The organism is Halogranum roseipondis (assembly GCF_059695585.1).
The window spans coordinates 57672-114241 of record NZ_JBUEED010000007.1 but is presented as its reverse complement, the minus strand read 5'-3'; the positions used below and the strand labels follow the sequence as shown (position 1 = coordinate 114241).

Below are 56570 nucleotides of genomic sequence, written 5' to 3'. Positions count from 1 at the left end.
ATCTCCATTTTTGTTCTCTAACCGAAGAGACTGACTACCAGCATAGGGGTTCGAATCATCGGGCGAGATTGTCCCACCGATTGTCCCCCAGCGTGCATTCTCAAAGTCCTCAAAGTCTTCAACAAGCTCTCCACGTGAGTATGGAGCGTCTCGACTCTGTGGCGTTTTGGTCGATGTTTGTGTTTGGTTTTCAGAAGATATCTTAGTTGTAGTTTCAGTTGGTGAACTCTCCGTGTTACCAGTTGTCCCTGATCCACTACAGCCAGCAAGCGCTGCAACAGATGTTGTGCCGAGCGTGGCTAGAAGCTTACGACGGGTTGACGACTGTTTCATGTTGTGTACTCTCAACCACACCTACGAGTCGATGTGATGTTTCTATCTACTTACTAATTGTATAAAAAACACCACGAAACGCGTTGGGCACACTCATCCGGACGATTATCAGTCTGGGTTTCTTGATACCTATGGTTCCAGCTGAGATCCACTACGACCTATTACCCGAGAATGCTACGACGCGTCCATCGCCGTACGTCGCGAAAATCTCGGCAACGCCATCGCCGTCAACATCAGCGAGGGTTGGTTGTGTCAAGATCGGGACGTCCCGTTCGTAGGAATCGATTATCTCACCTGATTGTGGATCGACGAGGGAGACGATTCCGTTGTTGGTCACCGCAACGAGTTCTGGGTTCTTATCGCCATTGATGTCCCTCATACTCGGTGGAGGTGTCATCTGGACGTCCTCCGTCGTGAGTGTTGTCGTCCACTCGACCCTTCCATCACTCGCAGTGAGACTCCGGAGCTTGCCGTCGCGAGCGACTGCATAGACTTCGGGCTCGCCATCCCCATCACCGTCTCCGAAGGCATGCACGGCTGCGAATGCCTCGAAATCACGCTGTCATTGAATCTGCCCGGTTCGCCTATCGACGAGTGCGACGATTCCATCAGTCGTGGCGGCGACAACTTCGACTCCCGGGTCACCATCCGCTTGTCCGGTTGTCATCCACGTGATTGAGCTGTCGAAGGGGGTCGTTCGGTGCCACCGGATCGAGCCATTCTGCTCGAATATGTAGAGACTCCCGTTCCCTCCGAGTCCAACAACAAGTTCTGCGGAGTCGTCACCGTCGAAATCGGCGACCGTCGGTTGTCCCCGCGTATACGATGAGAGCTGTTTCGTCCAGATTGCGGTTCCATTCGGCCGTAACACGAAGACGGTCCCTCTCACGTCGACGACGATCACTTCGTTCGTGCCATCGCCAGTAAAATCGGTGACAAGAGGCTGTGTGTAGCCGTACGAATGCTGACGCGCTCGCTGTGCTCTATCGGCTCTTCGGTCGAGTTGCCCCGGTTCGCCTTAATGAACTGGAGATAGGTGAGTACGGACTCTCGGTCCGGTCACCGTGGCAGGCCTGTTCGAAACCAGCCCGGGACGGCGCACTCGTCGTATTTGTCATTGCGGCCGTCTACACGGTGAGTTTCGATGGCTTCACCAGTACGCCGGAGTATCAAACGCTACTATTCGGTCTTCGGAATCTCACGAACATGGGACCACGAGTGAGCATCGGGCTGTATCTCGTGGGACTGGTGTTGTTTGTCGGCGTGTTTGTCCTCGTCGCGAGTGTCTCGGAGCTCGTTACCGAAAAGACTGCTCTGTAGGATCGGTATACGGTGCTTGATTTCATGGATATCTCACGCTCCGCCGAAGGTTGTAGACGGTGCATTTGAGCACCATTTCACGGAGTTCAAGATGCCAGCTTCGCGCACGCACGGCTGCGCCGAGCGTGCGCTTGAGGCTTAAGAAGACGGTTTCGACCATCCAACGGCGGTTGTAGTGCATCGAACTCAGCCGTGCGTTGTGCGCAAGATCAAGCGAGGAGTAGATACGATGCTTGATGAGCGGACGAACTCCGTAGCTGCGGAGTTCGTCGCGGAACGGTTTGCCGTCGTACGCTCGGTCAGCGGCTAACGAGAGCAGGTCGCCCGCGTTCCGGCGGGCGACCTGCGGGCCAATCTTCGCGTCGTGTTTCTTTGTCGTCGTGCAGTGGACGTCGGTGACGTACAGCGTTTCGACGTCAACGAGAGCGGTGACTTTCAGCGACCGGACGCGGTAGTGCGCTCGTTGAGCGTAGTACCGCGAGGGCTGGTCGCGGTCAAAGCCAGTTGAGTCGATAGCGGCGTGTCCAGTGCGTTTCTCCGCCGAAGCGCGGAGAAACGCACGCCACGTCTTCGTCGAAATCTTCTCAAACCAATCGCGGAGCACCGTGTAGTGAGGCAACCGCGTGAGGCCAATTTCTTCGAGAACTCCCGGCATTTCTGAGAGAAAGTCGATCGTCTGGCGGTAGGACTTCCCAAACTCGATTCTCAGTGCATGAAGCGTGAGCATCGCCCAGTCGGCGAACCCGCCTCCCCCGACGGGGTCGGCGGGTTCGCCTGGGTTCTCGACAACTGTTTTAGCAGTAGCGACCGTAACACGCGTGAAGCGGCGGATTTCCGAACTCAAACCAATCTGCCGCTTCGCTTTCTACCGAGATAACGGAGTCGCAACGCCGCAGTCTAGCGATCCTACAGAGCAGAAAAGACCACATGGAAAGGAGCAGCACGGGCGTTTGCTCCCTCGGTATTACCAATCGCAGTCGCGTACGAAATCGCGCACAACTATCCCTTCGTCAGCCGAAATCTCGGGCAGCTCGTTACCGTTCTCGGCAAGTACGTCGTGACAACCCCTCCAACCATCTCGCCGCTTGGCTGGTTGTCGGTCCCAACGTTCTGGGGCTCGCAGGTGATACTGATCATCGGTGGGCACGTAATCGCAGTCGTCGCCTCTCACTACGCAATGCTCGACCGATATCTGACCACTCGGCAAGCGACCTATGCACACATTCCACTTACTGTGCTTATGATCGGCTACACAGTGCTCTCGCTCTGGATTATTTTTCGACCAGTTGTCTCCTAATCCAGTGTTGGGGAGTCAGACCACGAGCAGCTATTGTTGCTGGTCCATGGACGGTGCGAGAGTGAACAGTCGGGCCGATGCTCGGGCAAACGGTCGGTACTCCATCGTCGCCACGGTGCACCATGTGAGATGCAGTACCATCCAAACCACACAACAGCTGTTTCTGTCCACATTACATTCCACTCTCAGGAGCCTCGTCGTGAGATTCATTTGTCGCAAGCAGTTGAGAGGCTCCAGGGACTTGGTGGGTGATTACGGGTAGTTCGATGGAGGATCGTGAGAGAGGTCACTCCGGGGGGCCGCTCCACCTGCAATGTACCCTTCCACGGCGAAGAGAGCCATCAACAGGAGAATGAGCGGCACAATCAGCGTGTTTCCGGTATACAGCCACGAAAGTTGGCGTATCCCAATGGGGTAGGTAGCGAGGGCGTAGTTGATTCCCCACAATGCACTGTGGTCGGCACGCGGGATGACGTAACTCATACCGAACCAAAGAGTGACCCCGAAGAGCAATCCGCCGATGAGCCCGGTGAGGAGTCCATGTACGGCACGTGCTTGCCATCCCCCGCTCGTGAACCGTCCAGCAACGAACCCGCCGACCAGCCCAGTAGCGAGGGCGAGGACGATCCCAACCCACATGATCGCCCTCGGAAGCGAGACGAAATTAGCCGCCAGTATCACCAGAACCTCGGCCAGAACTCCCAGAGCAATCGCATCTCGACGTATCATTGTCTGTCAGGTCTTCGCACAGGGTAGGAAAACATGTTCTCTCTCGTCATCTAAAACCGTCCAGAGTCGTGCCAATCATCTGTCTGGCGTCTGTACAGACTGATTTGAGGTGTGGCTGGTTTCGAGATGGTCACGAGTATTTGTGTAGCGTGTCGGTTGCGTTCGAGCGTTGTAGACAGCAGCCAACAGAAACACAGCCATGAGTCCATCAAGCGCGTGTTCGATTAGGTGGTGTTGGCTGATTGGGATAACGTTCCCGAGAGCGAGGCTCCCAAGCACAGCCTTAACGATGAGCGTGCCGAGTGCAAGCACGACGAGGAGGTAGGAATGGGATTGCCGTCGAATGAAGGCGAGGATTCCGAGGCTCACCAGCACGACTGAGACAACCCCGCCCGAAACGAGCACCAGGAACAATGCCGTATCGATGGGCTGGAGGCTGGCTCCGATGTGGAGAGGGGTGCTGCTACAACTTGCTCCACACAGAGTGGAGAGCGAGGTGGGTGAGGACGAACCCAAGCCAGTACGCGTTTCAGGCTCGGCCAAGACGACGCCACTCCTTCTAATCATGCGGGTGTCTCCCGATATGGTGCATAGAGTGTACGCCACACGCCCTGTTCAATATATCCCTCGACGACACTGCAGGCACTGAATCTGTCACCGTTCCGATTCAGAACATAGTCTCGACAGGTTGTACACGTTTGCTCGCGCTCCCTGACTGTCGCTAGTTGTCCACTCTGGATCAAGAGACCAGTTGCTGACACGTAGTGATCAGAATGAAGCGACTGAATCAGGCGACTGATTCAGTCGCTGTCCGGATTTCTGTGTGATGAAGCTGCCTAAGCTCAAACGCATCCTCACAGATCCGGACGAGTTCCTTTCGAACGCCCAGTTGAAGTCTCTTAGCATGGAGTTACTCGAGCTGATACCGATGGAAGGAATCGAGGGCTCCGGCCTCGATTCCGAGGAGATCATGGAAGTCGTCTTACGGGCTGCTGTTGACACGACCTCTGTCAACGGCGTCACGACGAACACGAGCGACACACCGAACCGGAAGACGGTGATGGACTGGCTGCACACCCTGGAGAAAGAGTCGATGCTTGACGCTGTCAACGACATTCTCGCACTGGTGGCAATGACGGTTCTCGACCGCCAGAGGTCGAGAACCGTCTGCCTCGATTTTATGGACAACCCATTCCACGGGAACCCGGACGACGAAGACGAATTTCGACGGATGAAAGCCCGTGACGGGACGACGAAGTGTCATCGCTACTGCACAGCGTTCGTCCTTGCACAAGGGAAGCCACTGACGCTGGCGGTCGAACCGGTTGACGGCGATGACAGCAAGGCTGACGCGGTCGAGCGTGTGCTCGCCCGCGTCGAGACGTATCCGTTCGAGACCGAACGGATTCTCATGGACAGAGAAGCCTTCTCTGGCGAGTTGATTGGTGTCCTTCGGGAGACAGCGCCTCCAGTCTTTCCGGTCAAGACCGGGAAAGACTCGCTCCGCAAGAAACTTTCAGCGACAGCGTCGTACATGACCGAGGAGACGATCTGTGAAGGCAAAGCGCACGAACAGACGTATCCGTTAGCGGTTAACGTTACCTACCAGAACGGAGATCGCGGGAAGTCAGGGCTCAAACAGACGGGATACGCGGCGTACGGTCTGGAAGACCGCACGCCGCGGCAAGTCGCACAGGTCTACAACCACCGGTCACGGATTGAGAAGAGCTACGAGAAGTTTCGGGAAGCACGTGCTCTGACAACAACGCCATCGACGACAATTCGGCTGTTCTACGTGGGTGTCGGCTTCCTGTTAGAGCAGTTGTGGATCGTGGTGCAGTGGGCGGTGCTCGCCCGGCCACGACGTGGCGGGCGAGCACTTCCGGTAGCGTTCACGTTCAGCGATGGGTTTCTCCACGGGATCGAGCAGGTGTTAGACGACGAACTCGGCTGGAAGGAGAAGCATCGGACGAACGGGGAAGGACTGCCGCCAGGGTACGAACACGGACTCGGGTGAGCCGCCTCGCTTCGACCGAAGCGAGGCTGGCGGGGAGCAACAGCTGTCTTCTGAGAGCGGTTTGAGCGATGGCCACAGCGGAAAACAACCAGATCTGTGACTCTTCTCGCAGTCTCTGTAGTGCCAAAAGTGTCCTTCGTCTCGTTTCGGCGTTCTCACCATGTTAGACCAGCCTCTTGCTGCCGCCGCTATCGAGAGAGTGGACAACTAGCGACTGTAGAGGAGTAGTTCGCACCTGCCTTCGAGGTGAGCGTTTCAGGTGTGCATTTCGTTCCGCCTTGACTGGTCGTTGTTCGATACGCGGCTGGGACAGACTCTTGAAGTTCCTCCGGGCCAGATTGCCCGACACAGCCAGCACCGCTGACGAGCGACAAACTCTCGACCTGACGGAGTATCGTCCGGTGAGATATACGTCGACTCTTACTCATTACGATAGCCATTTGCGTGCCGCCCAAAACGAATTTTGGTCTAATTCTCGAACCAGCGCCACGTACTATAGTAGCTCGTGCAACTGGTCACTCATCCGACCGCACGACGGCATGCGGTCGGGTGAGTGATGACTTGCACTCTTACTATCGCTGTGTCTCTTGCTCCGCTTCGAGTAATCCGAGACCAGGCTAGCGTCAAAACAAATGGCTCGCGTAATTTTTGAACGATAATCTGTAGATATCGGTTCGTATCACCGTGCTATTGCGTGTGCTCGTTTGGTAATCGGTCTTGGACAGCGTCTGTGTTCGAGAATAGGACCAGAACCCCTATCCAAGATACGTTCAAACCATGTCGTGATGACCGATGGAAGAGGCATCCCGCGACGGGATTTCCTGAAATCAGCGGTGGCGATTGGAGGCACAGCGGCGTTCAGTGCCTGTTTGGGCCGCGAAAAAGTCGACGTCCCGACTGGTCCATCCGACTTGTCGTCGTATCCTCGCCGACAACACGCGTGGAATAGTGTCCTTCCAACCGACGACGCCGGAAACCCAACCGCGCCCCGACATCGAATTCTCCTCTTTTTGGACTACCTGAACGACGGTATCCCTTCCGATAGCGACCGCGAAACGATGGAGACCGCACTTCAGGGGATCGAACACGCGTATGAGCGGAGTGGTAAGGGTCTCTTGCTCACTGTGAGCTACTCTTCGGCATACTTCGACCGATTCGACGAAGGCCTGCCCGAGAGCGTTGATCTCCCCACACCAGAAGCGCTCGCCCCCTTCGAGAATCCTAAGATAGACACGCCCGACGCCGTCGTCCATCTCGCAAGTAACACGGCACAGGTAGTGCTCGGTGCTGAAGAATCGCTCAAGGGGAACAAATCGACGCTCAATGGTGTCAAACAGCCAATCACTGCCCTGACGGATGTCTTCGATATCATTGACCGGCGGACGGGCTTCGTCGGGGAAGGCCTCCCAGCAGAGAATGCAGGCGATGCTTCTGGCGTCCCTGCCGACAAGGTTCCAGAGGACGCACCGCTGTTCATGGGATTCAAGTCCGGGTTCAAAAAGAATCAGGCCAGCGAGGACCGCGTCACAATCCAGTCGGGTCCGTTCGCTGGCGGGACGACACAACATATCTCGAAGCTCCTACTCAACCTTAACCAGTGGTACGATCAAGACGACCGCTGGCAGCGTGAGGCAAAAATGTTCTGCCCGTACCACGCCGAAAACGATGTCATCGAAGGTGCTGGTGACAACCTCGGTACGAGTAGCAAGATTGACGACTGTAAGCCAGTAGATGAGACAGCCCGTGAGATGGGTGTGGTCGGCCATTCGCAGAAATCTGCAGCCGTCCGAGAGAACGACAAACCGATCATTCTCCGACGGGACTTTAATTCGACAGACGGTGGACAGGCTGGTCTCCACTTCCTCGCGCTCCAACGTGGTATCGGTGATTTCGAAAAGACGCGGGAGGCGATGAACGGGACCGATGTTTCCGAGCAATCAGCCATCGGTCAGCGCAACAACAATGGCATCTTGCAGTACATTCGTACGGAGCGTCGAGGTAACTACTTCGTTCCACCGCGTTCATCCCGTGCGCTTCCGCCTGCAATGCCAGCTGGCGACGTACAGGAGTTGGAACATGCATCGTCGTGATGTGCTTCGAGTAGTCGGGGGCACTTCACTTGCCGGGCTTGCAGGATGGACGGATCTGTTCAAGACACGGTCTGCACGTTCTCCACCAGTCTCTGAGAATCGGCCTGATGCTGTATACGCGTTCCAACGGCATAACGTGCGAAGTCAAGTAGCTAAAGACGAAGATTTGTCCTATGGCTGGCTTTATGGAGTTCCGTGTTGAAGAAATAGTGTCGGTAAGCAGAGCATCAGGAGTAACAGTCGCCTGAATTAGCGTCAGAGAGAAACATATGGAATTCAACACCACTACTACCGTAATCACGTACAGTGTTATATTCGCACTCCTCGTTGCTGGCACAGTCATGAGTCCAATGACTACTAGTACCGTTATGATGGTGAGTATCGGGCTTTTAGTGTTCGGCGTTCTGTCACTCCTCATTGGTATCAAACACGGCGAATACCGAGCAAGTCATCAATAACGGTCTTCGATTCGATACACTGTGAATCTTCTTTTGCCTGTTTGAAGAGTAGTTCATGCTACCAATTCGGACGATTAATATTGTAGGGACAGAATCACCGAGACAAGCAAATGAGACAGAGACGTGGTACTCTTTTGGTTGCACTTGGTGTTCTTCTGTTCAGTTCAACCATGGTTATCAGTGCTGTTGCTGCTCCATCCTTACAAGTCAATGCTGACGGTGCCGATGACCGTCGGACGCTCGTCGGATCACAGGGTGGGGGGCCGGGGTGGCATAAGTACGGGAGTATCTATCTCTTGAATGGCACGAATGAAACGTGGCGTCACTCCGGTGCAGATAGTTATTTTGACGCCACCGTATTGGAAAATGGCAGTGTCGTAGCCGGTTTCATGGACAGTGGCTACCAGAATTGTGGGCCATATAATTCGCCTTGTACTCGGACTGGATTTCGGGTCATCGAGCCCGTTTCTGGGACCTCTACCATCTCTGAATACAGTTTTCCTGTTCGAACACAATCCAACAGTGAGGTTCACGACGTTGAACGGCTCCCTACGGGCGAGTTTCTGATGACTGATATGGAGAATGAACGAGTGTTCACTGTGAAAAACGGCGAAGTTACATGGCAGTGGAATGCGAGCGAATTTTATGATGCACCGAATGATGCCACCAAGACAGATTGGCTCCACATTAATGATGTTGATCGGATTGCTAATGGCAAATTCCTCATTTCCGTACGGAATGCGAACCAACTAGTCATCGTTGAGCGTAACCGTGGGGTCGTCGAAGTCATCAACAAAGACGACGATGAGAGCAACGACGCTAGTTGTGGCAAGCGAGGGCAATTAAGTGACAGCGACGGAGATGGTGAATTCCGCTGTGGGGATCCTACTGTTATCAACCATCAACATAATCCACAGTGGCTTGGTGACGGGGCTGTCCTTGTCGCTGATAGTGATAACGACCGAATCGTTGAACTCCATCGTACTGATAACGGCAGTTGGGAGCCGGTCTGGATCTTGAATAGTGCGGGCGGGGTATCGTTCGATTGGCCTCGTGATGCGGACCGGCTTCCAAACGGAAATACTCTCATTACAGACACACTCAATAAGCGGCTTGTTGAGGTAAATGATTCGGGTGAAGTCGTCTGGAGCGTACAAACGGAACGAATACCCTATGAAGCCGATCGACTCCCTGGAGGGGAGCAAGTTCGAGGACAAGCAGTATCTTCGCACGGAGTGGAGAGTCCCGATGTACGTGGGGATGTCCCTGTGCTCTCACTCCTCCTTGTTGGTCTTCGCGCAGTTGCCCCTTGGACACCATTCTGGTTTACGGAGATTCAGCTCTTTTCGACACTCCTCTCCACTCTTCTCATTGTTACTGGGGCAATTGACTGGGTCCTTTACTGGAGATAACTCTGAACACACCTCTTCGATTCCCGAACCAGAACCCCTACTTTTGCTGAACGAAAAGCAATCATATGGACCGCCGATCCGTCCTTCGTCGAGGGGCCGCTCTTACAAGCGGTATCTCTCTTTCAGGCTGTCTCAGCCAGTTGGGATTTGAGACTCAATCTGCATGGCGAGATCCACCACTTGTCGAGAATCGTCCTGATGCAGTCTATTATCCCGCAATTATCGAGGGAATGGGCATGTATGGGGTAGCCCAGACGAACGGTATCGGGTTCGCTCTGATGCACTCGTTTCCGCATCGGTTTTGGAACCTTACTGGGGAGAGACAAACGAAGGTCGTCGTTCAGTCTAGTGACTCGGTTCACTTGATGGCTAGTGTCTGGGACGTCCAGACGAAGACTATCCTCCCGGTTGACATATCCGCAGATATCAGCAACGATGGTAAGCAAGTGACATCCACCAATTTGTGGCCCATGATTTCTCCAAACATGGGGTTCCACTACGGTGATAATATTGCACTCCCAGGCGAGGGTAAGTATGACATTACTCTGAGTACTGGTCCGCTCCAGGCAGATCGGGCGAAGCCATTCGAAGGCCAATTTACAGAGTCCAATTCTGTCTCTATGGAGTTCGAATTTAACACGAATGAAACCTACAACCTCGAACTCCGACGGCTAGGTGATCAAGCAGGGACACGAGGGACCGTTGAGCTAATGAACATGAAGGAGGTTCCAAAACCAACTGCGCCACCGAAGGACAAACTTCCTGGGCGATTGGTTGCTGCAGAATCATCTGGTGACGCGACGTTTTTGATTGCTGTCACTGAGGGGAATTCTCTATTTACTCCTGGCAGTGGTGCTGGCTTCATTGTCTCACCGCGAACACCGTACAACCGAGTGCTACTCCCACGAATGGCTCTTTCCGCGACTGTGATGCGTGATGGAAACATCGTGTCTCAGGGGAACTTACAGACGACGCTTGACCCGCAGCTCAGCCTCTATTATGCAGCGAACATCGAAGATTTGAACCCGGGAGACACAGTGACGATAGAGATCGATTCACCACCACAACTGGCACGACACGATGGGTACGAAACAGCATTTCTCGATATGCAACCAATCAGGTTCACACTGTGAGTACAGCTATGATTAACTTGTCTCATACCCGGCTTTGGCGTCACAAAGCAAGATTAACCAGGGGTTCGTCCTAAGTCAAAATATGGAGGCACAGATGTTACATCGAGTGCGAAGTCTTATCCAAGCAATCGCTGTTGCTATCTCTGGGTTCTTTGTCGGAGCGCTACTCATCTCTCTGAGCACAATCTTTTTATCAAATATTGGTATCCAATTGCAAGAATCCCCTGGGATTCGACTCTTTATGTCGACAGTCTTGATTCAAGGCGTCGCTTTTGGGACTGTCGCTCTCGGATATCTGTCTCTTCGTGGACTTGGCCCTGATTTTTTGAACGTCCGAATACCGAACCGGAAGGACGTATTCTGGATGGTCGGTGGATTTGTGGTGTTTATCATCCTCTATCTGTTGATTACTATGGTGATTTCTGCGCTCGGGCTATCTGTCGCCGAAAACGAAGTTGCCATTGTCGGACAGCAAGCACCGACTGTGTTACTATTGTTAGTTCCATTATCGATATTGCTAGTGGGGCCGGGAGAAGAGCTGTTATTCCGTGGTATGGTCCAAGGTCTCCTTGAGCGTGATTTTTCAACTCCTTGGGCGATTGGGCTTGCAAGTACCATATTTGCCGTCAGCCATGCTGGCTCACTACAGGGAAGTGGACAGATAACCTACATGCTCGTAGTCTTTGTCCTTGCTCTCGTGCTGGGCGTCGTCTACGAACGAACAGAAAATCTTGTTGTGCCAGCGGTGATACACGGGACATACAATGCTGTCCTATTCGGGTCAATGTACCTTGGAGTGATGTGATATTATGACAGACCAAACGTCACCGTCAATCACGCACAGCACGATCGATACCTCTGACCCACCGTATCTCTGCAAAACCTGTAACCGCCGGTTCAAAACACAAGCACTCCTCATCCATCACTGTGGTGTACGGCATCCAGATACTCTGGACGAGGGAGAGAAAGAACTGTTTTCTGAACTGTACCAAAAAGAGGAAGCTCAACTTCGCCGATTTCGAATTATCGCGCTTGGTGGAATCGTGCTCCTCTACTTTGGTTTCCTATTCATGTATGCCATCTTCGCAGTTTAACTCAACCATGACTGATAGTACAAACTCAACGACGACTGTTTCGCGATGGGCAATCAAACTAGTCACGCAGTTGATTGCGATTACTCTCGTGGTCAGCATCGTCTCCGTTGGAACGACTATCGCGAGTAACGCCGCTGTAGGCTTATCTGGGGGGGCAAAGGAGTCGTTGAATATCCCCCGCTGGCTTTATGTTGCAACTGGTGGTGCGGCGATTGGTGCCTCGGCATTGCTAGCCAGTTTCGTTACCGATCGGATGTTTATCCGCGCGATTCATCAATGGCAACACCATCTCGGTAATGTTCAAAATTTCAAGTCCGTAAGGAAACGCTTAGCTGAGGGGACTGGCCTCGTTCTGCTTGGCTTAGTCGTCTATCGTGGATTTTTCGGACCACAAATTCCGACGGTCAATTTTGCAATCGTGTTTGTGTTTGCTGGGTTGCGAGCGGGTCTTACGATGGCAGCCTATCTTTTCGGAAACGTGTGGTCTCTTGTCAATCCCTGGCGAACAATAAGCGAACATCTCCCCAATGGGTTCATTTCGTATCCTTCTCGATTCGGTCGTTGGCCTGCAGTTGCAGGATTACTAGCGCTTGTTTGGATCGAAACGACATCGGGAATCACAAAACAGCCGTCATTACTTGCTGCTGTCGTTCTCATGTACTCGGTGCTAACTATCATTGGTGCGTCAGTATTTGGTCCTGAGGAGTGGTTTACACGCGCTGACCCAGTTTCTGTGTTTTTCTACTTTTACAGCCGGGTTTCACCTCTCTCTTGGGACGGCGATGGATTACAATTGCGTCTCCCCGGCATGCGTATTGTGGAGGACGATACTGTCACCGGACTTGACGACATCGCGTTTGTTGTCGCCCTTGTTTGGGAACTGACATTCAGCGGGTTTGTCACCACTGCTCCCGGTGCCGGGTTTGTTCGAGCCGTTGTTGGTCTGGGTTTCCCACCATTAGCTCTCTACGGTATGCTGTATCTGGGTGGATTTCTACTGTTTGTGGGCGCGTATCTATTAGCAGCAGATGTCACTACCTCCCGACTACAAACGTATCGTACTAGTCGTGAGCTTGCGATTCAATTTGCTCCTTCACTGCTTGCAATTGCTGCAGGGTATCACCTTGCCCACTACTTTGGCTTCTTCGTCTCTCTCCTCCCTTCACTAGCTTCAGTTCTCGTTTCGCCTCTTTCTCCATCCTCGAATCCACTCGTACTAACGTTACCTGCTTGGTTCGGCGGTCTCAATATCTTCTTTGTGTTGGCCGGTCACATTCTTGCTATTTGGGTGGCACATTCGACTGCGTATCGTCTCTTCCCAACTCGTACTCAAGCTATCAGTAGCCAGTACGCATTTGTAGTCGTGATGATGATGTATACCTCAGTGAGTCTGTGGCTGATTTCACTCCCAACACAATCCCCTGCATTCATTTGACACGCTTGACGCCGTCGTCCACCTCGCAAGCAGCACTGGTCAGGTTGTGTTCAATGTTGAGGAAGAGTTTAAAAGAATAGAACAGACGTTCAATGGTATCGCTCCGTCTAATATGCCACTGACAGACCTCTTCGAAATAAGTACCACCAACAGATGACCAAAAGGAACATGGATAAATTTGAATGTGTTACAGGAGTCTGCTATTCGGTTCGGTTTCGAGACGCACACCAAAATCACCTTTGGGAGAGAGCCCCAATGTATCACTATGCGAAGACGAGCCTATCTGAAAACCGCAGCTACTGTATCAGCCACAACCATTCCCGGGCTCGCTGGCTGTACAGCTCCAGGGGATAGCGGAACTGGAACCGACGACGGGAGTAGTGGGCAGGGAACGACTACAACGGCAACGCAGTCCTCAACATCGATGCAGAGTCAAAGTGGACAGACGATACAGATGGTGACGGAGGGAAGTGATTATTACTTCGATCCAATCGGCCTGTTCGTTGAGCCAGGTACGACTGTCACGTGGAATAATAAAAGCGGAAGCCATTCTGCGACCGCCTATAAGAAAGGACGCGGGTCGGCATCAGTGACCCGTATCCCCGACGGGGCCAAATCCTGGAACAGCGATATACTCAGTGCACAAGGAGCAACGTACGACTACACGTTCGAAACGACGGGCACGTATGACTATTTCTGCATCCCGCACAAGTCGCTCGGCATGGTTGGTCGAATCATCGTTGGCGACCCCGGTGGGTCTGCAGAGGGGAGTATGCCGCCGGACGGTAAGGTTCCAGAGAGCAAGACAATCGTTGACCAGACCGTCGTGTCTTACGACGAATTTACTGGCTGAGTGGCTGTAGGCAATGTGCTGTAGTGCGTAGGCGGGATGAATATAGTCTCGTCTGTACAGGAGATGCTTCGGTTTCTGGGTATTCTTTCTTCCCTTCGTGTCCGCTCGTTTTGGTCGGTGAGAAGGATGATCCCCGGGGAATTAGCTGGCATTCTTCCAGTTGATTAATATGATCGCTCTGAGCGATAGCAGTTGAATTAATAGTACGGGTTCACAACGCAAGGACGTGATGATCCTGAGTGGACCTACAGAGAGAGTACGCTCTTCCCGTCGATTCCAGACAGTTGGTGTCGGTGGTGTGTTCAAGAAGTCGCACAGTGCTATGACGACTCAGGGGCTAACAACTGGAGCAGATGATAGCCACCGAGTGCCGATAGGTGGTGTGACTGATGGCTGGTGATGATCTCGGTGAAAACCATACAGGAGCGAGCGCGTGGCCCCTTGTTATAGCAGTGAGCCTTGCGCTATCTGAACTTGGCGTGGTGCTCGGACTTGCACCCATCTCAGTCGGTGGCCTACTAGTACTGATACTGTCGATTAGTGGTATCTTGCGTGAATCCGGGTATGTGTCACAGATGGACCGAAGTGCGGGACTTCTTAGTGTTCTACTCATCGTGAGTGGTGTCATGATTCTCCTCAGTAATCAACCCAGAACGACAACGCGAGGCCAGTCAATTCTTATCGCTGGCGTTGTAGGTCTGCTTGCCGCACTTGTCTGGCGTGTTTTCTTGAGTTCTCGTTCACAATTGAGTAAGGAAGAAATTCAGAATCAATCCTCTACAGAGGAGGTGTCTGATTGATGTCTGTTTGTCACTTGATTGAGTTTTTGACACTCATCAATCGGAATTTCTGTAACAAACGTAGCGGTGATCATCAATGACAGTGAATTACAGCAAGCGACATACGACGATTGTACTCTGCTTGTTGTTCGTTCTCACTGGGCTTGTTGACAACTTCCTCGTGTCAAATGGATACGAAAATCTTGCAATCCTCGTGTTTGTTGCGGGATATGGGTTTGTGGTACTCGGAGGCTGGGCGATCTGGTTACGTCCGCTTAATCTAACTGGTGGAAGCGAAGAGAATACGTTGATTTGGACCACTGATGAGGATGACGTGAGTGACGAGAGTATGGACGATACCTCATCTCACCAATGATAATAGAGCGATTAACACGAGAGCGATTGTATCTCGTAGGAATGATTGGAACAATTGTCGGACTTGCCGCTTCAATTGGTTACACTATTGGGTTAAATACCTCTAGCCCGTTGAAACAAGTCGTCCTCTTTGGAGTGGTTCCATTGCCATTCTCTCCTCTATTAATGGCTGGATATGGGAGCATTATTGTATTATTATCGTTAGCATTGATGTATTCTACAGTTTCGTTTCTTTCACGCTATGATTCCGACGCACTTGATTAATATTTATAAATAATTTTACATTGGCGTCTCGTGGCTTGACAACGAAGTAGTTCGTCGGGTTACACTCTTCTCATCTGTTCTTAATAAATTGACTACGTTCTACCATCCAATATTATTAACTTCACTTCCTATTCCATACTCCATTTATTAACTCACACGGGAGGGTTGTTACACCGCTATATCTGTAATGGACGTCTTCAGTAGGAACTACCCGTTGCCTTGCCCAACATCTCGAGAACAAGAACCGAAAGCCGACGCTATTCGTCACCGACAGCGAGAACAATCGTATCGTCAAGCCCGCTCGGAAACTGGTGGAAACTAGACTCGAGCATGGCCGTTCAGAGGGAGTTTCAACTGGTCCCATGACGCGCCGACCGACTCTTGAACGGAAACGCGCTCATCATCGACGCGCTTAGTGGGCAGCTTGTGGAGCTTGACGAGCTAGGGTTGTCGTCAGGAGCGTTCGAACAACTCGTCTCCCGTACGAAGCCGACCGGACTCCCTACGGCAAGTCTGACGGAAGTTGTCAGTATACAAATAATAGAGGCAGCATGGGTAGGTTCGTCGGTTTGAGCTGTACGGTTCCGCCCTCTTCGACGATGGAGATGATGAGGTATATCGTAGGCACATTCACAATCGTAGTAACACTCCCCACAGCCATCTATTCCACGAGGAATTAATCCGGGGTGAGGCGTGAGAGTCGCATCGCATTCCCGGTAACAGCCGTCGTCATGCCGGCGTCCCCGACGAGCACGGCCGCCCAGATGGGTACGAGGCCAAATGGAACGCCGAGTGCAAGCAGCGCCTTCGCACCGAGGCTGACAAAGATATTCTGACGAATCACACTGTTTGCCTTATGTGCGAGTTCATAGAGATACGGCAGTTTCGACAGATCGTCACTCATGAGAGCGATATCAGCCGTTTCGAGCGCCGTGTCCGTGCCAGCGGCACCCATCGCAACACCGACGGTCGCCGTCGCGAGCGCAGGGGCGTCGTTGACGCCGTCGCCGACCATTGCGACCCCGTCATACTGCTCGTCGAGTTCCTCAATTGCCTCGACCTTCTCGTTGGGCAGCAGTTCCGCTCGGAACTCGTCGACACCGACCTCGTTGGCGATCGCCCGAGCGGTTCGTTCGTTATCGCCCGTTAGCATAATGATGTGTTCGACACCAAGGTCGTGAAGGTGCTGGATCGCCTGTTTCGCTGCGGGTCGAATCTCGTCTGCAACGGCGACCACACCCTCGATTTCATCTTCTGTCCCGACAAGTACGACGGTCTTGCCCTGTGACTGGAGTTCGGGTACCGTCTCTTCGAGGAGGTCGAGGCAGTCGTTGCGCTCACACATCTGGCGGCTCTTCGTGGTGGCGACACCACCGTCAGTCGTCGCGTGGACGTGTGTCAGGTCGAAGCCTAACTCTTCGAAGAGTCCGGGTTTCCCGGCGTAGTGGGGCTTCCCGTCAAGTTCGGCTTTTACACCCTTACCGGTAATGCTCTCGAACTCGTCGACCTCTCGTTCCGTGACGGATGCCTGCTCTGCGCGGCCAACAATCGCTTCGCCGATAGGGTGTTCGGACCGCGACTCCAGCCCGCGGGCACATCGGAGGACGTCCTCCTCGCTGTTGCCGTTCAGCGGGACGACGTCCGTCACCGTGAGTTCACCTTTCGTGAGGGTCCCAGTTTTGTCCATCGCGATTGCGTTGACGGCACCCATCGCTTCGAGGTGATTCCCGCCTTTGATGAGGACGCCGTTTTTCGCTGCACTCGTGATACCCGAGACTACGGACACGGGTGTGGAGATAACGAATGCACACGGACATGCAAGTACGAGCAGCGTGAGGCCATAGACGATGAACGTCGGCCACGATGCCCCGAACAGAAGCGGTGGAATAACAGCAACCAGGAGGGCAAAGCCGACAACGACCGGCGTGTAGTACGACGAGAACCGCTCGACGAACTGCTCACGCTCGGTCTTGTTCGCTTGAGCATCCTCGACCATCTGGACGATGCGTGAGAGCGTGTTGTCGCTCGCTTCCGAGGTGACTTCCACTTCGAGATACCCCTGCTTGTTAATCGTGCCTGCATACACCTCGTCTCCCGGCGTCTTGTCGACAGGTACTGACTCACCGGTAATCGGAGCCTGGTTGACAGCACTCTCTCCGTCGAGAACTTCACCATCCATCGGGATTTTTTCGCCCGGACGCACGACGACGGTTTCACCAATGGCAACGTCGTCGACCGGAACCGTTACTTCTTCGCCGTCTCGTTTCACTGTTGCCTCGTCCGGCGAGAGATCCATCAACTCCTGTAGTGAGTTCCGGGCGCGATCCATCGAGTAGCGCTCGAGCAGTTCCGCGATACTGAACAGGAACGCGAGCGTGGCGGCTTCGAAATAGAGTGCCTCACCGAAGACAAGACTCGCAATGATGGCTCCACTAATGGCGATGCTCATCAACAGGTCGATGTCGAGATTGCGATTCAATGCGGAGTAATAGCCATTGCGGAAGATGACCTGACCAGCGACCCCAACGGCAACGAGGAAGAGGACGTCTGCAATGAGTATCTCGCGGCCGATAATCTCGGCCACCAGAATGTTCTGGCTGGTGAGGAAGAACTCGAAGAGGAGTCCGAGTGCGGTGAACCCACCACTGATCCACGTTTTGATCGCCCGTGAACTGGTCCAGACGCCCTCACGTTCGTCGGTGGAACTATTCGCGGTGTCCGCGTCGGTCGTAGTTGAGTCGGTCACCTCGTAGCCAGCTCGCTCGATGGCGTCGACGATGTCTGGTGACGAGAGGATTGTTGAGTCGTACGTGATAATTACCTTTCCGGTCGTAGGCTGGGTGTCGTAGCCCGACAGTCCCGAGAGACCATCGAGGGCGTTCTCGATTTTTCCTGCACAGGAGGGGCAGTCCATTTCGGGGACTGTGAATGTTGCCGTCGTCTCCCCTTGGTTCTCGACTGTGTACCCCGCTTTTTTGATGCGCTCGGCAATGTCGTCTGGAGTGATTCGACCCCTCTCGTAGGAGACAGAGAGCGTCCCAGTCGTCACCTGTGGGTCAACGGCTGTGATACCGTCGAGTTTCCGGACACTATTTTCGACTTTCCCCGCACAGGATGGGCAATCCATTTCGGGAACCGAGAATTGAGCGACATCGTCCTGATTCGACGAGGTCGAGGTTACGCTGTCGGCATCCTGTTCATTGTTGTGATGGTCGTGTTCGTGGTCATGACCCTGTGAATGAGTGTCTCCAGGATCATCCGACTCTTGCTCGGACGAAGTCATTACTGAAACCAATGGGCTCACATCTTATTAATTCGGCTGCCACTATACGATACTAAATTGTGTAGAGTTAATAAAACACAACCAATATGTTAATAACATTACCCGCCGGCAGCGAGATGTCGGATGGATGTTGTTTGGGCGAGGTCGTGTAGGTTCGTTTTGTCAGCTTAGTCTGGATACAGATGGGGCCACACGAGTGTCTGTCCCACCCGTTGATTTGAGTAAGCTCCCAAGGAGGAGTAATACACTTCCGGCGAAGAATATTCCACTAACTGGTGAGGACGGAATCATAAATGACCAATAGACGGGCGTCGCAGCAGCACCGAACAGTACACTAAGTACGCCGTAGAATGCAGGTGCACAGCAACAACAGGCAGTTGCCCCAGATGCAATCAGTGATCCAGAAAACAGCTCTCCCCCGGCGACGGACTCTGCGTTTATCCACTGCTGAGTAACGACAGCGACATTCAATCCAGAGAGACCGCCTAGAATAGCCATAAACAACACTGTTCCAACCGAAAGATATCCTGTAAACGGAATTGATGGGAAATACCACTCGATAGCAGGCCAAATAACTAATGGACTCGACACGTCATAGGGGATAATAAATGCCTCTGACGGTACGTTAACCCCTTCGTCAGGGCTGAAGCTCATTGTTCCTGCTGAGAATGCAAAGAAAATGCTCATCAGGGTCCCAGCACCAATTCCGGCAATCTTCGGTTTCGTTTCAAGACGGAGACTTTGGAGCACTCCTCTTGCATCTGTCCAGATAATGTATGCAAGTAGCGCTGGGAGACTCAACACGATGAGGTAGCCGAGGGGATTGGTAGTCCCTTGATTTGGCATAAACGCTGGATAGCCAATCCATGCTGCAAGAATCAAACATAGAAATGCGTACTGTGGTTTTGTTGGATATTTCATTCGGGCAACAAGTAAACCACCGGTAGCAAGGAGCGTACTCACAATGAGACTTAAGATCGGGTAAATTTCCACAAGTTGGGGCGGTGTTTGGCCAACAACTTGGAGCTCGACGAGACCGATTCCACCAAAGACTATCGTTACTGCTCCAACCGTGAGTAGTGCGCCTGTTTTGGCGAGGGATAAGAGCTCACGACGTAGCGCTACGGAAGCACCAACTACCGTGCATATCCCTCCAATGAGTAGTACAAACAAAAACCAATGTGGTGTTCCTGCATGAGTCGTGCCGGAGTGTGCGGCTACGGGTGAAATTGTTGCTCCGAATCCGATCAGTATTGTTAGGGTTCGAATGATTGTTCGTTGGTATTTCATGTATCTCTTTTTGTCTATCTTCATGCAAGCTTCGGTATCCGGTGGTGAAAGCAAGCGTTCCGGATGTGTTTAACGATACGGTTCTCACTATCCTATTTGGTTACTTTCGTGAAAACACCTTTTGGTATGGTTCTCTCAACCGGTGGTGCCTCCGGCAATCTCAATCACATACCAAGACTGCTGCAGCTACTTGACGACGACGGTGCCTGTCATCCCGGAACTCTCGTGCGGGATGCACACGTACTCGTAGGTGCCAGCGACGTCGAAGGTGTGTTCATACGTCTCGCCCGCAACGAGCAGTCCACCGCTCACGTCGTTCCGCGCGGCTTTCTCGGACTCGAACCCACCACTGGCGAAGTATGCCGCGTCCGAGGGAATCTGGCCGTCGTAGGCCGTCACCGTGTGTCCGACTTCACTGTCATTTATCCATCTCACGGTGGTACCAGCGCTAATCGTGACCCGCTTCGGGTCGAACGCGAAGTTCTCCGCCATCGAGACACGTGTCACGTCCTCTGACCCACCGGCGGACGAGCAGCCCGCAGAAGCTGTCGCTACGAGTGTCGCCCCGCCGAGCCGGAGTACCTGTCGTCTGTTCATGATTGAGTAAGCGTTGTACCGGGGGGATTAGAGTGCGACGAAGAGGTCGGTGACGTACATCACGACGAGACCGACGAGGAACGTCACGAGGTTCAGCGCCGACGCTGCCCGTCCATTCCGACTGATCATGCCGTGCAGTTCCCAGATGACCTGCAGAATTGCCCCGACACCGACGGCGAGGAAGAACGCCCCGAGCGTCGGCGAGAAGGCGAGACTCCCGAGCCAGCCACCGAGGATGACGGGTGCGCCCGCGAGGAAGCCGAGACCGAGGAAGTGGAAGATGCTCGGACGCTCTCCGCGTGCGACGGGTGCGACAACGGCCGGGCCTTCGGTCACGTTGTGGAGCATGAAGCCGATGACGAGGAACGCCCCGAGCGAGACACGGCCGAGAGCGAATGAACTCCCGATGGCTAGCCCTTCGGCGAGGTTGTGCAGACCGATGCCGAGCGCGACGAGGTAGGCAACCCACAGCCCACTCTGTGCGCGAGCGTCACCGGCAGCAGCGCGTCCCTCCCGCCATGCGCTGACGGACTGGACGGCGAGGAGTGCGCCGATGATGCCGAGTGCGACAAGCGCGGGTCCCTCGAACGCACCCGGAACCTGCTCTCCGAGCTCGAATGCCTCGAACCCGGCGTCGATGGCGAGGAACGCGAGGATACCCGCCGAGAAGGCGAGAATTGCGTGGAGCCACCGGTCGCTCATCGACTGCAGGAACGGGAACCACAGCATCCCAAGGGCGACCGGGATGACACCGACGAACAGGCCGATGACGGCCATCGTCACCAGCAGGTCGGTCGTCAGGCCCGGTGACTCGCTGGGCGCGACGATGGTGTGGTGAACGGTCGCGCCGTCTGAGAGCATCAGCGCGACTTCGAGGTCCCATCCGGGGTTCCAATGGTACGGGATAACGACTTCTGCGCTCTCACGCGGAGCGAGGGTGTTGTCGCCACCCGCGCCTTGTACCTCGAAATTCCAGTAGGCTTCAGCGACGAGAACCTGCGAAATGGTCACTTCCTTTGGGCCGTTATTCGTGACGTGAAGGACGACCGTTTCCTCATTCGGCAAGGTTGTGTGGGTCACCGACACATCGGGGAGTGGTTCGCCCCCAGTGTCGAGCGACGCAAACGGCGTCGCCGCAAAGAATCCTCCAGCGATAAGTCCCAAGAGGAGGATTGGAAGCAGTGCTGCTGCCCACTTCGGAAGTCCGAGCGGGCGCTCAGTTCGATTCACAGTCGTGCCGCCGTCAGTGTTTGGTTTGCTCATTTAGACCACCTCGAAGAAGCTCATCCAGCCGAGTTCTGCGAACTCTGACTGGTGAGCGTGGAACATGTACAGCCCCGGGTCGTGAGTGGAGTAGTCCAGTTCGATGATGCCGCGCTGTGCCTGACACTGCATGACCGTGTCAATCTTCTTATTCGTCGGCGTCAGTGTCGTTCCGTGGTCGTAGTAGTCGAAGAACTGCGAGTGGGTGTGGAACGAATTGATGAGGTCGAACTCCGTCGCGTTGGCCAGGTAGACTCGCTGGCGCTGCTGGCCGTCGATCTGGATCGGGCGCTTGGTCTCCCCGGCTTTCCAGTTCCCTCGGCCGTCGGTCTCGCCGACGCTGTAGGCGAACGCCCGCGTGTTGGCGGCGTACACCTCGTTGCCGCCGTCGAAGTTGGTGTCGAAGGAGTTCATCACGATGACCATCTCGTTGATGGCGTCGTTCTCGGGATATTCGTGGTTCCGCGTCTTCGCCTCGGCGACGAGTTCCGCGCGAAGTTCGTCGGTGATCTGCGAGCGGTGGAAGTCACAGTATTCCTCCGGTCGCTGGGCGACACGCTCCGGATCGGGATCGATGATGATTGCCCCGTACAGACCTCGGTGGATGTGCTCTTTTAACGGGAGAGAGTGACAGTGGTAGAAGTGACACCCTGCTGGTTGGGCAATCCACTCGTACGTGAACGACTCACCCGTATTGAGGACACCCGGTCCGTTCTGCGGAATTCCGTCCATCTTCGGATTGAGATTTCGGAGGTGTGGATGGATAGTGTGACCATGCCGGCCAAGGTTCTCGAATTTTACGCGAATCAAATCGCCCTCGACGGCACGAATCGTCGGCCCCGGAACCTGTCCATTGTAGGCCCATGCCGGGAACTCGATACCGGGGGCGATGGTGACTGTGGTATCGACCGCTTGGAAGGTGAACTCGCGGACCGTCCGCCCGTTCTCCTCGTACATATCCTGCGGAACGTTCTCTTGTTCACCACGACCCGTGTTGAACTGGTAGAGAAACTCGTGAGGATCGAAGTCTAGGTCGCTGTACTCGCCGACCGCCCCGAAGTTTCCGTGTGAGTCTTTTCCTGGACCATGATTCTCACCTCCGTCTGCTCGCCCGATTCCAGTGAGAGCGGCACTCCCTGCGAGGCCGATTCCTCCGAGGACTGCTCGGCGAGTGGTCTTGAAATCTGATTCGAGGGAATCAACTAATCTATCCTCCAATTTTTTGGAAAGTTCTGCTGCCTGTGAATAGTCTGATGATGGCATGTTAGATCATCTCCTTCAGTCGCTTGGACTCAATCGTAGTCCCTTCACTGGTCTGTGACACATAGATGTTCGCAGCAACCTCGGTGGGGAGCGAAAGGGTTTGACTTGTCGCTTTTACTTCAATAGTAACCATTCCGAAAGGTGCAACGTCGGTCACTTCGAATACCGTGCCAAGCGTTGCTCCTACATTTGTAAGATACGTAAGAATGTCCGGCTTGCTATGTCGAACTTCAGAGATGATTGCGACATCTCCTTGTTTACACGCTGGCAGTGGATGATGGGTTTCTTTTCGTCGGATTTCGAGGTCAGCGGTCGGGATTGGCTCTCCATGAGGATCAACAAGAGGAAATTCGAGGATTTCTTCCATTCGATTTCCTAACTTCTCACTGATGTAGTGTTCCAGTTCGTCTGCTTCGTCGTGAACCTCAGACCAGTCGTACCCTAACTTCTCGGTTAAGAATAGCTCAAGTAGCCGGTGGTGACGGAGCACTTTGAGAGCCTCTTTTTCACCACTTTCGGTGAGACGAGCTCCTTGGTAACACTCGTATTCTACGAGTCCCTCATCGTCCATCCGCTGTAACATCGATGTCACAGTTGGTGGCTTAACCCCCATCTTCGTCGCAACAACTGACGGCGCGACGAATTTGTCATAATCCTGAAATTCATAGATGGCTTTCAGGTAATCCTCGACTTTTGGGGTAGCCATGAACAAGGTTTTGACGCGTCTAAAGAAAAGGTTTGCCATTACATTTGGTTCACTGATGTCGTTTCTAATCGACACGGAACACTGGTATACCGTGAGTCTCGTGAGGAGCGCTACACGCGAGGTACCCCACCGTGTTGCAAATCGAATTCTCAACGAAGTGGTCACGCACGAGTGTACGCACGTCGTGTTTGGGAATCTCAAGTATATCCGTGACCCGATGCCTAAGTAGAAGAAGTTCCACCAGTGGGCACATCGTAAGCTCATCGAGTACTTGACGTACAAGGTGGAGGCTTTGGGAACTCGTGTGGTGATCGTGAACACGGCATACACGAGCCAGTTCTGAGTGCATGTGGGCACACGAGTCGGGGCAATCGCTCGGGGGTCACCTTTCGAGTGTGAGAAATGTGGTCGGGTATCACATGTGGATTACAACGCGGCGAAGAACATTGGATGGAGGTCTGTCCGCAAGGGGCTCAATGACTCTTTGCGGACGGGTGACAGTCAACTCGCCCTGAAGTCAGGAACTGTTATTCCGAATCGGGGTTTCATCCCGTACCCCTAAGGGTTAGAGGCTGAGAACACTGACAAGCCCCTGGGCCTGTTGACGAGGCAAATGCTGTTCTGAGCGAGTCTTAGCATGTGGGAAGCGGAAGAAGCCACAAAAACAAGTAGTTACGAGTCACCTTTCGAATAGTATTCGGAAGACTCCTCTGTTCTCGATTAACAATTCAGTCGAGTCGAGCGGTGATGAGACAATCAATATTGTATACGAGGAACCCAACGGAGACGAGCGTTGTCGCGAGGAAGACCATAAGTTGTGGGGGCCCAGATGTTGCGCTGCCAGCGGCCGCACCAGCGAATCCCACGAGCGTCAACTCAACCCATGTGATAAAGATTCGAGAAAGTAGATGTCTTGAGCTAGTCGACTGCCGCTTCGAACGATCAGTGGATTTTGGTGAGTTCTCGGACATATTAGTACGAATCACTCGCTTGAACAGGTCCGCTGAAGACGTTGTACAGCACCGCAAAGTATGTTAGAACCAACGGTAGAAGCAGGGCAGCCGCAATTGACATGAGATTGAGCGGTAGTGTTGAGACGATAGCGTCTGTAATAGCGAGTCCAGTTGCTGGGTCGATTAATGGATACAATACGAGTGCAACAACACTGACGAGCTCATAGGTCAGCACGGCACTTGCAGCAAGTGCAAGGTGGTTCCGCGAGGTTCGGAGTGCCCATACGTACCCGGCAGCAACGAGTATCGAAAGTACGACGAGTGACAGGACTGGAACTGAAAGTATTTTGCTTTGCACTCGGGCGGATGCACTTGCGAGCGCTGCTAGCGAGGCAACAACCGCAACAAGATAAACCACTACTGCACGCTCTCCATATCGGCGAAGGTCTTTCTTGAGCGTGTCGCGAGTTTTCAGCCGCAAAAAGGCAGTTCCTGAGACGACTGTGAGAGCGATCACTGTGATTCCGACGGTGACAGCAGAGACGGTTATAGACCGGGGGCTACCTGTAAGCCAGTTCGCTACAAACGCACCAAGCAGGAACGGTGCAGTAAGGCTGCCAGTAACGAACGACCGACCCCACCACCGTTGCCACCGCTCATCGTGGCGTTGTTCGTACATCTCTGGAGCTAATCCCCTGAGAAGTAATGCACCCAAAATTGCGAACATTAGCAAGTAGTGGCGGCTGAAGAGGCTTGCGTACACCCGGGGGAACGCCGCGAATAGTGCACCGCCAAAGACTACAAGCCAAACTTCGTTCCCGTCCCAGAATGGACCGATTGCGGCGAGGATAGTCTCGCGTTCGTGTGCGTCGTCACGCGTGGCGAACAACACTCCTGCCCCGAAGTCAAATCCATCGAGGAACAAAAACGTTCCCAAGATGAAGAATACCAGTCCGAACCACATCGCTGACAGTGGCAGATCAAAGAGGGGTCCTGACGAAAGTGTGTCAACATTAATCATCGTTGGTGAACCTCGTTGAGGAAACCTCCCCATTAGTGTGTGTCGTACTGGATGCCATTCGGAGGTCGTCGTAATCGGGTGGTCCTGACCGTATGATGCGAACGACGATGTACGTGTACAGGATGAGAAGTCCGAGATAGACGATTGCAAACCCAACAAGTGTCGCCGTTGCTTCGAGTCCTGTCAGTCCAGGTGAGACTCCCTCACTCGTTTTGAGTACCCCCTGTACGACCCATGGCTGGCGGCCAACTTCCGTGACAATCCAGCCGAGTTCGACAGCGATGATTCCAAGGAGTGAGGAGGCCATGAGTGCCTTGTGAAGCAAGTCGTCTTCGAATAGTTCTCCACGCCACCAACGATATCCACCCCAAACGGCCAGTAGAATGAACCAAAATCCCATCCCGACCATTGCACGGAAGGACCAAAACACGATGGCGACAGGGGGGGCTTCCGTGTCGAATGTTTCGAGTCCCCGAATCGTTGCCTCTGCGTCGCCCCCGCTTGCAAGCCACGACGCACCGCCTGGAATCCCGATTCCAAACAGTTCCTTCGCACGCGGATCGGTAATGTCAGTGAGGCTCGTTGGAAAGGCGATGAGATATTCGGGAACGTACGAATCGGTCTCCCAGACGGCTTCCATGGCCGCAAATTTCTGTGGCTGCGTCTCATATACGTGCCGTGCGTACAGGTCCCCGTGGATTACTTGCAGCGGGGCGGTAATGAGAAGCGCGACAAGTGCAATCTTCAGTGTCGTCTCCCAGAAGGCAATTTTATCAACGGGATATCCCCACACATGGTGTCGAAAGACGTGGTATGCCGCAACGCCCGCCATGAACAGGGCAACCGATTCGACGGCGGCATTCTGCATGTGGACGAACATATACGGGAATCGCGGGTTCGCGTACGCTGCCAGCGGGTCTGTAAGTTGGACAATAGACTGTCCTCCCTTCTGTGCTAGCTCGAACCCACGGGGTGTCTGCATCCACGAGTTCGCGATGAGGATCCACACTGCAGACAGCCATGTCCCTGCAGCGACGGCGACACTCGACACGAAGTACAGCCGATCGGAAGCACGTTCGCGTCCGAAGACGAAAATGCCTAGGAACGTCGCTTCGAGCATGAACGCCATCATCCCCTCGATAGCGAGTGGACCACCAAACAACTCCCCTGCAAATGTCGAGAACGCAGCGAAATTCGTCCCGAATTCAAACTCGAGAACGAGTCCGGTGACTGTGCCGACGACGAAGCTCACTGCAAATATTTTCGTCCAGAACCGTCTGAGCTGTTCATAGACTGGGGCACCACCGCGAACCTCTTTGTAGGTAAAATAGACGAGAAAGGGGGCAAGTCCCATGCTCATCACTGGAAAAATGATGTGAACAATGGTCGTAAGTGCGAATTGCAACCGACTCGCGACAACCGGATCAACCATCGAACGCACCGTCCTGTTGATGGGTGGTTGTCGTGAGTCGTACGGAGGTGAACCTCTGTTGGCGTGAGTCAGACTTTGAGAGACCACTCGCTAGAGTTGGTCTGGATTGGAGTCGCTTACTGGTGCGCTGTATTGCCATCAATGAACGTTTCCGAGAGAAGCTACTCAATGAGTGGCGGATTCCCAAGGTGTGGGAATCCCCCAAAGCTACCTCACACCGACGAACGAATCCCGTGTTATGAGGACTCAAGATACTGCGCAGATGGGGGTGGTCAACACGAGTGTGAGTCCATCCACTGCCAGCAGTTGGGACAGCGGTTCTCGCACTTCGTACAGCCAGCTGAGTCTGTCGTTTACGGTGGTGGATTGATGTTGACGTTTGACCACTGTCTGAATATCAAATACCAACAACAGGATCGCCGACTCACAGCGTAATCATGACAGAAACGACAACAGAAATCGGTATTGAGCGAACAAGCGAAAAAGAAACACCTACGAAGTCGCTTCGTACCTGTCCAGAGTGTGATGGCAAGATCGTTCAGGATAGTGAACATGGTGAATCAAGCTGCGAGGAGTGTGGCTTAGTCGTCGACGAAATGCAAGTTGACCGTGGCCCTGAATGGCAAGCGTACAACGCAGATGATCGAAGCGAGAAGAGCAGAGTCGGCGCACCAACAACACAACTGATGCACGACAAGGGGCTCAGTACCACTATCGGGTGGAAGAACACAGACGGGTACGGGAAAACGATACCCGCTCGCAGGCGTGCTCGGTTGCAGCGTCTCAGAACGTGGGATGAGCGCTTCCGGACGAAAGATGCTCACGAACGGAATCTTAAGCAGGCACTCACCGAAATCAGGCGAATGGCATCTGCGTTGGGGCTTCCAGAGCCGCCTCGCGAAACAGCCGGTATCCTATATCGGCGTGCTGTCAAAGACAATTTGCTTCCCGGACGGTCGATCGAAGGGATGGCGACAGCATGCTTGTATGCTGCAACTCGACAGCATGGGTCACCGAGGACACTCACAACGTTCGCAGACGTGAGTCGAGTGAAACGGCTCCGTATCCAGCGAGCGTACAATTATTTATCTCGTGAACTGGGCTTACAAATCGAGCCAGAAAATCCATCGAAGTACGTCCCCCAATTCGCGTCAAGCCTCGACGTGAGTAAGGAGGCAACACGAGAGGCTCACGAGTTACTGGAGGTAGCAACGGCCAATGGAATCCACAGCGGTAAGAGTCCAGCAGGGTTGGCCGCTGCTGCCCTCTATGCTGCGAGTCATCTCACAAACGAGGGACTGACACAGAAGGAAGTAAGTAATGAGGCCCATGTGAGTAGAGTAACTATTCGAAATCGATATCAGGAATTACTGGAGGTTTATGCGGCTCAGGGGTAAGCCGTTGCTAACTCTATGGGGTCAGATCCCTCACAGACAGAAATTGAAATACTACTAGCCTTGGTCAACCAAACGCAACTACATACCACAGATATTGCGAAAAATACCGACACACATCCAATAACAGCGGCTCGAATTTGTGGCCGCCTGGCCGAGAAGAATCTACTTGAGTTACACGGTCAGGAATTCTTCCGTATAACCGATGCCGATCAGCAACGAGTCAAATCTGACCACGAGTTGAGACAATCCCAATATGACTAGTCTGTCATTAGAATCATCGCCGCTTCAAGCGTCTCTGGCGAATCACAATACTGACATCCGGCCAACACAGATAGAAACAACCACCATCTTTTCGAACGGTAATCGAGTGTTCTTTCATCAGGTGTGGCTATCCTTTGATAATGGTGCATAAGTCAGCACCGTCAAAGGATTCCCCTACCCTACAGGAGATCTTGGACGCGCTTGACGATCCTAACTGTCGGGCCATCCTCCGCGAAACATCTGAACCCATGACTGCAAACGACCTCATTGACAAGTGTGATATTCCTAAGTCCACCTTGTACCGAAAGCTGGACCTCCTCACGACAGCCTCACTGGTTCGTGAGCAGGTTTCGATTAGTCCAGGTGGCGGCCGTGTTACACGATATGAACGCGACTTCGACGATGTATTGATTACGATGGACGAAACTGACACCTTCTCTGTGACTGTCGAGCGACCGCCGAAGAGGGCTGATGAGCGACTCGCGAATCTCTGGTCGAAGATGGGAGATGAACTATGATCTTGGTTGAGACAGCGATTGTTGTCGTGAAGACAATCATCCTGCTACTCGGAAGTGGAATCACGTATATCGCCTACAAAGCATATCGGCGGACAGATGCTCCGTCTCTCCGTGCTCTCGGCGTTGGGTTCGGAACCATCACTCTCGGTGCTCTTCTTGCAGGAATCGCAGACCAAGTCCTCTCGGTCTCGCTTGAAGTTGGGGTCCTCATCAACAGTATTCTTGTCGCAATTGGATTCGCTATCGTGATGTACTCTCTCTATCTAGAGCGTGAATAGTACGTAACGTCCCTTCAGATGGGTGGTTATTCTGCGGGTGTGGCCTCTGAATTGACTCCTCCCCGCCCTCAACAGTAGGTGCCGAAGTAGCTGAGGCGACGTTTCGTGGGCGCACCTATAGTGGACCGTCGAACAGAATCTCTTCGCTCCACGCGGGATACGGAACGTCGCTGCTCTTGAATTCTCGGTCGGGTTCACTGAGGACAACCTCGGATTCGAATCATAGAGGTGACACTTCCGAGACAGTCGGTGAGTCCACTCAGTGTTCCCACCGTTCCTGTCGATCTGAGAAACGACCGCCGATTCATACCTGGCGGTTACGGACATTTGGGATATCTGGTTTGGGCCTCGAATACAGCCTCCTGTTGACTGTGATTGTATCGACGTCTTTCCACCCATTTTCGAAGTTCCACGAGTCGGTGTCATCGACTCGACCGATCCGGTTGTGCCTCTCTCGGATTTGGCGCACCCGAGTCTCGTGAACCGGAGTGACGAACGGGGCGGGGTCAACGATTGCATCAGTCCGAAGGCCTGGGAGGAACTGTTGCAAGTATCGAAGGGTCTGTAGTGCGAGTGAATTGGCGAGTGTTCGGCCACCAACACTCTCGCGTGCACGACGATCGACGTCGCTTGTCGGACGGAATGCGCGGTCCAATCGACCATCTCCGTTCAGATCTTTCCCTGGGGCATCGGACCAGTAGTTTCCTCGCCAGAGATGGAGTGTGTTGAACTCTGAGGTGCGGCCGTGACGAGCGTTGTCGACGAAATCGTTCTTGCTCACTTGATTCGTCGGAAGGAGTGCTCGGCTACGCGAACCGATCTGGTTGTAGGCGACGACGTTGTCGATGAAGACCGAGTAGAACCCGCTCACCTGTAACCCAGCTCTGTTCTGTACCAGCGTGTTGTTAGCCACGTAGTTTGCTGTGCCTCCGAGATAGAGTGCTGCACCGGTGTTGTGAATTCGGTTGTCAACCGCTGCGCTCCCATAGCTTCGTCCCTCCATCTTGAGGCCAAAAACGGAATCCGTAACCGTATTGTTGCTCACATAGTTTCGTCGCGAAAAGAGATCGAGTACACCGGCGACCATTCCCTCCATCTCCGTCTGTCGAACCACAAGGTCAGAGACTGCGTAGGCATAAACGCCAACTTTCCCACCGTAAAGCTTCGAGTCCTGAACGACGATACCTGCTCCGATGGCGCTTACAGCAAGGAACCCGTCCCGTGGCACGCGTGTGCTATAGACGGTGAGACCCGAGATCGTGGTGTTCGGACTCTCACGAGCGATAACACCGTTCGACGTCGTATTGATGACGACGTTAGAAACGAGCGATCGACGCGCCGTGTCGAAGACGATCCCAGCGTCACCATAGCCATGGACTTTCCGGTACGTGTACTGCCGATTACCCTCGTCGACAGGGATACTCAGGTTCGTTCGGTTTTTTCCAGTACGACGAGGACCGATCCCCGAAATAGAGAGGTTTGTGACGGCAGTCTTCGGAGAGAATACCCGAATTACACTTCCAGTACTATCTCCAATAAGACGTGTCTTATTCGGTCCGGTTCCCCGAATTGTAATCGGCTTTCGAACAGAGACATTTTCAACGTTGTAGGTACCGGCAGGAATCATAACGGTTGTGTTCGCAGGTGCTCGTTCAATTGCCGCCGCCACTGTTGGAGCGTCCTCTCCGACGACGACCGACGTCGGTCGATCGAGTGACGTTCTCGCGGTCCGAACAGTTTCGTTCGCCCGCGATGCCCGTTTCTGTACGACTTGTGTCCACTGCTGTGGGGAGTGACCGATTCGGTCGACAGGTAGTTGGCGGAGTTCCGACCATTGAACGACCTTCCCACCATACTGTCCGACAAACGCTTCTGCATCGTCACGGGTCGAGAACGGGACCACGGTGGAGTCCTGGGTCGGTACGCGGGCGCTGCTGTTGACGACAAAGTATGCCTCTTCTGCCGGGATCCACCCAGTCGCACGGCCTTCTGGAATACGGAGGAAGCCTTCGTCCGTGAGGGTGACTTTTGTCTTCGAGAATGTCGAAACGTAGACAGTCATCACACGTCCTAATGGCTGAGAGTTACCCGTCTGCATTTCAGAAATTAATGGCGTAATTCCCTGATAGCCGACAACATATCGAAACCGTGAGTAGAAAGCCTCCGCCCGAGGGACCACGATATTACCGTGAGCCTGCAGCGTTGCACTGCCGGGAAGCCCAACTGTCTTCGTATCTTCGAATGGAACCGCATCCGGTCGTTGGCCTTCAGTTGTGGTGATACCAAACGGTATGCCTCCAACCAGAATGATTGCCACCACAACAATAACGAGCGTAGTTCGACTCCGCATCGTGCGTATCTCTTCTGAGGCGACGGCAAAGAATGGCACGACTAGCCGTCATGGTGCGTACCAAGTCTCCCCTCTCCGACAGGCGTAGGACATTTGAGAGTTGAACGGTATTGATGAATCATGGTGACGAGAACCGAGGGTAAAACGGGCGAGACTGAACGACAGACTGACACGGACTCGCCGATTTTGACAGCCGACGATGTAACTCACCAGTTCGGCACCCTCTCGGTTCTTCGTAACGTCAGTTTCTCCATTCAGAAGGGCTCGGTGACGGCAATTATTGGTCCCAACGGATCGGGGAAGACGACTCTAATTCGTCTTCTTGCCGAGATTCTCACTCCTACTTCGGGGCGTGTTCGACTCCAGGCAACTGGCGAGAGACCACTTGGATATGTTCCTCAAGAGATCAATTTCCGACCCAAAATGACAGTTCGAGAAACTCTCCAGTTCTACGCAACACTGCTCTCAGGAGATATTGACGTCGAACAAATGCTGCAACGGGTCGGTCTGGTGAACGTTGGAGAACGACGAATTGATGCACTCTCGGGCGGGATGCTCCGACTGTTGGGGGTTGCTCAAGCAGTGCTCGGCGAACCGCCAGTTGTATTGTTGGACGAACCCACGAGCAGCCTCGATCCTCGGATGACGAGACACGTTCATCACGTCGTCGACAATATTGCGGACGTCGATACCGGTGTCGTTCTGACGACGCACGATCTGTACAGTGCGGAATACGCTGACCGACTCGTCGTCCTTGACGACGGAAAAATTGTCGCCGATGGTTCTCCCCACGACATCAAGACGAAGACGGGCATGGGTTCATTGATGGAGGCATTCGTTGAACTCGTCGGTGAGGACGCGGTCGTACAAACTGGACGAGCGGAGGACTGATGACGACAAACAGCAATCGACTCGTCGCCGTCTTTCGTCGAGAACTCCGCACCTTGCTTCGGTCGCCGGGAGTCGTTGCACTCTCTATCGCATTTGCTGCCGTGATTGTTGCGATTGGGATGCTCAGTGAAGCGAGTGGTTTCGTCCCACTTGCGCTCTCACTTCTGACGCCACTCGAATTTCTCGTGCCACTACTTGCCGCTGGATTCGCCTATCGAACGATACTGGAGGACGGTCGTCGTGGTGAACTCGCGATTTTACGTACGTATCCCATCTCAGGTCTCGCATACATAGGTGGAGTGTATGCAGGACAACTACTCGTTTTTCTCTTCGTTGTCGTTGTCCCGTTGCTGTCCGTCGCGTTAATTATCCCACTTTCAGGGTCTGAAACGTTCCTTGTGACGTTCTCTGGGCTGGATTCACCACTCCTGTACGTCCGGTTTGCTATCCTGACTGCTCTCTATGCCGCTATCGTGCTGTCAGTAATGATCGCAGTCTCTGCCGTTGCCGCGTCGGCAAAACGGGCATTTGCGTTGGCTCTCGCCCTTGTAGTGACGTTATCAATCGGACTGAATCTACTCGTAATTCTCGGCATCAGAGCAGGAATCGCGTCGAACGGGTCGCTTACCTGGGTGCTGAGTCTGAGCCCGAATAGCGCGTATCGGGGACTGGTCATGGCACTCGTTGTTAACCCGGTTTACGATTCCCCAACTCGTACGTCGTCGCTGCTCGCTAGCCTCTCGGGGTTCTGTCTGTGGCTCAGCATTTCGTTCGGAACCGCCCTTTTTGCAGTGTTTAACTGAATGTTATTGAGTGCCGCCTCTTCTCTCACGAGGTACTCGGGGGAGGAACTAATCATAAAGGATCGTGTCGTATGGCAACCGCGTGAGGTCAATCTCTCCGAGAACGCCCGGCAGTCGCTAAGTATGTCGACCGTCTGGCGGTAGGTGTTCCCAAGTTCAACTCTGAGTGCAGGAAGCGTGAGCATTGTCCAGTCGGCGGGTTCGCCTGGGTTCTCGACAACTGTCTTAGCAGTAGCGACCGTAACACGTGTGAAGCGGCGGAATTCCGAACTCAAACCAATCTGTCTCTTCGCTTTCTACCGAGATAACGGAGTCGCCACGCCGCAGTCTAGCGATCCTACAGAGCACAGCACCTTACTCAGCAAGGATTTCACCAATCCGTTTGTATCGAGTCGAATCATACGTTTATCGAGGTCAGTGACCTAGAGTGACTGATGCTGCCGATCACGTCGTTCCTCTCCTGCACTGCTCCGATTGATGAGCTAGAGTGCTTTTTGACACGGCAGAAATACCATGCGAAAACCTACGTCACAGGTCTTGTTGCGGCTAGCAACAAGACCGTCGAGGGCATCTTAATACACGTTCTTCCAGCGAAAAGCGAACGAGCCTTGAACAAGTTCCTCACCGAGTATAACTGGGATACTGGTCAGCTGAACAGAGAACGGTTCGCGCTCCTCCAGGCACACAACGAAACCGCATGGAGTCGTGAAGGTGTCGTCATCATCAACGACACCTTCACTCACAAGACTGGCAAACGGATTCCAAACGTCTGAAAGTTTTACGATCACACCAAACGCGGCTACATCTGGGGACAAAACCTCATCTACGCTCTCTACGCTGACGAAAAACCACATACCCACTCAGCTTTCGCCTCTACGAGAAAAATGCAAAGACGCGGATCGAATTAGCGATCGACCTCGTCGACGAACTCATCGAGATAGGTATCCCGGCGGACACCTATCTCTTTGACATAAGCTACTGCTCGGAAGCATTCGTCACGCACCTCGATTCTTACCACAAGCAGTGGGTCTCAGCAGTCAAGAGCGACACTCGCGTCACCTACGCGGGCGAGCGCATCCGTGTCGATGCGCTCGCCCAGCGCGTTTGGAAAGTGAAGCGGATGATTGGTGAGGAAACGTACCATATCTGGACGCAGAAACGCGACGTTGCACGTCTTGGAGAGGTGAAGCTCCTGATTACCGAAAAAGAATCGGACGACTCTTCGGAGGATGACGAAGGTGAAGACGAACCTAGCGTGAAGTACATCGTCTCAAATAAAATCGACGCAAAAGCGAGCCATCTCATCGTGTTGTACGCGATGAGATGGCGAATCGAGACGTTCTTCAGAGACACCAAGCAAGACCTCGGTTTGGGAGCCTGCGAGCTCCGACATGCCGCAGGTGCCAGTCGGCACTGGCACCTGCTGATGCTGGCCTACAGCCTCCTGAAGCTCGGGATTGCAGACAGCGCTCTCGGAACGGTGATTTCACGAGCAAGTTCGCTTCGTAACGACCTCAAACGTTCCTTCCGTGAAACCGTTCAGAACCTTCTGTCGTGGGCACTCAGCAGTGAAAACCGGAATATCGACCAGCTAATGCAGGAAATCGACGTGCTGTTCGTCTAACGTGCGAAGTCAAGTAACTAGACAGTGCCGTATCCAGCTTTAGTCTATCAAACACTGTTCGGACCTGCATCCCCTACTGATCAATCGGCAGGGATTATGGGGGCTGTTCGACTAGGTTAGCGGGCTGCTTCGACCGAATAGACGAGACTCCCGGTGAACAGGACGATACTCGCGACGACGAAGAGCGTACTAAGCGGGGACGCCGAGTCGACGAATACCCAGTACAGTGGTGCTGCGATGGAGGGACCAGCCGCCAATATCGCCACTTTCGCGACGAGCGGGCCACAGCATCCACAGGTACTGCAGCCTACAACTGCGGCCGTTCCGGCCGTACTCTGTGCTTTCCCAGCTTGTTCTTCAAGGCGCCAGTGGCGGGCAACGATGGCGGCGTTCAATCCAATGAGCCCGCTCAACAATCCGGTCACGACGAGCAGTCCGGGTGAAATGGCAAGTAGAAATATCGGGACGAGAGGGACGTCTGGGAGGTAAATGAATAAGAGCGGCCAGGTAATAAGCTGATAATTATCGGCCAAGACACCAATAAATTGCTCACCAGGGTTGGGAACGCCGGGTTCCGGGACGAACGAGAGATAGCCGGTGACAGAGACGAAGTAGAGTGCCACGATAGCCCCCACACCGATTCCGAACCGACGTGCAACCGGATCACGTAGAACTTCACTGAGCACGTCTCCTGCGTCTTTCCAGATGATATACCCCACAAAGACGGGCGTCCCCAAGACGATAGCATATCCAAGTGGGTGCCTCTCACTGACCAGACCAGGAAGACTCGGGTACACAATCCACAGGCCCATCAGAATCCCGAAGAAGGTATAGCGGGGGCGGGTCGGCCATCGAAGCCAGCCGACGATGATGCTCACAATCATGATCAGAAAGCCGACCGACAACCCCAATAGGGGATACCACGACCGCGACAAGGGCATAGAACTCGCGGTATACGTTGGCTGTGGCGATGTCGCGGAGAAGATGGTCACTCCGAGCGCCGTTACTGTGAGTCCAATAAACACGCCATAGAGGGCCTTCATTGGCGTGACGCGATTTGTTCGCTTGAGAATGAGAAATCCACCGAGAATAATGACGCCGCCGAGCGCAAGAAGGACTCCGTGACCCTGTGTGAGTGGTGTGACCTCAGCCGCACCATGACCTGCGGATGCGACGGGAATCTGCGTCAGTACGAGCACAAAGAGAGCGAGTACAGATACCGGACGTATCGATCCGCGCCGCTGGAACCGCTTCCCGGTTCCCTCTTCCCTTCCGTGACGCCGTTCCGATGCCATTAGTGTAAATTATCCAGCGACCCACTTCTACCTACCTGATTCGGTCGGCTATCAGTTTCGAGCCAGAGTCCATACCGTTACCGACGCTGTTAGGAGATACCCGACGCGAAATATTCCCACGGCCACATTGTCCGTCTCTCTCCCGAAGCCATAACGCCCCCGTACGACACCTGACGGTACTGTCTGGCCTCGTACTCCAAACTGCAGAAGTACCTACGCGGTGCATCAATGCGTGCTGGGCTTCTCGTCTCGCTTCTGTGCGTACATCGCTCATGACGGGAGTCCGTATTGACAATACATGTGTCGCTTCGCTGCGTTCGGCAGTGTAATCGTCAGTCATTGATCTCCAGATATCATATTGTCATGAACTCGCGATAGGACCCGTCTTTTTCTACTGCATAGATAACGAACGGCTCTGATTTCTTACCCGGCATGCCAGGTGAGCCCAGAGGCATCCCCGGGAGTGCAATCCCGAGGACCTCTGGTTTCTCGAGGGCAAGTTTCCCGATCGCTTCGCGCGGAACGTGTCCTTCGACAAAATCGCTAGTTGTCCACTCTGGCTCAGGACTCCAGCAGCTGATACGTAGTACTGAGTGAAGCGGGTGAATCAGGGACCTGATTCATCCGCTGTCCGGATACGCACCTGATGAACTTTCCACAACTCAAGCAGGTGCTTACAGATCCGGACGAGTTCATTACGAACAGCCAACTCAAGACTCTTGCTCTGGAAGTGCTTGAGTTGATTCCGATGCCAGGAATCGAGGGCTCGCCCCTCGATTCCGGCGATATCATGGAAGTCGTTCTCCGTGCGGCTGTCGGCACAACCTCGGTCAACGGCGTCACGACCAACACAGACGAGACACCCAACAGAGAACCCGTCATGGAGTGGCTCCATACTCTCGACAAAGAGCCGATGCTGGACGCTGTCAACGACATTCTCGCGACGTTGGCGATGTCGGTTCTCGACCGCGACCGGTCGAGAACCGTCTGCATCGATTTCATGGACAACCCGTTTCACGGGCACCCAGCGGACGAAGACGAGTTCAGGCGAATGCAAGCGCGTGATGGCACGACGAAGTGCCATCGGTACTGCACGGCGTTCGTGCTCGCGCAGGGAAAGCCGCTGACGCTGGCGGTTGAACCGGTTGCTGGCGACGATAGCGCTGCCGACGCGGTCGAGCGCGTGCTCGCCCGCGTCGAACTGTATCCGTTCGAGTTCGACCGGATTCTCATGGATCGAGCAGCCTACGTCGGCGAGGTGATCGGCGTGCTTCGGGCGACAGCGCCGCCAGTCTTCCCGGTCAAGACCGGGAAAGACTCGCTCCGGAAGAAACTTTCAGCGACAGCGTCGTACATGACCGAAGAGACGATCTGTGAAGGCAAAGAGCACGAACAGACGTTTCCGCTGGCGGTGAACGTAACCTACCAAAACGGTGATCGCGGGAAGTCAGGACTCAAACAGACTGGATACGCGGCGTACGGTCTGGAAGACCGCACGCCGCGGCAAGTGGCGCGGATCTACAACAACCGCTCACGGATCGAGAAGAGCTACGAGAAGTTCCGGGAAGCGCGGGCCCTTACGACGACGCCATCGACGACAATTCGGCTCTTCTACGTGGGTGTAGGGTTCCTGTTAGAGCAGTTGTGGCTGGTGGTGCAGTGGGCAGTGCTCGCCCGGCCACGGCGTGGCGGGCGAGCACTCCCGGTAGATTTCACGTTCAGTGATGCGTTTCTCCATGGGATCGAACAGGTGTTGGATGACGAACTGGGCTGGAAGAGGAAGCATCGGACGAACGGGGAAGGACTGCCACCAGGATACGAGCACGGACTCGGGTGAGCCGCCTCGCTTCGACCGAAGCGAGGCTGGCGGGGAGCAACAGCTGTCTTCTGAGAGCGGTTTGAGCGATGGCCACAGCGGAAAACAACCAGATCTGAGACTCTTCTCGCAGTCTCTGTAGTGCCAAAAGTGTCCTTCGTCTCGTTTCGGCGTTCTCACCATGTCAGACCAGCCTCTTGCTGCCGCCGCTATCGAGAGAGTGGACAACTAGCGAAAATACTCGCCAATATCGAGCGTATGGCAGCTTTCGACATCCCTCTGAACATTATATTTCTCCTTGGTCTTCGCGAGATCGTTGACTTTGACAACCTTGATCTCGGCCTCGGTGGTCGCTTCGAGGTACTTCTTGTACTCAAGACAGCAGCTGCAATTCGGGACTTTGTACATGGTAGACGACCCGAGGTACGTCGCGGCAGCCTGTCGGTACTCCTTCTCGCTTCCTCCTGTTGCGAAGTCCGCGACGCCTTGATCCCCGCTCGTACAGCCCGCAAGCGCTCCCAGACCAGTCACTCCGAGCGCTCCGAGAAAGGTTCGGCGAGTGAGGGGTACGCCAGACATCAAGGGTTGATCTGCGTGAGGCGGTGTTCGGTTAGTGTCTGAGGGATTCATGTCAAGAGTGTTTGGTGATCGCTCGTTTAGCTTCACTGTGTCTGCTCAAGGGCCTTGGTAGCCTGTTCGTTTAGCGTCTCGATGACTGTTTGTGCGTCCCCTGGAAGGCTCTCCTGCGGTGGAACGAGGCCGGGCTGATCTTGGGTCTCTGGATGACCGACGATAACGCTTCCAACCATTCCTCAGAATTCGTGTGGAATACAGAAATAGTCGTAGACTCCTTCGACTTCGAAGGTGTGCTTGAACGTTGCGCCCTGCTTGCTGAACATCCCGCTATCCCACGATTCCGCGACTTCGGGAATCCGGGATGGTTTATCGACATCGGGATGGTATGCGGTCGTCGTATGGGCTCCGCTCTCGTTCGTCCACGTGACAGTCCCGCCCTCCGTTACCCAGACAAGGTGGGGATCAAAGTGATGGCCACTCTCATCAGAGAGCATTGCAACCTCAGCATGATCGACCGGGGCGTCGGGAAGCCCTTCATCGTGAGCGTGGGTCTCATTCGTGGTTTCGTCGTGGCTTTCGTCAGGAGAGTTGCTGTTCGCTGAACTCGTACAACCAGCGAGACTTACCGTTCCAATTAGGCCCGTGGTCATCGCGAGAACTCGACGTCGAGACTGCTCTAGTCGGGGGCTCTCTCTTGCGTTAGGCGACGTTGTGTTCGTATTCGGCGTTCGTCTCGTCATTGTAGATTCGCTGGTATGGTTTATCGACTATACATAGTGGAGCTCCCGCGCCATCCCGCTGTGGAGATGATACAGGTTGTGACAGTGGAAGAACCAGTCCCCGGGATTGTCGGCGACGAAATCGAACGTCACCTCGCCCATATGCGGCGGGACAATGATGGTATCCATCACGGCATCGCCGACCTGGAAGAAGTGGCCGTGCAGGTGCATCGGATGAAGCATCATACTGTGATTCACCATCTTGACCCGGACGTGCTCGCCTTCGCGGATCTTCAGCGGGTCTGCGTCGGGGTACGCCTGCCCATCGATCGTCCACGTATCGGGCTGCATCATCATCCCGCTTGACAACGTCAGATCGAACGCTCGATCAGGCGTCCCACTCACATCGAGCGGGGTCTGTGAGTGGAGGTCCTCGTACGTGAGGGTGTAGCCGTCGAACTGCGGTTGGGTAGGTGTCGTCGATACGTCCGTCGCCGCGTACTGGAAGACGGCCTGTGCTGGCTCCGCCTCTCGTCCGACGACTGCTGCCTGGATCGCCCACGCTCCGGGGTTATCCGCCTCGACGATGACGTCGTACCGTTCGCCCATACTAAGCAGGAACGAGTCGACGTCAACCGGATCGACGGGCTGGCCGTCCGCATGCGTGACCGTCATCTGATGGCCGCCGATACCGACGTGATACGTGGTGGCGCTACTCCCGTTGATGAACCGTAGGCGAACGCGTTGGCCCTCGTCGACGTCGACGGTAAACGGATCATCGGGCACGCGACCGTTGACGAGCAACCCCTCGTATGGCGGATGTTCGCCCATCCCATTGCCTGCATCAACGCTGGGCTCCGCCGGGAGATAGTCGTCCAGGAACAGCGTGATGTCCTCGTCATAGTCGACGTGAGGTGACTGTTCTTCGATGATGAGCGGGCCGACGAGCCCACGGTCAAGCTGGAGGTCAACGTGGCTGTGATAAAGGTACGAACCGGCTGGCGTTGCGTCGAACTCGTACTGGAAGCTATCCCCGGATTGAATCGGCTCTTGGGTGAGTCCAGGAACGCCGTCCATCGGATTCGGTACCGGAACGCCGTGCCAGTGGATCGTCGTCGGGGCAGGGAGCTGGTTTGCGACGTCGACGCGGAGTCGTTCTCCCTCTTTCATGCGGAGTTCCGGTCCGGGGTACTGCTCGTCGTAAAACCACGAATCATATGATTCCCCGGCCCCGACAGGCAGGGTCCCCGCCGCAGGGGTTAGCCGCTCGGACACATCCGGCGGTCCAGCCGCTGCTGGTAACCCCGACGGGGGCGATTTGTCCGTTGTGGGTAGTTCACTGGCAATTTCTGAGCAGCCGGCAAGTCCGGCGAGAGCGCCACTCCCTGCTATCTGGAGGAGACGGCGTCGCGTGAGTGATTGGTGGTTCGGAGGGAGATTCATATCAAGGTACTTCCTCGGTCAGGCTCTTAGAGAGTAGTCCGTGCATAGGGTGTGTCATTTAACTCATCATAACCTCGGGGTATCAAGCAGAGTGCTGCTCAGTGACAGCCCATCCCCGACATTCCACCGCGCATCATGCCGTTCATCATTCCATCCATCATACTGCCCATCATCCGACCGTTCTTTATGCCGTCCATCATTGAGCCCCCTTGATGGGATGACATCCGTTCGCCCATCTCCTCGTAGCTCATTCCCATTCGTTCCTGCATCTGGGCGGCTGCATCGGCACCCATCTGCTCGGTCATGTGTTGTTCCATCCACGTCGCCCACTCGGCCGCAGTGCCGTTCTGGGGGGCATCGTCGTGGCCGGGGCTGCTGTTCGTTCCATGTGCGGCGACGCCGCCGACAGCGAGCAGGAGAACCGCAAGGACGGCCGTTATTGTGAGTGTGAAGTTACGCATTTGTTGTTCACCGACACTCGACCTTAGAACTGCTCCAGATTTATGGCTGTGGGCGTGAACGATGGTCTGAAATCAGCTTAGAACGTTCATAAGCCGATTTGAACGTGTTTCCCAGGAAAGATCGTTCATCGCGGCCAATCTCGACAGTGACAGGCCTTCTACTGAGTTCACGGCGAACCAGCACAAAGCCGCTCTCAGATCGATCCCCGATAGAGATTACTCGTCGTCACAACTCCTCGAACTGATGAAACTATCAATGTCATATTGAGGCTGAAGAACCCGGAGACAGCAACGGACACCACCCTTATACTGGAGGAAGGATGACTTTCGACAGTACGCGGTGATCTCATTCATATCTACCCCTCGAACGGACCAAGACGGAACGCTGCTTCGTGTCCTGCTCATCATCGTCGCACTCGTCCTATTAGCTCCTCTCTTTATGATGGTCTTCATGATGCCGATGATGGGAATGATGGGGTGGTGGGCAGGTGGCGTACCTAGCACAGGGACGGGAATGTCTCCGCTGTGGGGTATCGGAATGATGCTGGTATTCCTCTTGGTCCTTCTCGGAATTGGCTATCTCGTCTATCGGGCGTTCGCCCGCGGGTCGCTCAGCAGAAACGACCCTGCCCTCAAGGAACTCCGACTCGCATACGCTCGCGGAGAACTCTCTCAGGAAGAATTCGAACAGCGACGGGAAGACCTCCGCCAGTCAAAATAAATCACTCTGTTTCAGACCCGGTGTGCAGGAAGAGCTAGAGATAGCCGAAGGAGATGAGCGTGTACCAGGTCACGTAGCTCCCAATAAGGACGAACCCGATACTGCCAAGAACGCGTACTCGGCCTGCATAGCGACCGAGTGAAATAGATCGGCCAGTTGTAGCAGTGAGGACACTGACTCCGATCATGAGGGTGCTCATCCCTGCTGCGAACGAACCGAACACAGCGAGCCCGCCGATGATCCCGTCCGTCGCAAAGACAGAGAGAATCACGCCCAAGAAGAGCGGAATATTACACGCAAGACTTCCGACACCATACACAACGCCGAAGCTGAAAAACGCCCCTCCCGAGCTGTTGGTGCGTTTCGGAAGCCGGACTATCGATGAGAGACTGGTGTTCGTATAGTATAGCACTCCAATCCCGATGATCAGTGGGCCAGCGAGAAGCTGGAACTGGACGAGATAGGGCCGGATCCATTCGCCGATGAGGAGCACTGGAATGCTGATTACCAGGTATGTGCTAGTAACACCGAGTGCTGTGATTAGCCCTGAGTAGAGTCCTGAGACACCGGTCGCCATCACTACCCCCTGGAGCAAAAGGAGCGTTCCAACAGTCACGAGCATCACTGGCGGATCATAGCTTCCTGTGCCAAACTGAGCGAGGGGCACAATGACGTGATACCCCGGAAGCAGGATCCGGAGTCCGGAAACGGCCATGTAGAACAACGGAATCGCCCCGGCAAGGAACGCTCCGACTCCGAGAACGCCAGTTAACCGGGCAAGCCACTGGATCGATCGTGGTGCAGATGCAAGTGGTGCAGTTGTCGTCCTGTTCTTGGAGTGCGTATTGAAGTACGTGAGATACGCTGGCAGCAGACCCACACTACACGGGGCAAAAAACATGAGCACACCGGTCGCATAGGCGACGATGAGCAGGGAGGATTGCCCAACTTCGATCACAATTGTTCTTCCTTCAGGAGTTCTCCCGGGTAGACGCGATACGTCCGTCCCTGCTTTTCGCGGTAGATCAAGCCTCGATCTTCGAGTTTGCTGACGGTCTGGCTCACTTTCGCCTTCGAAAAGTCAGACCGAGCGCGAAGCTCGACCTGCGTCAACCCAGGGGATTCCAAAATTGGGTCGATAACACGTCGTTCGTCCTCCGGCAGAAAGGCCAGTGCCGAGGATCGCTTCGGAGCTGAATCGTTCGTCGACGATTCTCGCGTGGGTTGCTCCGATGGATGCTCGGACGAGTGGGCACTGGGGCTTGTGGACTCGTCTGGCTCGTCACGATCAGCTTCCGCTACGCCAGCTGGTGTCGATGTCGAGAGGACGTCAGCAAGCGACTCTCGACTCACGACGTAGACGCCAAGGACGACACTCACCGCGATGAGTGTCCCGAAGAGATACCAGATCGGGTCCATTCCTGGCATCGTGCCCATCATCTGGCCCATCATCCCGTCGCGTGCAAGCGCCCGCTGCGTCGCTCGCCACCAGCTGTAGCTCCCGAACAGGATGATCCCGACGACGAGGAGACCGACAAGCCGGTCGACTGTCTTGAGCGTAACCATCGGTGTACCGTTCTCTGCCTCTTGATTCATGCGTTCGATTCACCCCGGCATGGATGTACTGATTTCATTCGGCGCTAGACCCCGAGCATCATGCGCGTGGTGCCACGGACGCCCATGGGAAGACCGACTGCGATGATAACTATCGCAATCAGCCACCACTGTCCGTGCGGCAGCTCGTCGTCACCATCGGCGAGTATCCAGACGACGAAGATCACTGCGAGGAATTTGACCACAAACGTCGAACCTTCGAAGCCAGTCCACTGATAGAGCTGCTTCGTGACGAACATCTTCGGCGCATAGCCATACAGAGTTACACCGACGAGGTTCTGTGCAGCATCCCACATCTGTCCGAAGATGACGAGCAGATACATCGGATGATGGAGTGCAGCCCATCCAGTAACTGTACCAGCGAGATAGAACCCGCCGGTCACCAAGAGCGCGATCCCAATGGTGAGGACCGGCACAATCGGGCGGAACGTCTCTGCGGCGGTGATACCGTAGAGGAGCGTCCATCCAATTGCAAGCACCGCCCACACGGAGCCGAGCAGTCCAACGGCTGCCGGCACAGAGGCCACCCCCCGATCACGGAGGACTGCCCCGATTGCGAGGCCAACGAGTGTGACGCCCGCAATGACGAAGTAGATGCTCGGTGTGATGAACAGGACGTCGAGTGCACCGAGCACTCCCAGATCCTCGAGAGCGCGCATCGCGCCCCCAGCGAGGATGATTGGCGCGAGGCCGTACGCGAGACGGGTGGTGAGGTTGATCCCCAAGCTATCAAGAAACGCGCGTAGCCCGGGTACGCTGTAGAGGACGACAGCCAGGTAGGTGAGAGTATTCACAGGATTGTACCCGGTAGTCGCTTGGATACCGTCGTGTGTTACTGGTCCACTACTGGCATCTGCAACGACTGGTCCCCAGAGATACTGCCAGATGAAGCGGTCATAAACGAGGTCAGGGAACGCGAGGAGACCACCAACGACGACCAGAATGGGGCCAAATAGGTATAGAAGCCACCAGCTCTGACTTCCCGTCGCTGGGATGCTTGCGGAGACGCGCTCAGTCAGCGTCGTACTCATGGTGTATCCCTCCGGAGTTGCCATGTAACGCTTTTTGACCGGCCCCACTGCGTGAGCGTGATATCTGTCAGTTCATCTTGTAGCCGGTGGAGGTACTGCGCGACGGCTTTCGGTGAGGTCTCAAGGTCGGACGCAATGTCCCGTGCTTTGAGATACGTTGGTTCGTCGGTTGCACGCTGTTCGAGGTACGTGCGTATGGAATCTGAGGTGACGTGTGTCATCTGTTAGAGTTTGGTAATGAAAGGGAGTACGGTGGGAGAGACGATCATCGATCTCGTCGGAGGAATCCGAGTAGGGTGTAGTCGTGGTCCGGAATATACCGTCGGAACAGGAGACTATTCGCAAGTACCGATACCGATGAGAACGCCATCGCGCCGGCCGCGAGGACAGGCTGAAGCAGCCCGAGTGATGCCAGCGGAATCAGCGTGATGTTGTACGCGAACGCCCAGACGAGGTTCTGCTTGATCTTCGCGAGTGTTCCATCCGAGATGCGAATCGCCTTCACCACGTCGACTGGATCATCGCGCATCAGGGTCACGTCCGCCGCCTCGATGGCGACGTCTGTCCCGGATCCAATTGCAGTCCCAACGTATGCCGCTGCAAGCGCTGGGGCGTCGTTCACGCCGTCACCAACCATCATCGCCTTCCGTCCGTCGGCTTGGATACCTTCGACAGCGTCGGCCTTGTCTTCCGGAAGGACTTCAGCACGAACGTTTTCGGGGGCAAGCCCGACCTGCTCGGCGACTGCACGGGCCGTCCGCTCGTTGTCGCCCGTAATCATCAGGACGTCAAGTCCACGCTCGTGGAGCGCCTCAACTGCGTCTATTGCGCTGTCCTTGATCGTATCCGCATCGGCGACGAGTCCGATCAACCGGCCGTTCAGCGCCACGAGCATCGCAGTCTTCCCTTCATTTTCGAGGCGTTCGAGTTCATCCTCGGCGGGGGTCGGATCGATTCCGTTGTCTCGCATCAACTTGCGGTTGCCGACGAGAACCTCCCCTGCATCAATCCTCGCACGAATCCCGTGACCGGGGACGTTTTCGAACTCGTCTGGCTCTTCAACGTCAAGACCACGCTGTGCTGCCCCGTCAACGATCGCTCGTGCGAGCGGGTGTTCGCTCCCGCTTTCGGCACTGGCAGCGGCACGAAGCACGAAGGCTTCATCAAGCTGCTCACGGGGTTGCAGTTGGCCACCATCAGCGACTGAATCACCATCGCCGCCGTCCGCAACCGTACGATCACCGATGACAACGACGTCAGTGAGGCTCATCTCACCCTTCGTGAGTGTGCCCGTCTTGTCGAAGATGACCGTATCGACGTCTCTGACACGTTCGAGGATGTCCCCACCCTTGAAGAGAACGCCATTCTGTGCGCCGATCGTCGTCCCAACCATCGTCGCTGCGGGCGTCGCGAGGCCGAGGGCGCACGGACACGCGATGAGGACAGCACTCGCGAAGACGATGATCGCAAATTCGAAGACGCCAACGGTCACAGGCCCCCCGCCGACTAACCCCCACACCGGGAGACTGGTCATGAAGCCTGTCAGGACATCGGGGAAGGCGTACCAGACACCCGCCCAGAACAGCGCATTAAGGATTACCGCGGGGACAAAGTATGCGCTCACGCGATCGGCGAGGTTCTGAATCTCAGGCTGGCGGCTCTGGGCATCCTTGACCATCTGGACGATCTGCTGGATGGCCGTCTCGGAGCCGACCCTCGTCGCCTCGACGAGGAGCACGCCGTTCTCGTTGATCGTCGCGCCGACGACCTCGTCACCCGGCTCTTTGCCGACCGGGACGGACTCGCCCGTCACCATCGACTCGTCGACTGCACTCTCGCCGTCGACGACCACACCGTCCGTCGGAATCTTTTCGCCCGGGCGGACTTTCAGTAGATCACCGACCTCGACGTCCTCCAGCGGAACCTCACGTTCCTCGCCGTCTTCGACGATGGTTGCCGTGTCGGCCTCCATCTCGAGGAGCGCCCGGATGGCTTCACTAGCCTGTCCCTTCGAGCGGGCCTCGAGATAGTTGCCGAGCGTAATGAACACGAGGATGAGCGCCGCCGTATCGAAGTAGAGCCCACCCGTGATGACACCGAGCAGGACGACGACCGAGAAGAGGTACGCTGTCGACGACCCTAACGCGATGAGGACGTCCATGTTCGCGCGCTTGTTCTTGACGAGTGCTTTGTAGGAATTCTTGTAGAACGCCCACCCGAGGACGACCTGGACCGGCGTGGCGAGCAGGAACTCGAGCCAACCGAACTCGACGCCGAGCACTGTCTCGGGGAGGACGCCACCACCGAAGAGGAATCGCTCAATGAGGAAGAAGACGAGTGGTGCTGAAAGGATTGCACCGAACAGCGTCAACCGAAGTTGCTTCCTGATTTCGGCCTGCCGGGCAGCTTCGCGTCGATCTTCGGCTGCGTCGCCTTCACCCTCATCCTCGCGGACAGGCATATAGCCGGCGTCCTCGATCGCGTCATAGAGGTTTGTCAATGAGACCGCTGCGGGATTGAACGTGACCGTCGCTTCGTCAGTAGCGATGTTAACCTCAGCCGCGATGACTCCAGGGACGGATTCGAGTGCCTGCTCGTTCGTCTCCGCACAGCTGGCACACGTCATCCCGGTAATCCCGATCGTCGCTGACTCGCGTACTGCGTGATAGCCAGTCGCATCGATCGTATCGTAAATATCACTGAGCGAGAGCTGCTCTGGGTCATACTCGACCGCCCCCTCGTCGGTGGCAAAGTTGACGTTCACCTCCCTGACCCCGTCAAGCTCACGTAGGGCATCAGTAATTGTTTGAGAACACGTCGCGCAGCTCATGCCCTGGATGTCGAGCTGTATTTTCTGGATACTCATTAGCTATACAGTTCTAGTACCCCCACAGTTACCTCAATTACTGTTTCCAAATGCGGGTTGAAAGGGAGTCTAAACTTTCAAGTACAAAGTGAGCCTCGGACGGCTAGTCACTCGAAGCGTCTTCCAAGCGATCGTATCGCTCTTGGAACTGTGACTGACAGTACGGGCAACAGAAATGATACACACGATCGCCGATACGAGCGGACTCCCCCTCGCTCGTTACGGTGTTCCCGCACTCAGCACAGGTCAACGCAAAGTCTGTTCCGCCGATGCTCGGCGTCCAGTCAACGTGGGAGATGATCGCTACATCGTAGCTGTGAATCCGAGAGCTACCGACAACCTGAGTGACCCACTCCTGGATGGAGTCCGCTCTCACACGGGCGTGGAAGACGAGGTTGCTTTCGGCAGTCGTAAAGACGTGTTCGACCGCCTCTGCGTCCCGTACGGAGTCACGAACCTCCGCGAGGTCATCTGGATGGAGCGTCACAGTAACGAGTATCGGGACACCGGCACGAAGCTGGGAGCGATCCACGTTGATCGTGAACTGTTGGATAATCCCTGACTCCTGGAGCCGCTGGACGCGATTGGAGACCGCCGGTCCCGAGAGCCCAACCTGTTCACCAATATCGCTGTAGGATTGCCGTGAGTTCTTCGCAAGGAGTTCGAGAATCGTAATATCGGTCTCGTCAAGATCCCGCATACTAGTTCTTATACTGACCGCGCTTATACGCTTGTCCGCCTCATCCCGGAGTTCTACTTTTGAATCGAACGAATAGCATCTCCGTGAACCCAACTTCTGAAACAACAACTGGCAAAACAGCGGGACCCTTTTGAACTAGTATGAGCCAGACAATCGCTGTCAAAGGCATGACCTGTGGTGGGTGTGAGAACACGGTCGAAACGGCGCTTCAGAACGTGAGCGGAGTTGAAACGGCAACCGCTGACCGAACGACGGAAACCGTGACCATCGAAGGATCTGCCGATACAGAGACCCTTATCGCCACAATCAAAGAGGCCGGATACGAGGCACATGCGTAGGTAGTGTCCCGTTCCTCGGTCACTCTATTGATCGAATGTGCGTTCGTTCATACGCAACGGGAGCACGATGTCCCATCGTTCTGTCACCTCACGAGGCGATGCTCGTGCTGCATCACCCTGCATCCCTCTCAGGGGATGAACAACAGCTACTGCTCAATCGGGTCGAGGGCCTGAGATCAGCGTGGAGGACCTCGCCGTCGCGAACAACGTATCGCTTCGCCAGCACCGGGAAGCGACATTTCGTGAACCCAGATGTCTGGATGTCGAGTTCTTCGTCTGGCTCGAGATAGTCGGCAAGCGTCCGGAGGAACTCGTGGGTCACGATGCCGCCGTCGTAGTCCGGAAGACCGTCGTCCGAGGCTTCGTAGACCTCAAAATCATCGTAGCCCCAGATGGTGAGCTCGCCTGCTTCAGTGACCTCCCAATTCAGCGTCCCGAAGTAGTGGCTCTCGCAGAGGTCGCGGACTGTCTGTGGATTCGAGACGATTGCGCCGGTCGAAGTCGTCGCAGCTTGGAGTGTTGCCATTGGTTGTACTCAAGGGCGTTTTCCTGCCCTCGCACCCCTTTTGAGGGGTGACAAACTCGGCTTGGAGAGACGTGGGATTACTGTTTCGCGGCTGTGGATATCCTCAGGAGTCGACGGGGGCGTCAGTTTCTTTCGAAGCACCGGGTCGGGTGAGCAGTCCCACCTCTTCCAGAAGCGTCGTCGCTTCAGCGATTCGTTTTCGGTCGGGGTCATCCAGCTGCTCGATATCGATGCTGTTGAGGTTACTCAGAGCGCGATGCAGTCGATATCCAGGTGTGTCTCGTGGGTCCATTATGCGCGCCTCGCCGACTTCTGGCGCAGAAAATTGAGGTGCGTTCGTTGATGGTGCCCGCCAGGTCCTGACCCACTCTTAACCAACGACTTCAGGTATATGCATACTACGTTGGTTAAGGTGTGTGCTGCTGGGTATCCTACCGAGGATTCGGTCCGTGACGAGGCGACTGACACACCTGACACTCCCACATCGGTTGCCCAGACCAGTTCTCATCTGGGACAGACTCGAACTCCTGGAACTGATGCACAGTCGTTCGGTCGCAGCTGCGGCAGTCAAGCCGCATTTTCGAGGGAACGCTGGGTTGCCGATTCTCTGAGTGCTTGTCGTCGACGGAACGCTGAAGTGCAATCGCTGGCACCAACCAGACGTCGTTCTCGGCGCTCTCAAGTAGGGCTGTAAGCCGATCTTCATCACGAGCGCCGCGCCCTCCCTCATCGTAGAGGAACGTCGTGTGCGCCCCCTCACACTGCGACTGCGTCGACTCTGTTTGTCCCGTCCGTTCACGAACGGTTGTGAGTAGCTGTTCACCACCTTCAGAGGTGACCCGAACTGCTTCGGGGAGCGAGGGCCACTTGTCGGTCAGCTGTGCGGCGGGCTTCGTATCGAGGTCGTAGATCAGCTGGCAGTCGTCAACCGCTGGATCCCTGTCAGCCTTGGTGAGGAGCGTGGCCGCAGCAGTACCCTTCGCGACGGCAGCGTAGAACGTCGATGCCTCGACGAGCAGATGGACGACATGGAGTAGTGTCCACTCCGTATCCGGGGTAGGACTGTCGTTACTGGTTCCATCCAGACGATTCGAGAGGCAGAACCGACACTTGGTACGGTTCGCAGGAATCGAAGCACCGCACGAGGAACACTCGCTCCGTGTCGATCTCGATCGATCTGGATACGATTCGGGTTTTTCCCTTCGCTGTCCCTCTGCTCGCCCAGAAAGCTCGTCGTCGGGAACGTGAGTCGCTTCGCCAAGGGGTCGTAGTTCCTCAAAATCAGATTGACGGCCATTCATAGAGTCGTCTGGCAGCACCTTCCCTCGTCTCTGTATTTAAAACTCAGCCATCAACGCCGAACTCGAACCAGGAGAAAACTCGCAGACGGCGTCTTCAGACCGCCAATTCGCTCAGCGTGTCTCGATGCGACCGGATGGTCGTTGCAGTGACGCTCGCCGCCTCAGCGACGTCCGCTTGCGTCAGCCATCGTCCCTCTTCGTGACCCGCCTTGTACAGACAGGCGGCTGCGAATCCTGATGGTTTGACACCCGACGCTGCTCCTGTCGATTCCGTCTGTTCAGCCAATCTCCGAGCTCGCTGTCGGATGTGTGCTGGAACATCGAGTTCTGACGCGAGGCGGGGGATGAAATCACTCGGTCGAACAGGCTGGGCCGGTAGTCCGAGTTCTGTATTCAAAGTCTTGTACGCATTCGCGACTCTCGATTGTTCAACGCGTGCCGCGTCGACGACGTCGTCGAGTAGCCGCGAGTGGCCGTTACAGCGACAGGCCCCGTAGACGCTTGCCGCCGCTATCGCCTCGATTGATCGCCCCCGAAGCAGGTCTTCGTTCTGAGCGCTCCGGAACAGCTGACACGCCTGGTTACGAACCGATTCTGCGAACCCGAGAACGCTCGCGATTCGGCGAACTTCACCCAACCCGTGTGCGAGGTTGCGCTCGGCCTTCGACTGGAATCGCCCGCGAGACTGCTCGCGGCGCATTCGAGCCACTCGACGTCGCTTCTGACCGGAGAGCTCGTTGCCGTTCGCATCGGTACTTCGACCTATCTCCGTTGACAATCCTCGGTCGTGCCGTGCTGCGGTGAGCGGCGCGCCCGTCCGTTCTCGTTCGTCCTCGTCGAAGGATCGCCACTCCGGACCGTGGTCGATTCGATTCTCGTCGATCACGAGTCCACAGTCCTCACAGACCGTTTCGACCGAGTTTGTAGTGACCCAGCCGTCACACTCGGGACACTGGTTGGCGCTTGACTCTGTCTGGACGTCTTCGTCGAAGCTAGTTTCGTAGATCTCTCTGGTAGCCATGATGTTCACGAGGGACGATGCGTTCTTCGGGACGCCCCTCAGCCACTCTGGGGCAAACAAACGCCCAGTAGGACAGCAACCAGGGGGTTCACTCTATGGCGAAAGCCCGGCAGCGCAACGGCGCTCCCAGCGCCGTGAGCAGCCCGGACCGTGGAGGTGGTGGGAGGTGGCGGTGACCGCTTCACACCAGCAAAAAAGGGGTGCGTTGCTCCGGCTATTCCCACCAGCGGCCGCGCTCAGGGAAATGCAGGGTCGACCATCCAGTGACGGCTACTGAGACACGCCCGTTGTACCAGTTCTTCGCTGCCCCGTGAATCCGAACGCGCTCACCCTCTTCGATCCAGGGGGCATCCGACGCTTTCCAGCTCGTGAACTTCGTTTTCCCACTGTCGTCCTCGATGAGGCCTACTTGGGAAATGGCTGCACTCGACGGCTCCCACAGCACCGTCACAGTACCTTCGATGCTCACCTCTTTGCGATCGACGTCCTCGAGCTCCCCGATGGGGACCACCTGCCCCGGCGCCGTCTGCAACTCCTCGAACACCCCAACGACTGCACTCGTCAGGTCTTTCCCACCGACGACGGCTTCACCCAGCCGCCGACCAATCGCTGCTCGCGACCAGCCATCCAGCTTTTCGGCCAGCCGCATCGACTGCTTGTTCACCGCCGCCAACTGCTCTTGCGCGAGTTCTGCACGGGGATCGTCTCGTTCCGGGTTCGCCATCGGGTTCACACTCGCCGCCCGCTTCTGGAACTCCACACGCCGCTCAGCACTCCGCTTCGCCGCGATGTCTCGCGTCCGCTTCTCCCGACCGTCTTGTGTTCCCATCTCCGCCTGGGCACTGATACGTTCCAGCTCGGCCTCCTGCGCCCGAATGCGCTCTTCCTGTTCCAGGGTTGCACCGTAAATCCGCTCGTCACTGGTGTCGACCATCCCGTCCGGGTGGTTCGCATCGACCTTTGCCTGCACCTCCATCTGCACCGTCGCCTGGAACTCCGGCGTCTCATCGACGACCTCGAAGCCGTCCTCGTCGACCGCCGCTTCGTCCGCTTTTTCGAATGCCTGTTCATCGACCGAAACCTCATTACCAAAGACGTTCTTACTCGACATTGGAGTTCAGCTCCTGAAGGCGCTCACGCGCCCGACACCGCGATGCTACAACATCGCGGATTTCCTCGACGACAACGACCGACAGAACCATCTGCGCGCTCTCGCTCGCGCCTTCGCGAGCGCCCTGTGGGCGCGAGCGAGAGCGCGCCCGAGGCGGACGATCATCCAGCACCGCGCGCCGACCCGCCCGGAGCGAGCGGCCAGCGGGATATGCCCGCTCGTGTCCGGCCCGATGTGCGGGTCCGTGTCCAGGGCGACTGTCGCCGAGAACGCGCGCCGCGGTGTGGCGCGCGCCAGCGCAGGCGGCACAAAGCGCTGGAACGCGAAAGCCCGCAAGGGGCGCAACCGACGGGGATACCCGCTGGCGCCGAGGGCACATCTATTTTAGCCCGGAACGGGCGCGGGCGGTGCGGAGAGCGCCCGCACGCCCGGAATGGTCGGTCGCGAGCGACGCGGAGGGCGGCAGCGGCGAGCGGGGCGTGCCGTTAAGAAACACCGCTCAACCGGGCTCGACGCTCGTGACTCAGCCGACATCCTGGTGGACTCAGAAAGGGCGAGGCCGCCTCGGTCGTCCCCCGACCCCGCCAAGCACCGCAGGCACGAGGAGCGCAGCGTGGGTCGCGGGATGCCGAGCGGCCGAGGGCTTTCTGGCGTGAGGTCTCAGTTGTCTTACTCCGCGTTCAATTCCTCAAGGAACCAGCCAGCCGTCGTGCCGATTCGAACGCCATCGATGTTGCGCATACCGAGGTCGGCCGTCGCTGTGCGAAACGGGTAGTGCTCAACGAGCACACGATGGATGACGGTTCGGACGGTGTCTTCGCCATATCGATCGACGACAGTAGCCATGGCCTCATCGAAATGGGCGTCCTGGTGGTCTTCTCGCTGGTTCCGTGCTCGCTCGAATACGAGTTCGATTACGTCGTCGACCGACGCATGGGCTGGATTTCCCGTCCGCTCACGAACGTCGTAGAGGGCGTCGGTATCGGTCAAGAGTCGAACCTATCCACCGTCGACATCCTCAGGCGAGCCAGACGCAGTCGTCTCGAGACGGCGCTGACGGCAAATCTCCGCCAGAGCATCTTCGAGCGTCGCGAGGTCGTCAATCGCCGTCGCCTCACTCATGATGTCCTCGAGAAGCGCGGCTCGCTCAACAGCGTCGGCATCACCCCCGGTTGTCTCGATTGAATCGATGACCACTGACCGCTCCTCAGTCCAGCCACACGCCCAGCAGTTCCGGGCGACGATGATCTGCTCGTCTTCGTCGGCGGCGAGCAGTGCATCCGCCACCGATGCTGAGAGTGGCTGGTCGGGCCCTACTTCCATCGTTACTGGGCCACCACACGCCGGGCACTCCATACCGACACCGAGTACCGCTGTCGCTTTCAATATGTGGCGTCAGTGCCATTCACTCACACGATGTCGAGAGGACTATCGTAGCAAGACCGCTCATCTTCAGAAAACCTCACGCATCCGACCCGTACACTTGATCGGAGGTTTCCTCACGTGCTTCTTCGACAGCTCGTTCGAGGTCGTCCGAATCGATGCTCTCGCTGAGTGCTGCAAGCTCAGCATCGATTTCACTATCGGACTCGCGGCTCTGCTCGGCCTGCGCCAGCAGGTGCTCAAGCCGAAGCGCAGCGATTGCCGTGTCGTCATTGAGCTCCCGCAGGTGGGTACGACAGGCCTCTTTGATGAACTCGCTCTTGTTCGTGTAGATCCCTGTTTCATCGAGGAACCGCTCGATCTCGGTTTCGAGCTCCACCGGGAACTTGACGCTGACACTCGCGTAGTTCATGGTAATACCATCGTACTACGGAAACCTAAACGACTGGGTCACTGTCTCAGACCGTAATTCTATTCCAAGAGAGCCAATAATTGAGCGACGTAGGGGCTGTTCTCCCAGCTCCGATGCGGGCTAATCGTCATGATGAGCGTCCGTGCCTCTTCGTGGGTCATGTGGTCGTTGCGGGCGTAATCACAGAGCAACCGTGGTGTCGGGACGATACGCGGACCCTGCAGGACTGCATGGATGAGCGCGAAATTCGTCCCGCCGAACTCGTCGGTCAGAAAGCCGTCGACGTCGAGGGCGTTCGCGAGCACGATGCCGTCGGTTTCACCGTCATCGAGGCCGAATGTCGGTCGTGACTCGGGCGTGTCGACTCGTTCATAGGGGTCGTCGACCGTATAGTGGGTGCGAGCGGCGAGGACGTTGGACGCTGCTGCGCCGTGGATGTCCCGGTACTGGGCCATGTCACGGAGCTCTGCAACGACTTCCGGTGGAACGGAGACGTCACACGAGGTGAGGAGATACTGGAGCGGATCCGGCGCGGTGTCGGTGTCGTAGGCTGCGTCGGCGCGTGGGACGGCGAGACTGACCAGCGCACTCGTGTCGACGACGACGGTCCGCAGCTTCGGCCTGCTCATCGCTCGTCGCCGTCCGCGGTATCGACCGTCGTCGCGTCGTCGCCGTAGATGTTGACGTCAGCAGGCGCAGCGAGATCGAGTGGTTCACCCTCGAGATCCGCTTTGAGAAGCCGGAGCTGCTGGGCGGTCTCGGCACCGACAAGCTGCTTGACCGTCTCGAACTCGAGTTGGTCGTCGTAGTATTTCGTCGCCACCAGTTCCTGGAACGTCTCGCTGTCGGCGGTCTCTTCGATGTACTCGCGGATCGCTTCGACGAGGACATCGGTCCGGTCTTTGTCGAAGAGGTCCGCGATCGCGTCGAGACGCTCAACGAGGTACTCCGGGGATTGGAAGTGGACCCGTCGGGGCTTGTCACTCGCGCTCATTCTATGTGCAAGTTCTGCACACAGCCCGATAACGGTTCCGGTGCATGCACATAGCTTGCACATCGATACAGAACAATGGTTCAACGGGCTGGTCGCCGGCTACTGCGACGTGGTGTCACGAACAAGATGCTCGTCGAGGTCGCGCGTCCAGTACGTTGTGATCCCGCCAGGACTACAGCGGACACAGAGGTGTAGTGTCCCCCCGAGATGGCCGAGCTCCACGCGAAACCGCGTGAGCGCTGCGAGCGTGTCGACGACGAGGCCACAGCTATCACAGGCGTGGTGATCTCGGTCGTCGGGGTCGGCCCGGGCTTGGACGGCACAGTCGACGCAAATCGGATGCGAAACTCGCTCGTCTTTGCCCCAGGTGAAGGCGTCGCCACGCTCCGACCCGGGAAGCGCATCGCAGAACGCACATCCCGAAAGCGTCTGCTGCATTACGATGTCTCCTCGTTGGCATCATGACCGGCCGTCCACCCACGATGGAAGACGGCGACCTGCTGAATTGAGTCGAAGGCGTGACCACTTGGTTCGTGGACTAGCACTCGTTGTTCGGCGACCGCCGTCACGAGACCGTCGTCGACGAGGTCACTGACGAGTTGTCGCGCCGTCGTCTCGTCGACGTCTGCCGTCGAGGGGCGGCCCGCATCCCGGTCCTGTGCGAGGAGTTCGGTTTCGAGTCGCTCGTGATCGGCTGCCGTATCATCAAATGCGTCTGGATCA

Annotated in this window: 57 protein-coding genes and 5 pseudogenes (2 of these 62 cut by a window edge); 22 read left to right on the top strand and 40 right to left on the bottom strand. The window is 55.6% G+C overall.

From position 1 onward, the window contains the following. The 3 genes and pseudogenes from EOHIBHHM_RS22825 to EOHIBHHM_RS22815 all read right to left on the bottom strand — a co-directional run. A protein-coding gene (locus EOHIBHHM_RS22825; protein ID WP_497258720.1) for a polysaccharide deacetylase family protein crosses the window boundary here: on the bottom strand, nt 1-333 show its 5' portion. It extends 957 nt beyond the left edge of the window; only the first 333 of its 1290 coding nucleotides appear in the window; the start codon lies at nt 331-333; its stop codon lies off the left edge, out of view. 151 nt (nt 334-484) lie between these two features. Beyond that, entirely contained in the window at nt 485-868 is a 384-nt protein-coding gene (locus EOHIBHHM_RS22820) for an outer membrane protein assembly factor BamB family protein (RefSeq protein WP_497258718.1), read from the bottom strand. 27 nt (nt 869-895) lie between these two features. Beyond that, nucleotides 896-1252 (bottom strand): annotated as a pseudogene (locus tag EOHIBHHM_RS22815) (PQQ-binding-like beta-propeller repeat protein); the annotation flags it as partial. Nucleotides 1253-1311: 59 nt separating this feature from the next. Between EOHIBHHM_RS22815 and EOHIBHHM_RS22810 the strand changes: the two are divergent. Next, entirely contained in the window at nt 1312-1653 is a 342-nt protein-coding gene (locus EOHIBHHM_RS22810) for a hypothetical protein (RefSeq protein WP_497258716.1), read from the top strand. A 22-nt stretch (nt 1654-1675) separates the two neighbouring features. Here the strand turns inward: EOHIBHHM_RS22810 and EOHIBHHM_RS22805 are convergent, their stop codons facing one another. The 3 genes from EOHIBHHM_RS22805 to EOHIBHHM_RS22795 all read right to left on the bottom strand — a co-directional run bounded on the left by EOHIBHHM_RS22805 (nt 1676) and on the right by EOHIBHHM_RS22795 (nt 4246). Continuing rightward, nucleotides 1676-2497 carry an IS5 family transposase gene (locus EOHIBHHM_RS22805; protein WP_497258714.1) on the bottom strand — a complete coding sequence of 274 codons (822 nt, stop codon included), beginning with the start codon at nt 2495-2497 and terminating at the stop codon, nt 1676-1678. Between the two features lie 705 nt (nt 2498-3202). Then, a complete protein-coding gene (locus EOHIBHHM_RS22800; RefSeq protein ID WP_497258712.1) occupies nt 3203-3679 on the bottom strand; it encodes a hypothetical protein in 477 nt (158 codons plus the stop codon). Between the two features lie 75 nt (nt 3680-3754). Continuing rightward, nucleotides 3755-4246, bottom strand: coding sequence for a DUF7471 family protein (locus EOHIBHHM_RS22795; RefSeq protein ID WP_497258710.1), 492 nt, complete (start codon nt 4244-4246; stop codon nt 3755-3757). A 259-nt stretch (nt 4247-4505) separates the two neighbouring features. On the opposite strand from EOHIBHHM_RS22795, the gene EOHIBHHM_RS22790 reads away from it, so the two are divergent. From EOHIBHHM_RS22790 to EOHIBHHM_RS22740, 11 genes are all read left to right on the top strand, one after another. Then, nucleotides 4506-5696: an ISH3 family transposase gene (locus EOHIBHHM_RS22790; protein ID WP_497258829.1), complete on the top strand. Its 1191-nt coding sequence runs from the start codon at nt 4506-4508 to the stop codon at nt 5694-5696. 785 nt (nt 5697-6481) lie between these two features. After that, nucleotides 6482-7786 carry a DUF7405 family protein gene (locus EOHIBHHM_RS22785; RefSeq protein ID WP_497258708.1) on the top strand — a complete coding sequence of 435 codons (1305 nt, stop codon included), beginning with the start codon at nt 6482-6484 and terminating at the stop codon, nt 7784-7786. 269 nt (nt 7787-8055) lie between these two features. Next, entirely contained in the window at nt 8056-8244 is a 189-nt protein-coding gene (locus tag EOHIBHHM_RS22780; protein WP_497258706.1) for a DUF7333 family protein, read from the top strand. 110 nt (nt 8245-8354) lie between these two features. Further along, on the top strand, nt 8355-9656 hold the full coding sequence (locus tag EOHIBHHM_RS22775) for an aryl-sulfate sulfotransferase (RefSeq protein ID WP_497258704.1): 1302 nt from the start codon (nt 8355-8357) through the stop codon (nt 9654-9656). Between the two features lie 65 nt (nt 9657-9721). Then, entirely contained in the window at nt 9722-10789 is a 1068-nt protein-coding gene (locus tag EOHIBHHM_RS22770; RefSeq protein ID WP_497258702.1) for an iron transporter, read from the top strand. Between the two features lie 82 nt (nt 10790-10871). After that, the gene (locus tag EOHIBHHM_RS22765; protein ID WP_497258700.1) at nt 10872-11594 is read left to right on the top strand and encodes a CPBP family intramembrane glutamic endopeptidase; all 723 of its coding nucleotides are present in this window, start codon (nt 10872-10874) and stop codon (nt 11592-11594) included. A 296-nt stretch (nt 11595-11890) separates the two neighbouring features. Beyond that, nucleotides 11891-13318 carry a hypothetical protein gene (locus EOHIBHHM_RS22760; protein ID WP_497258698.1) on the top strand — a complete coding sequence of 476 codons (1428 nt, stop codon included), beginning with the start codon at nt 11891-11893 and terminating at the stop codon, nt 13316-13318. A gap of 424 nt (nt 13319-13742) precedes the next feature. Beyond that, a complete protein-coding gene (locus EOHIBHHM_RS22755) occupies nt 13743-14171 on the top strand; it encodes a plastocyanin/azurin family copper-binding protein (RefSeq protein WP_497258696.1) in 429 nt (142 codons plus the stop codon). Between the two features lie 389 nt (nt 14172-14560). Further along, nucleotides 14561-14971: a DUF7541 family protein gene (locus tag EOHIBHHM_RS22750; protein WP_497258694.1), complete on the top strand. Its 411-nt coding sequence runs from the start codon at nt 14561-14563 to the stop codon at nt 14969-14971. A gap of 76 nt (nt 14972-15047) precedes the next feature. Further along, a complete protein-coding gene (locus tag EOHIBHHM_RS22745; protein ID WP_497258692.1) occupies nt 15048-15326 on the top strand; it encodes a DUF7996 family protein in 279 nt (92 codons plus the stop codon). Next, on the top strand, nt 15323-15589 hold the full coding sequence (locus EOHIBHHM_RS22740) for a DUF7520 family protein (protein ID WP_497258690.1): 267 nt from the start codon (nt 15323-15325) through the stop codon (nt 15587-15589). Before EOHIBHHM_RS22745 ends, EOHIBHHM_RS22740 begins: the two co-directional genes overlap by 4 nt. Nucleotides 15590-16265: 676 nt before the next feature. On the opposite strand, the gene EOHIBHHM_RS22735 is transcribed toward EOHIBHHM_RS22740, so the two are convergent. From EOHIBHHM_RS22735 to EOHIBHHM_RS22710, 6 genes are all read right to left on the bottom strand, one after another. Then, a complete protein-coding gene (locus tag EOHIBHHM_RS22735; protein ID WP_497258827.1) occupies nt 16266-18872 on the bottom strand; it encodes a heavy metal translocating P-type ATPase in 2607 nt (868 codons plus the stop codon). 162 nt (nt 18873-19034) lie between these two features. Beyond that, nucleotides 19035-20186: a hypothetical protein gene (locus EOHIBHHM_RS22730; RefSeq protein ID WP_497258688.1), complete on the bottom strand. Its 1152-nt coding sequence runs from the start codon at nt 20184-20186 to the stop codon at nt 19035-19037. Nucleotides 20187-20348: 162 nt separating this feature from the next. Next, nucleotides 20349-20669, bottom strand: coding sequence for a plastocyanin/azurin family copper-binding protein (locus EOHIBHHM_RS22725; protein ID WP_497258686.1), 321 nt, complete (start codon nt 20667-20669; stop codon nt 20349-20351). 117 nt (nt 20670-20786) lie between these two features. Further along, nucleotides 20787-22022 (bottom strand): ZIP family metal transporter, encoded by a 1236-nt coding sequence (locus tag EOHIBHHM_RS22720; protein WP_497258684.1) that lies wholly within the window; start codon nt 22020-22022, stop codon nt 20787-20789. Beyond that, nucleotides 22023-23285, bottom strand: a complete 1263-nt coding sequence (locus EOHIBHHM_RS22715; RefSeq protein ID WP_497258682.1) for a multicopper oxidase domain-containing protein — start codon at nt 23283-23285, stop codon at nt 22023-22025. Nucleotide 23286: 1 nt separating this feature from the next. Beyond that, nucleotides 23287-23991 carry a metal-dependent transcriptional regulator gene (locus EOHIBHHM_RS22710; RefSeq protein WP_497258680.1) on the bottom strand — a complete coding sequence of 235 codons (705 nt, stop codon included), beginning with the start codon at nt 23989-23991 and terminating at the stop codon, nt 23287-23289. Nucleotides 23992-24232: 241 nt separating this feature from the next. Here EOHIBHHM_RS22710 and EOHIBHHM_RS22705 point away from each other — a divergent pair. Beyond that, nucleotides 24233-24334: pseudogene (locus tag EOHIBHHM_RS22705) on the top strand (zinc ribbon domain-containing protein); the annotation flags it as partial. A gap of 629 nt (nt 24335-24963) precedes the next feature. On the opposite strand, the gene cydB reads toward EOHIBHHM_RS22705, so the two are convergent. Both cydB and EOHIBHHM_RS22695 read right to left on the bottom strand, forming a co-directional pair. After that, nucleotides 24964-25965 carry a cytochrome d ubiquinol oxidase subunit II gene (gene cydB, locus EOHIBHHM_RS22700; RefSeq protein WP_497258678.1) on the bottom strand — a complete coding sequence of 334 codons (1002 nt, stop codon included), beginning with the start codon at nt 25963-25965 and terminating at the stop codon, nt 24964-24966. Then, complete coding sequence (locus EOHIBHHM_RS22695; protein WP_497258676.1) at nt 25958-27397, bottom strand: cytochrome ubiquinol oxidase subunit I; 1440 nt, start codon at nt 27395-27397, stop codon at nt 25958-25960. Before EOHIBHHM_RS22695 ends, cydB begins: the two co-directional genes overlap by 8 nt. Before the next feature lie 437 nt (nt 27398-27834). Between EOHIBHHM_RS22695 and EOHIBHHM_RS22690 the strand changes: the two genes are divergently transcribed. The 3 genes from EOHIBHHM_RS22690 to EOHIBHHM_RS22680 all read left to right on the top strand — a co-directional run bounded on the left by EOHIBHHM_RS22690 (nt 27835) and on the right by EOHIBHHM_RS22680 (nt 29851). Then, a complete protein-coding gene (locus tag EOHIBHHM_RS22690; RefSeq protein ID WP_497258674.1) occupies nt 27835-28794 on the top strand; it encodes a transcription initiation factor IIB in 960 nt (319 codons plus the stop codon). A gap of 401 nt (nt 28795-29195) precedes the next feature. After that, a complete protein-coding gene (locus EOHIBHHM_RS22685) occupies nt 29196-29573 on the top strand; it encodes a winged helix-turn-helix domain-containing protein (RefSeq protein ID WP_049894711.1) in 378 nt (125 codons plus the stop codon). After that, nucleotides 29570-29851, top strand: coding sequence for a DUF7521 family protein (locus EOHIBHHM_RS22680; protein WP_497258673.1), 282 nt, complete (start codon nt 29570-29572; stop codon nt 29849-29851). The genes EOHIBHHM_RS22685 and EOHIBHHM_RS22680 overlap by 4 nt, the downstream gene beginning before the upstream one ends. 304 nt (nt 29852-30155) lie before the next feature. Here the strand turns inward: EOHIBHHM_RS22680 and EOHIBHHM_RS22675 are convergent, their stop codons facing one another. Continuing rightward, nucleotides 30156-31913, bottom strand: a complete 1758-nt coding sequence (locus tag EOHIBHHM_RS22675) for a NosD domain-containing protein (protein WP_497258671.1) — start codon at nt 31911-31913, stop codon at nt 30156-30158. 408 nt (nt 31914-32321) lie between these two features. Here EOHIBHHM_RS22675 and EOHIBHHM_RS22670 point away from each other — a divergent pair, with 408 nt between their 5' ends. Both EOHIBHHM_RS22670 and EOHIBHHM_RS22665 read left to right on the top strand, forming a co-directional pair. Further along, nucleotides 32322-33092 carry an ABC transporter ATP-binding protein gene (locus tag EOHIBHHM_RS22670; RefSeq protein ID WP_497258669.1) on the top strand — a complete coding sequence of 257 codons (771 nt, stop codon included), beginning with the start codon at nt 32322-32324 and terminating at the stop codon, nt 33090-33092. Continuing rightward, nucleotides 33092-33895 carry an ABC transporter permease subunit gene (locus tag EOHIBHHM_RS22665; RefSeq protein ID WP_497258667.1) on the top strand — a complete coding sequence of 268 codons (804 nt, stop codon included), beginning with the start codon at nt 33092-33094 and terminating at the stop codon, nt 33893-33895. Before EOHIBHHM_RS22670 ends, EOHIBHHM_RS22665 begins: the two co-directional genes overlap by 1 nt. Nucleotides 33896-33952: 57 nt before the next feature. On the opposite strand, the pseudogene EOHIBHHM_RS22660 reads toward EOHIBHHM_RS22665, so the two are convergent. Next, a pseudogene (locus tag EOHIBHHM_RS22660) lies at nt 33953-34170 on the bottom strand (IS5/IS1182 family transposase); the annotation flags it as partial. Between the two features lie 159 nt (nt 34171-34329). Here EOHIBHHM_RS22660 and EOHIBHHM_RS22655 point away from each other — a divergent pair. Then, nucleotides 34330-35519, top strand: a pseudogene (locus EOHIBHHM_RS22655) (IS701 family transposase). 116 nt (nt 35520-35635) lie between these two features. Here EOHIBHHM_RS22655 and EOHIBHHM_RS22650 read toward each other — a convergent pair. Further along, nucleotides 35636-36814 (bottom strand): hypothetical protein, encoded by a 1179-nt coding sequence (locus EOHIBHHM_RS22650; RefSeq protein WP_497258665.1) that lies wholly within the window; start codon nt 36812-36814, stop codon nt 35636-35638. Nucleotides 36815-37167: 353 nt separating this feature from the next. Further along, on the bottom strand, nt 37168-37395 hold the full coding sequence (locus EOHIBHHM_RS22645) for a DUF411 domain-containing protein (RefSeq protein WP_497258826.1): 228 nt from the start codon (nt 37393-37395) through the stop codon (nt 37168-37170). A 65-nt stretch (nt 37396-37460) separates the two neighbouring features. Between EOHIBHHM_RS22645 and EOHIBHHM_RS22640 the strand changes: the two genes are divergently transcribed. Beyond that, nucleotides 37461-38651 carry an ISH3 family transposase gene (locus EOHIBHHM_RS22640; protein WP_497257546.1) on the top strand — a complete coding sequence of 397 codons (1191 nt, stop codon included), beginning with the start codon at nt 37461-37463 and terminating at the stop codon, nt 38649-38651. A 207-nt stretch (nt 38652-38858) separates the two neighbouring features. On the opposite strand, the gene EOHIBHHM_RS22635 is transcribed toward EOHIBHHM_RS22640, so the two are convergent. From EOHIBHHM_RS22635 to EOHIBHHM_RS22620, 4 genes are all read right to left on the bottom strand, one after another. Next, nucleotides 38859-39209 carry a twin-arginine translocation signal domain-containing protein gene (locus EOHIBHHM_RS22635; protein ID WP_497258663.1) on the bottom strand — a complete coding sequence of 117 codons (351 nt, stop codon included), beginning with the start codon at nt 39207-39209 and terminating at the stop codon, nt 38859-38861. Between the two features lie 233 nt (nt 39210-39442). Next, on the bottom strand, nt 39443-39856 hold the full coding sequence (locus EOHIBHHM_RS22630; RefSeq protein ID WP_497258661.1) for a cupredoxin domain-containing protein: 414 nt from the start codon (nt 39854-39856) through the stop codon (nt 39443-39445). A gap of 117 nt (nt 39857-39973) precedes the next feature. Further along, complete coding sequence (locus EOHIBHHM_RS22625; RefSeq protein WP_497258659.1) at nt 39974-41368, bottom strand: multicopper oxidase family protein; 1395 nt, start codon at nt 41366-41368, stop codon at nt 39974-39976. A gap of 98 nt (nt 41369-41466) precedes the next feature. Next, nucleotides 41467-41829 carry a hypothetical protein gene (locus tag EOHIBHHM_RS22620; RefSeq protein ID WP_497258657.1) on the bottom strand — a complete coding sequence of 121 codons (363 nt, stop codon included), beginning with the start codon at nt 41827-41829 and terminating at the stop codon, nt 41467-41469. A gap of 340 nt (nt 41830-42169) precedes the next feature. Between EOHIBHHM_RS22620 and EOHIBHHM_RS22615 the strand changes: the two genes are divergently transcribed. Beyond that, nucleotides 42170-42550 (top strand): SHOCT domain-containing protein, encoded by a 381-nt coding sequence (locus EOHIBHHM_RS22615; RefSeq protein ID WP_497258655.1) that lies wholly within the window; start codon nt 42170-42172, stop codon nt 42548-42550. 34 nt (nt 42551-42584) lie between these two features. Here EOHIBHHM_RS22615 and EOHIBHHM_RS22610 read toward each other — a convergent pair whose 3' ends face one another. The 6 genes from EOHIBHHM_RS22610 to EOHIBHHM_RS22585 form a co-directional block, all read right to left on the bottom strand. Beyond that, nucleotides 42585-43508 carry a cytochrome c biogenesis CcdA family protein gene (locus tag EOHIBHHM_RS22610; protein WP_497258653.1) on the bottom strand — a complete coding sequence of 308 codons (924 nt, stop codon included), beginning with the start codon at nt 43506-43508 and terminating at the stop codon, nt 42585-42587. Further along, the gene (locus tag EOHIBHHM_RS22605; protein WP_497258651.1) at nt 43505-44116 is read right to left on the bottom strand and encodes a helix-turn-helix transcriptional regulator; all 612 of its coding nucleotides are present in this window, start codon (nt 44114-44116) and stop codon (nt 43505-43507) included. The genes EOHIBHHM_RS22610 and EOHIBHHM_RS22605 overlap by 4 nt, the downstream gene beginning before the upstream one ends. A gap of 74 nt (nt 44117-44190) precedes the next feature. Continuing rightward, nucleotides 44191-45195, bottom strand: a complete 1005-nt coding sequence (locus EOHIBHHM_RS22600; protein WP_497258649.1) for a DUF63 family protein — start codon at nt 45193-45195, stop codon at nt 44191-44193. Beyond that, nucleotides 45192-45416, bottom strand: coding sequence for a DUF7123 family protein (locus EOHIBHHM_RS22595; RefSeq protein ID WP_497258647.1), 225 nt, complete (start codon nt 45414-45416; stop codon nt 45192-45194). Before EOHIBHHM_RS22595 ends, EOHIBHHM_RS22600 begins: the two co-directional genes overlap by 4 nt. 44 nt (nt 45417-45460) lie before the next feature. Then, nucleotides 45461-48061 carry a heavy metal translocating P-type ATPase gene (locus EOHIBHHM_RS22590; RefSeq protein ID WP_497258645.1) on the bottom strand — a complete coding sequence of 867 codons (2601 nt, stop codon included), beginning with the start codon at nt 48059-48061 and terminating at the stop codon, nt 45461-45463. 103 nt (nt 48062-48164) lie between these two features. After that, nucleotides 48165-48761, bottom strand: a complete 597-nt coding sequence (locus EOHIBHHM_RS22585) for an AsnC family transcriptional regulator (RefSeq protein WP_497258643.1) — start codon at nt 48759-48761, stop codon at nt 48165-48167. Between the two features lie 140 nt (nt 48762-48901). Between EOHIBHHM_RS22585 and EOHIBHHM_RS22580 the strand changes: the two genes are divergently transcribed. Further along, complete coding sequence (locus tag EOHIBHHM_RS22580; protein ID WP_497258641.1) at nt 48902-49099, top strand: heavy-metal-associated domain-containing protein; 198 nt, start codon at nt 48902-48904, stop codon at nt 49097-49099. A gap of 146 nt (nt 49100-49245) precedes the next feature. On the opposite strand, the pseudogene EOHIBHHM_RS22575 reads toward EOHIBHHM_RS22580, so the two are convergent. The 12 genes and pseudogenes from EOHIBHHM_RS22575 to EOHIBHHM_RS22520 all read right to left on the bottom strand — a co-directional run. Beyond that, nucleotides 49246-49625 (bottom strand): annotated as a pseudogene (locus EOHIBHHM_RS22575) (hypothetical protein). A gap of 103 nt (nt 49626-49728) precedes the next feature. Next, complete coding sequence (locus tag EOHIBHHM_RS22570; RefSeq protein WP_497258639.1) at nt 49729-49917, bottom strand: DUF8012 family protein; 189 nt, start codon at nt 49915-49917, stop codon at nt 49729-49731. A 139-nt stretch (nt 49918-50056) separates the two neighbouring features. After that, nucleotides 50057-50926, bottom strand: coding sequence for a biosurfactant protein 1 (locus EOHIBHHM_RS22565; RefSeq protein ID WP_497258824.1), 870 nt, complete (start codon nt 50924-50926; stop codon nt 50057-50059). Between the two features lie 94 nt (nt 50927-51020). Continuing rightward, complete coding sequence (locus EOHIBHHM_RS22560; RefSeq protein WP_497258637.1) at nt 51021-51947, bottom strand: transcription initiation factor IIB; 927 nt, start codon at nt 51945-51947, stop codon at nt 51021-51023. A 214-nt stretch (nt 51948-52161) separates the two neighbouring features. Then, nucleotides 52162-53058 (bottom strand): DNA-binding protein, encoded by an 897-nt coding sequence (locus EOHIBHHM_RS22555; protein WP_497258635.1) that lies wholly within the window; start codon nt 53056-53058, stop codon nt 52162-52164. A gap of 669 nt (nt 53059-53727) precedes the next feature. Continuing rightward, nucleotides 53728-54048: a DUF8158 family protein gene (locus EOHIBHHM_RS22550; protein ID WP_497258633.1), complete on the bottom strand. Its 321-nt coding sequence runs from the start codon at nt 54046-54048 to the stop codon at nt 53728-53730. A gap of 9 nt (nt 54049-54057) precedes the next feature. Further along, nucleotides 54058-54414 carry a DUF8105 family protein gene (locus EOHIBHHM_RS22545; protein ID WP_497258631.1) on the bottom strand — a complete coding sequence of 119 codons (357 nt, stop codon included), beginning with the start codon at nt 54412-54414 and terminating at the stop codon, nt 54058-54060. 106 nt (nt 54415-54520) lie between these two features. Continuing rightward, nucleotides 54521-54853 (bottom strand): ribbon-helix-helix domain-containing protein, encoded by a 333-nt coding sequence (locus tag EOHIBHHM_RS22540; protein ID WP_497258629.1) that lies wholly within the window; start codon nt 54851-54853, stop codon nt 54521-54523. A gap of 59 nt (nt 54854-54912) precedes the next feature. Further along, nucleotides 54913-55482 carry a hypothetical protein gene (locus EOHIBHHM_RS22535; protein WP_497258627.1) on the bottom strand — a complete coding sequence of 190 codons (570 nt, stop codon included), beginning with the start codon at nt 55480-55482 and terminating at the stop codon, nt 54913-54915. After that, the gene (locus tag EOHIBHHM_RS22530; RefSeq protein WP_497258625.1) at nt 55479-55847 is read right to left on the bottom strand and encodes a hypothetical protein; all 369 of its coding nucleotides are present in this window, start codon (nt 55845-55847) and stop codon (nt 55479-55481) included. The genes EOHIBHHM_RS22535 and EOHIBHHM_RS22530 overlap by 4 nt, the downstream gene beginning before the upstream one ends. Before the next feature lie 99 nt (nt 55848-55946). After that, nucleotides 55947-56285, bottom strand: a complete 339-nt coding sequence (locus EOHIBHHM_RS22525; protein WP_497258623.1) for a DUF7558 family protein — start codon at nt 56283-56285, stop codon at nt 55947-55949. Beyond that, nucleotides 56285-56570, bottom strand: the 3' portion of a protein-coding gene (locus tag EOHIBHHM_RS22520) for a DUF8069 family protein (RefSeq protein ID WP_497258621.1). Its footprint extends 5 nt past the window's final position; 286 of the gene's 291 nt are visible here — the last part of the coding sequence; its start codon lies off the right edge, out of view; it ends in the stop codon at nt 56285-56287. Before EOHIBHHM_RS22520 ends, EOHIBHHM_RS22525 begins: the two co-directional genes overlap by 1 nt.

Bases quoted from the DNA above. Each gene is read 5' to 3' on its own strand.
- EOHIBHHM_RS22800 (WP_497258712.1), bottom strand. From the start codon at position 3,679: ATGATACGTCGAGATGCGATTGCTCTGGGAGTTCTGGCCGAGGTTCTG.
- EOHIBHHM_RS22795 (WP_497258710.1), bottom strand. From the start codon at position 4,246: ATGATTAGAAGGAGTGGCGTCGTCTTGGCCGAGCCTGAAACGCGTACT.
- EOHIBHHM_RS22790 (WP_497258829.1), top strand. From the start codon at position 4,506: ATGAAGCTGCCTAAGCTCAAACGCATCCTCACAGATCCGGACGAGTTC.
- EOHIBHHM_RS22785 (WP_497258708.1), top strand. From the start codon at position 6,482: ATGACCGATGGAAGAGGCATCCCGCGACGGGATTTCCTGAAATCAGCG.
- EOHIBHHM_RS22780 (WP_497258706.1), top strand. From the start codon at position 8,056: ATGGAATTCAACACCACTACTACCGTAATCACGTACAGTGTTATATTC.
- EOHIBHHM_RS22775 (WP_497258704.1), top strand. From the start codon at position 8,355: ATGAGACAGAGACGTGGTACTCTTTTGGTTGCACTTGGTGTTCTTCTG.
- EOHIBHHM_RS22770 (WP_497258702.1), top strand. From the start codon at position 9,722: ATGGACCGCCGATCCGTCCTTCGTCGAGGGGCCGCTCTTACAAGCGGT.
- EOHIBHHM_RS22765 (WP_497258700.1), top strand. From the start codon at position 10,872: ATGGAGGCACAGATGTTACATCGAGTGCGAAGTCTTATCCAAGCAATC.
- EOHIBHHM_RS22760 (WP_497258698.1), top strand. From the start codon at position 11,891: ATGACTGATAGTACAAACTCAACGACGACTGTTTCGCGATGGGCAATC.
- EOHIBHHM_RS22755 (WP_497258696.1), top strand. From the start codon at position 13,743: ATGCAGAGTCAAAGTGGACAGACGATACAGATGGTGACGGAGGGAAGT.
- EOHIBHHM_RS22750 (WP_497258694.1), top strand. From the start codon at position 14,561: ATGGCTGGTGATGATCTCGGTGAAAACCATACAGGAGCGAGCGCGTGG.
- EOHIBHHM_RS22745 (WP_497258692.1), top strand. From the start codon at position 15,048: ATGACAGTGAATTACAGCAAGCGACATACGACGATTGTACTCTGCTTG.
- EOHIBHHM_RS22740 (WP_497258690.1), top strand. From the start codon at position 15,323: ATGATAATAGAGCGATTAACACGAGAGCGATTGTATCTCGTAGGAATG.
- EOHIBHHM_RS22735 (WP_497258827.1), bottom strand. From the start codon at position 18,872: ATGACTTCGTCCGAGCAAGAGTCGGATGATCCTGGAGACACTCATTCA.
- EOHIBHHM_RS22730 (WP_497258688.1), bottom strand. From the start codon at position 20,186: ATGAAGATAGACAAAAAGAGATACATGAAATACCAACGAACAATCATT.
- EOHIBHHM_RS22720 (WP_497258684.1), bottom strand. From the start codon at position 22,022: ATGAGCAAACCAAACACTGACGGCGGCACGACTGTGAATCGAACTGAG.
- EOHIBHHM_RS22715 (WP_497258682.1), bottom strand. From the start codon at position 23,285: ATGCCATCATCAGACTATTCACAGGCAGCAGAACTTTCCAAAAAATTG.
- EOHIBHHM_RS22710 (WP_497258680.1), bottom strand. From the start codon at position 23,991: ATGGCTACCCCAAAAGTCGAGGATTACCTGAAAGCCATCTATGAATTT.
- cydB (WP_497258678.1), bottom strand. From the start codon at position 25,965: ATGATTAATGTTGACACACTTTCGTCAGGACCCCTCTTTGATCTGCCA.
- EOHIBHHM_RS22695 (WP_497258676.1), bottom strand. From the start codon at position 27,397: ATGGTTGATCCGGTTGTCGCGAGTCGGTTGCAATTCGCACTTACGACC.
- EOHIBHHM_RS22690 (WP_497258674.1), top strand. From the start codon at position 27,835: ATGACAGAAACGACAACAGAAATCGGTATTGAGCGAACAAGCGAAAAA.
- EOHIBHHM_RS22685 (WP_049894711.1), top strand. From the start codon at position 29,196: ATGGTGCATAAGTCAGCACCGTCAAAGGATTCCCCTACCCTACAGGAG.
- EOHIBHHM_RS22680 (WP_497258673.1), top strand. From the start codon at position 29,570: ATGATCTTGGTTGAGACAGCGATTGTTGTCGTGAAGACAATCATCCTG.
- EOHIBHHM_RS22675 (WP_497258671.1), bottom strand. From the start codon at position 31,913: ATGACTGTCTACGTTTCGACATTCTCGAAGACAAAAGTCACCCTCACG.
- EOHIBHHM_RS22670 (WP_497258669.1), top strand. From the start codon at position 32,322: ATGGTGACGAGAACCGAGGGTAAAACGGGCGAGACTGAACGACAGACT.
- EOHIBHHM_RS22665 (WP_497258667.1), top strand. From the start codon at position 33,092: ATGACGACAAACAGCAATCGACTCGTCGCCGTCTTTCGTCGAGAACTC.
- EOHIBHHM_RS22650 (WP_497258665.1), bottom strand. From the start codon at position 36,814: ATGGCATCGGAACGGCGTCACGGAAGGGAAGAGGGAACCGGGAAGCGG.
- EOHIBHHM_RS22640 (WP_497257546.1), top strand. From the start codon at position 37,461: ATGAACTTTCCACAACTCAAGCAGGTGCTTACAGATCCGGACGAGTTC.
- EOHIBHHM_RS22635 (WP_497258663.1), bottom strand. From the start codon at position 39,209: ATGTCTGGCGTACCCCTCACTCGCCGAACCTTTCTCGGAGCGCTCGGA.
- EOHIBHHM_RS22630 (WP_497258661.1), bottom strand. From the start codon at position 39,856: ATGACCACGGGCCTAATTGGAACGGTAAGTCTCGCTGGTTGTACGAGT.
- EOHIBHHM_RS22625 (WP_497258659.1), bottom strand. From the start codon at position 41,368: ATGAATCTCCCTCCGAACCACCAATCACTCACGCGACGCCGTCTCCTC.
- EOHIBHHM_RS22620 (WP_497258657.1), bottom strand. From the start codon at position 41,829: ATGCGTAACTTCACACTCACAATAACGGCCGTCCTTGCGGTTCTCCTG.
- EOHIBHHM_RS22605 (WP_497258651.1), bottom strand. From the start codon at position 44,116: ATGGTTACGCTCAAGACAGTCGACCGGCTTGTCGGTCTCCTCGTCGTC.
- EOHIBHHM_RS22600 (WP_497258649.1), bottom strand. From the start codon at position 45,195: ATGAGTACGACGCTGACTGAGCGCGTCTCCGCAAGCATCCCAGCGACG.
- EOHIBHHM_RS22595 (WP_497258647.1), bottom strand. From the start codon at position 45,416: ATGACACACGTCACCTCAGATTCCATACGCACGTACCTCGAACAGCGT.
- EOHIBHHM_RS22590 (WP_497258645.1), bottom strand. From the start codon at position 48,061: ATGAGTATCCAGAAAATACAGCTCGACATCCAGGGCATGAGCTGCGCG.
- EOHIBHHM_RS22585 (WP_497258643.1), bottom strand. From the start codon at position 48,761: ATGCGGGATCTTGACGAGACCGATATTACGATTCTCGAACTCCTTGCG.
- EOHIBHHM_RS22580 (WP_497258641.1), top strand. From the start codon at position 48,902: ATGAGCCAGACAATCGCTGTCAAAGGCATGACCTGTGGTGGGTGTGAG.
- EOHIBHHM_RS22570 (WP_497258639.1), bottom strand. From the start codon at position 49,917: ATGGACCCACGAGACACACCTGGATATCGACTGCATCGCGCTCTGAGT.
- EOHIBHHM_RS22565 (WP_497258824.1), bottom strand. From the start codon at position 50,926: ATGAATGGCCGTCAATCTGATTTTGAGGAACTACGACCCCTTGGCGAA.
- EOHIBHHM_RS22560 (WP_497258637.1), bottom strand. From the start codon at position 51,947: ATGGCTACCAGAGAGATCTACGAAACTAGCTTCGACGAAGACGTCCAG.
- EOHIBHHM_RS22555 (WP_497258635.1), bottom strand. From the start codon at position 53,058: ATGTCGAGTAAGAACGTCTTTGGTAATGAGGTTTCGGTCGATGAACAG.
- EOHIBHHM_RS22545 (WP_497258631.1), bottom strand. From the start codon at position 54,414: ATGGAGTGCCCGGCGTGTGGTGGCCCAGTAACGATGGAAGTAGGGCCC.
- EOHIBHHM_RS22540 (WP_497258629.1), bottom strand. From the start codon at position 54,853: ATGAACTACGCGAGTGTCAGCGTCAAGTTCCCGGTGGAGCTCGAAACC.
- EOHIBHHM_RS22535 (WP_497258627.1), bottom strand. From the start codon at position 55,482: ATGAGCAGGCCGAAGCTGCGGACCGTCGTCGTCGACACGAGTGCGCTG.
- EOHIBHHM_RS22530 (WP_497258625.1), bottom strand. From the start codon at position 55,847: ATGAGCGCGAGTGACAAGCCCCGACGGGTCCACTTCCAATCCCCGGAG.
- EOHIBHHM_RS22525 (WP_497258623.1), bottom strand. From the start codon at position 56,285: ATGCAGCAGACGCTTTCGGGATGTGCGTTCTGCGATGCGCTTCCCGGG.